Origin of the sequence: Pseudomonas koreensis (assembly GCF_024169245.1) — a bacterium.
Classification (GTDB): Bacteria; Pseudomonadota; Gammaproteobacteria; order Pseudomonadales; family Pseudomonadaceae; genus Aquipseudomonas; species Aquipseudomonas koreensis_F.
This window is the reverse complement of the sequence record NZ_JALJWP010000001.1, coordinates 5,888,486-5,946,156: the sequence shown is the minus strand read 5'-3', so window position 1 is coordinate 5,946,156 and position 57,671 is coordinate 5,888,486. Positions and strand designations below refer to the sequence as shown.

The window sequence follows — 57,671 nt, the reverse complement described above, 5'->3', positions numbered from 1 at the left end:
TGAACTGCACGGGCTGGCCGATGGCGAGTTTCGGCACCGCTTGTTCGGGCACATAGAAGTCGGCGTAGAGGCTGCTCAAGTCTTGCAGCGTGGCGATTTTGGTGCCGCTGGCGAGGTAGTCGCCGACGTCGACCTGGCGGATGCCGATGGTGCCGCTGAACGGCGCGAGGATGCGCTTTTTCGCCAGCGATGCGTTGAGCTGATTGACCGTGGCCTTGTTCTTTTGCAGCACGGCGGAGAGACGGTCGTATTCGCCTTTGGAGATCGCGCGGCTGTCGACCAGTTGCGCGCCACGGCCGAAATCCAGTTGCGCCAGGCCGAGGTCGGCGCGGGCGGTTTCCAGCAGGGCGGTTTCCACGGCGCTGTCGAGTTGCAGCAACGGTTGCCCGGCCTTGACCTTCTGCCCGGATTCGAATTTGAGTTCAGTGACAGTCCCGGCGACTTCCAGGCTCAGGTCAACGCCTTGCAGCGCCTTGAGCGAACCGACAGTGGGCAGACGCATCTGCCACGGCTGTTCGCCGGCAGTGGCCACGGCGACGCTGATGGGTGGTTTCGGTTTGGAAAAGCCCTGGATCATCGTGTAGATCGAAAAGGCCTTGTAACCGCCCAGCACCAGGACGAGCAGCAACACAACACCCAACATGATCAGCATGCGGCGACGCAGCATATGTCCAGTTCCTTGGATTAAATCATGAGACAGGCGGGCACATTACTCCGAGTACAGGGGGGATTCCAACTGCCGACACAGCAAAAGATCGCAGCCTTCGGCAGCTCCTACAGAGGAACGCATTCCAAGGGTAGGAGCTGCCGAAGGCTGCGATCTTTTCAACGGCTCTAGGCCATCAGATGAAGATGGTTGTCCCAGAGCCCTGCCGGCAATTCCAGCGGCTTGGCCAGCAGTTGTTCCTGGCGGCAATCGTAGTAGCGGCAACGACCCTGGCCCGAGGTCACGACAAAACCATCCTTCACCGCACCAACGCCGGCGCAATCAGGCAAAGGCGCGTCGAGGCGCAGTTCGCCGCTGTCCAGATCCCAGATGAAGAAGCGGTTGCCGCGCGGCGCCGTCAACGCGACCAGCCGCAGATCGCTGTGCACCGCGACGCTGGCGGTGTAGTGCCCCATCGCCTGCAACTGCTGCTCGGCCACCGGGAACGCCACGAACGGTTGCCCCGGCCGCTTGATCGCCAGGAGTTCCGAGCGCTCATGGGACGGGCCCATGAATTGCTGGCCGGCGACGATGGTGCCGTCGCTGGCGATGCCCAGGTGGCGCACGCTGTTCATCTGCTGGGCGAGGGTTTCCTTGCTCAGCAACGTGCCGTCGCGCTGCATCAGCACCAGGCTCGGCTCCATGGCGTTGAGGTTCATATCGACGCGGCTTTCCGCCTCGGTGCGAATCCCGCCGTTGGCCACCACCAGCGTCTCGCCATCGGGCATCCACGACACCTGATGCGGGCCGAGGCCATGGGTGGAAATTTCGCCCGAGTGCACCAGCCGCTCGCCTTCGAACTTGTACACGCCGAGCAGGCCACGGCCGGGATCGGACGTGTCGTTCTCGGTGGCGTACAGGTATTCGCCGTCCTTGTGCACCACGGCGTGGCCGTAGAAGTGCCGGTTCGGCTGCGAAGTCACGGTCTGCAGCAACGTGCCGTCGCGCAGGTCGATCAGATAACTCTCGGTACCCGGACGCCGCGCGACGAACAGCGCCAGCGGCTGTGTCGGATGATTGATGATGTCGTGGCAACGCTGACCGACGTGGGTGGCGAACACCCGCGTGCCGTCGAGCCGATAACCGACGGCGTAATGCTTGCCGTCGCTGTCATCACGCGCCGACAACAGCAACGGGCTCTGATCCTTGCGTTTGAACAGCGTCCAGCCGCCCAGCGTCACTGCTCCCAGCAGTGCACTCCCTAAAGTCAGAACCTGACGTCGCAGCATGGCACTCGCCCTCATCAGTCACCGTCGTTGGCATTGAAGCCCAGTTGGATGCCCAGCGCCTTGGCCAGTTCGCCTTCATGCAGGCGATGGACGACGTTGAGGCTGTCGTAGATATCGTTGAGTTGCTGGCGACCGGCGTCGTCCTCAAGCATTTCGCCGAGCGAACGCTGGGTGCTGTCGAACAGTTTCAGCGAGGCGGCATAAGCGGCGTCGATCTTCTCCGCCAGCGGTTTCTGCTCGGCTGGCAACAGCCCGCGCAGGCCTTTGTTGTCGACGCCTTCCCAAACGGTTTTGGCGGCGGCAAGGCTGGCTTCCAGTGCGGTCAGCGACGATTGGCTGCGCCATGCATCAGCCTGGAACGGCTGCGGTACGCCCTTGCTCTGACGGCCCATCGGCGTACCGAGTTTTTTCTTCAGGGTATCCAGTGCAGTCACTTGTACGCGCAGCAGGTCGGCGATCGCTTCGTGGGAGTCGGCGTAGCGCTGGTTGGGGAACTTGCTCATCTGCGCGAGCATGCCGTCGGTGTTGTTCCAGCCCTGCAGGATTTCTTCGGCCAGTTGCTTCTGGCGCTCGCCGATGGCGATCAGCAGCGGGCAGTACTTGGCTTTCTGCGTATCGTTGGCGACATCAGGCTTGGCGTCGAAGAGGATGTATTCGTAAGCCGACAGGCCCTGCACCACGACGCTGGATTTGGCCAGCGCGGCGGCATCGATCTGCGGCTGGGCGACGACCAGTTGCTCGACCTGACGGCCAACCAGATTTTTCTTGTCCGGCCAGAACTGCACTTGCCAAGAACGATTGCCCTCGGCCAGCGGGCCGATCAGCAGCGGCTGCAGCTCGGCCCAGGCTTTTTGCGCGTGGAGGAAATCAGCGCGGGCGGTTTCCAGGCTTTCCTTGCCCTGGCAGTAGGCGAGGGCGCTGACCGCCAGTTGCCGGTCGGCTTCGACCCAGCGGGTGTAGGTCGGCAGGATCACCGATTTGGCGATCGCCGCCGAGGTGACCGCTTGCGGGTCCTGCGGCGAGCAGGCGCCGAGGGCGAGCGCGGCAAGGCTGGTGAACAGTAACTTGGGACGGAACATGTCGGGCTCCCGATGCGTTTTCAGTATTTAAAGTGAGTTCAGAAATGCCAGCAACGCAGCGCGCTGCTCGGCATTGAAAGACAAAACCTGTTGCTGCGCAGCGCTCGCTTCGCCGCCATGCCAGAGCACCGCTTCGAGCAGATTGCGTGCGCGGCCGTCGTGCAAAAACTGCGTGTGGCCACTGACCGCTTGTGTCAGGCCGATCCCCCACAACGGCGGCGTGCGCCAGTCGCGGCCGGAAGCCTGGAATTCCGTGCGGTTGTCCGCCAGGCCTTCGCCCATGTCATGCAGCAGCAAATCGCTGTACGGACGAATCACCTGATTGGCCAGCTCAGGTTCGCCGGCGTTGGCGGCGGTGGTGTATTTCGGCGTGTGGCACGACTGGCAACCGGCCTGGAAAAACAGGTTCTTGCCGGCCAACACCTGTGGGTCGTTGACGCCACGGCGCGCCGGCACTGCCAGATTGCGACTGTAAAACAGCACCAGGCGCAGGATGTTATCGCTGACTTCCGGCTCGCCGTCCGGGCCATTGCCGTTCGGCGCCTGTATGCAGGCGGTTTGCGCCTCGGTGCAGTCATCGAAGGGGCGCAGGCTGGTCGTGAGGCCCATGTCACCGGAAAACGCGTGAACATTCTGTTGATTGAGATTCGGTTGCCCGGCTTTCCAGCCGAAGCGGCCGATGACGGTTTTCTGCAACTGGTCATCCCAGACCCGATTGGGACGGCCATTGATGCCGTTGTTTTCTTTCGCCTGGGCGGCGGCGTTGGCGAGGATCGCTTCTTCGGGGATCGCTTCGAGCAGGCCCAGACCAATCATCGGCGGCGCCACTCGTGCCGAAAATCGTGTGTCCGGGTGCATCGGGCCGTAAGCGAGCTGAGTGATCTGCAGGGTCGGTTTACGCAACTCGACCTCAGTACCGTCCTTGAACCGTACGGGCACCGGCGTGTAGTCGACGCGCACCTTGCCTTCCGGAGCGACGCCGGGCACGGCCATGTCCTGGAATTGCCCGCCATATACCGGCTCCGGCACCACGCCGAGCTGTTCGATGATTTTGGCGTAGGGCGGCGCATCGGGAATCGACAGGCGCACCAGCATCGACACCGCATTGCTTGCATCAGCTGTCGGCGGATGACCGCGCCCGTCCTTGATGTGGCAGTTCTGGCAGGCGTTGGTATTGAACAGCGGACCGAGGCCGTCGCGCGCGGTGGTGGTCGATGGCGCGATCACCCAAGGGCTGCGAAAAAAACTGTTACCGACACTGAAATCCACCCGCCGCGAGGGCGGCAGGTTGGCCGATGGCAGAGAGAAGGCATTCTGATCGCTCTTGCGCACAGTCGCCGCACCGCCCGAACGCGCTTCACCCGGCTCGGCCTCGGTGAAACGCGGGGCGTCATCGCAGGCACTCAGGCCCAGGGCCAGCAACAGTGCGGACAAGCGAAGCAGCAACGACGGCATCAGACATCCTGCAAACGGGCGAAAACAAAGGCGCAAAGTCTAACAGGGCGAGGGGGTTTGAATAAGAGGAATTATCGTTTGCTTGATACAGCGCGAATCTGCAGACCGATGAAAACCCCTGTAGGAGCTGCCGAAGGCTGCGATCTTTTGATCTTGTTTTTTTGAAGATCAAAATCAAAAGATCGCAGCCTTCGGCAGCTCCTACAGGAGACTGTGAACATGGGGTATGAAAAAGGCGACCCGAAGGTCGCCTTTTTTTGACGCGGACGTGGTGATTAGAACTCGTGATCGGCGTTGTCCGGGTTCAGGTCGCTGATGCCCAGTTTGCCGGCAGCGGCTTCGATCGAGCCGGTCTGCTTGACCAGCGCGGCGATGGCGTCGCGAACGATCTGGTTGCCAGCGGTGTTGCCGGCGGCGATCAGCTGGTCGTAGTGCTCACCTTTGTTGGCGTGATCGACCATGACCTGGATCTTCGCTTCGGTCGCGGCCAGATCGGCTTTCAGTGCGGTGTCGGCGGCCGGGTCGGCCTTGGCTACCAGCGACGACAGGCTGGCGCCGGTCAGCTTGCTGCCGTCAACACGGGTGTACTCGCCCAGGTAAACGTTACGCACGCCCTTGGCGTCGTAGAAGTGCGAGTAGTGGGTGTTGTCGCTGAAGCAATCCTGCTCGTCTTCAGGCGAGTTGGCTTCCAGGGAAACCTTCATGCGCTCGCCCGCCAGTTCACCCAGGGACAGGCTGCCCATGCCGAAGAGCATTTTGCGCAGGCCGGCTTCGCCTGGCTCGGCTTCCAAAGTGGCGCGGTAGTTGTCGGCCACGTTCGGTTTCCAGTTGCCGACCATTTCTTCCAGATCGCTGACCAGCAGTTGGGTCACGGCTTTCAGATAGGCACGACGACGCTCGTTGTGACCACCAGTGGCGCCAGCGCCTTCCAGGTAATCCGAGGCCGGACGGTTGCCAGCACCTGGGCCGGTACCGTTCAGATCCTGGCCCCAGAGCAGGAATTCGATGGCGTGGTAGCCGGTGGCGACGTTGGCTTCGGAACCGCCCAGCTCGTTGAGGCTGGCGAGTTTTTCCGGGGTGATCTCTTTCACGTCGACCTTGTCTTCGCCGACCTGCACTTCAGTGTTGGCGATGATGTTGGCTGTAGCGCCCGGGTTACCCAGTGCGTGCTCGTAGGATTTGTCGACGTAGTCGATCAGGCCTTCGTCCAGCGGCCAGGCGTTAACCTGACCTTCCCAGTCGTCAATGATGGTGTTGCCGAAGCGGAACACTTCGCTCTGCAGGTACGGCACGCGCGCGGCGACCCAGGCAGCCTTGGCGGCTTTCAGGGTGTCGGCGTTCGGCTTGGCGAGGAACGCGTCGACGGCGGTTTGCAGGGTTTTCGCGGTGGATTCGGCATCGCTGTAAACGGCGAAGACCATGTCGGCGTAGTGCGCGACCACAGCCTTGGCGGCGGCATCGTCAACTTTACCGGCAGCAGGAGCAGGGGCAGCGGCCGGCGCCGGGGCTGGAGCAGCGCTGCTGGAAGCCGGAGTCATTTCGGAGGCTTTTTCTTTGTCCTTGCCTTCGCCGCAACCGGCGAGGGAAATAGCGATGGCCAGCAGACTGGCGGTAGCCAGAGGCATACGAATCATGGCGAACATCCTGCTTCGGTAGTTGATTGGACTGGCGCCGGGGGCGCGCAAAACTGCGACATAATGCAAATCTTTCGCATTATGTGTAAAGGCGTGCTTGGAAATATTTCTTATTCGCGCAAGAAGATCAAAAGATCGCAGCCTCGTTGCACTCGTCAGCTCCTACAGGGGGAACGCATTTCAAATGTAGGAGCTGCCGAAGGCTGCGATCTTTTCGCTTTATAAAATGGCCGCGTTGCTGCGTTGCGCCTGCTTGAGGTAAATACCCAGCTCCCGCGCCGGCAGTGGTTTGCTGTAGTGGTAGCCCTGACCTTCGTGGCAACCCTCGGAAATGATGTAGGTTTCCTGCTCGGCGGTTTCCACGCCCTCGGCAATCACCTGCATGCCCAGGCTCTTGCCCAGTTGAATGATCGCGCGAACGATGGTCGCGTCATCGTCGTCATCGAGCAGATCCTGGACGAAGCTCTTGTCGATCTTGATCTTGTCCAGCGGCAGGCTTTTCAGATAGCTGAGGGATGAATAGCCGGTGCCGAAGTCGTCGATCGCGATCAGCGCGCCGGAACGGCGCAGGCTGAGCAGATGCTGGGCGGCGGTGGTGATGTCTTCCATCAGGCCGGTTTCGGTGACTTCCAGTTCCAGGCTGCGCGGCGGCAGGCGGTACATCTGCAGCAGGTTGTTGACCACCCGCGGCAGCTCGGCGTGGTGCAGTTGCACGGTCGACAGGTTGACCGCCATGCGCAGATCGACAAAACCCTGATCGTGCCACTCACGCAATTGCTTGCACGCTTGATCGAGCACCCACTCGCCGATGGCGATGATCGTGCCGTTCTGTTCCGCCAGCGGAATGAACAGGTCCGGCGGCACCAGGCCGTGTTCCGGGTGCTGCCAGCGAATCAGCGCTTCGACGCCGACCACGCGGTGATCGCGATAACTGATCTGCGGCTGGTAGACGAGGTAGAACTGGTCGCGTATCAGTGCATCGCGCAGGTCTTTTTCCAGCTCGCGACGGCGGCGCATCTCGCTGTCGACACTGGCGATGTAGAACTGATAGCGATTGCGCGAGCGGGTCTTGGCCAGGGTCATGGTCTGCTCGGCTTTCTGCAACAGTTTCTCGGTGCTGTCGCCGTCCTCCGGGAACAGGGTGATGCCGATGGTCGCGCGCAGGCGGATTTCCTGATCGTCGAGGGCGAAGGGTGCCTCGAGGTCATCGAGAATGCTCTGCGCCAGTTCCGCCGCTTCGTAAGGTTGTTCGATGTCGGCCTGCACCAGCGCAAACTGGTCGCCGCCGAGACGGGCGAGGGCGCCGAGGCGACCGCTATGGGCGCGCAAGCGATCGGCCAGGGCCAGCAGCAACTGGTCGCCGGTCTGGTAGCTGAATTGTTCGTTGATGCCCTTGAAGTCATCCAGTCCGACACACAGCACGGCGACACGGCGTTGCAACTTGCCGGCATCCACCAGAATCTTGTCCAGTTGCTGCTGCAATTGCTGGCGGTTCGGCAGGCCGGTGAGGAAGTCGTACTGGGCCATGCGCAGCAGGCTGTTTTCCGCTTCGTGGCGCAGATGAGTGTTGCGTTCGATGGACTCGAGCAGCTGGTTGGCGGTGTTGATCCACAGGCCCAGCTCGTTTTTTTCGTGGCCCTTGATCTGCGGAATCTTGTGCTCGCTAGGGCGGTCGGGGTTGATCTCGGTGAGGTGCTCGATGATTCGCGACAGCGGTTTGGTCAGCAGCCAGTGATAGACCAGATACAGCACCAGCCCCAACGCCAGTGCGCGCAATACGCCGGAAATGAAAATGATCACCGAGCTGACAATGAACCCTTCGCCATAAGTGGCGGTGTCGAGGGTGATGCTCAGGTCGCCGTAGTATTCGCTGTAGGGGCCACGGCCGACCAATTGCGTGGTGAAGGTGCGTTCCTGACCAAGAATCAGGTCAGTCAGCCAGCGACTGTTGGAATGCTGCAGTTCGCGTGATTTCTGCGCGAGCATGGCTTCGTTGGGGTGGCCTATAGAGGCCTGACGCACGGCGTCGTCCTGGAACAGCCCTTCGATCACCTGCATGCCCATTTCCCGATCCAGGCTGTAGACGGCCTGAGTCGAAGGATCGCGGAACATGTCGAGGATACGTTCGGCGTCGCCGGCCACGGCCTGACGGGTCTTGTAGGCATCGAACACAATCTGCGCGCAGCTCAAGACTACGCCTACGATCAATGCCGACAGGAGCACGACCCGGAGCAACTTCACCGACAAGCTGTTCTTGAGTTCCAGCTTCAAAGGGTTATTCCTTGTTCCGTGCGGGTAGCGTCAAGTTGCCATGAGTATTGGCAATCCCGGGTTGGCAGTCAAAGGGACAATCAGGCACGGGAAAATTCGCCGGTATCCTGGCCGCAATGTCGTCATTTGAGTAATAGCTCTGAATCAACTGTGTCGGTTGCAATTGCCCGCAACTTGAGCACCGGGTCAAAGATTTTTTCCTGTCTCTGATGGTAGTCGGCTGTGGGCTGGCGGCAAACGGCGCGAAGCTGCTTTTGCCGTGCGACAAACGCCATGCGCCGGGCATAAAAAAACCCGGCCGAAGCCGGGTCTCTTGTCTGGCGTGCAGCTTAAGCGGTGAAGGTCTTGCCTTCGAACTGCTCGGCCACGAACTTCCAGTTGACCAGATTCCAGAACGCTTCAACGTACTTCGGACGCAGGTTGCGGTAGTCGATGTAGTAAGCGTGTTCCCAGACGTCGCAGGTCAGCAGCGGGGTGTCGCCGCTGGTCAGCGGGTTGCCGGCGCCGATGGTGCTGGCCAGGGCCAGGGAACCGTCAGCCTTTTTCACCAGCCAGCCCCAGCCGGAACCGAAGGTGCCGATCGAGGTTTTGCTGAATTCTTCCTTGAACTTGTCGAACGAACCGAACGCTGCGTTGATGGCATCTGCCAGTGCGCCGGTTGGCTGACCGCCGGCGTTTGGCGCCAGGCAGTTCCAGTAGAAGGTGTGGTTCCAGACCTGAGCGGCGTTGTTGAAGATGCCGCCCGAAGAAGTCTTGACGATTTCTTCCAGGGTCTTGCCTTCAAATTCGGTGCCTGGCACCAGGTTGTTCAGGTTCACGACGTAGGTGTTGTGGTGCTTGTCGTGGTGGAACTCCAGGGTTTCCTTGGAGATGTGCGGCTGCAGGGCATCGTGTGCGTAAGGCAGCGGCGGCAATTCGAAAGCCATGATGATTCTCCTAATCAGGTCTGTTGCGGTGAGCGCAAGGCCGATCACGGGCGGCCGGAAATGCACCGGCGAGTTTTTACTCTTTGCGGCGCAGGGTTCGGATCATAGCACCGGGGTCGCGCCTTAACCACGCAACAACTGTGTGGGATAGAGGTTCCAGAGCCTTCTGGAATAAATCATCCGGCGATAATCAGTTGCGCGGCCACGGCGAACATCATCAACGCAACGACCAGATCGAGAATGCGCCAGGTGCTCGGGCGGGCCAGCCACGGTGCCAGCCACGCCGCGCCCAAGGCGAGGGTGAAAAACCACAGCAGCGAGGCACTCGCCGCGCCGACCACATAAGCGCCGGGCACCGACTGCTGCGCGCCCAGCGAGCCGATCAGCAATACCGTATCCAGATAGACGTGGGGATTAAGCAAGGTCACCGCCAACGCGCTAAGCATGACTGCGCGCAACGAGCGCACGGTCTGGTTTTCGCCTTGCTCAAGGCTCTGTTTCGAGCAGGCCCGGCGCAATGCCTGGCTGCCGTACCAGATCAGAAAGGTCGCGCCGCCCCAACGGGCAATCGCCAGCAGGGTCGGGTTCTGCGCCAGAATCGTCGCCAGGCCGAATACTCCGGCCGCCACCAGAATCGCGTCACACACCACGCACAATGCCGCCACCGGCAAATGATGTTCACGGCGCAGACTCTGCGCCAAGACAAAAGCGTTCTGCGTGCCGATCGCCATGATCAGGCCGAACGCCACCAACAGGCCGTTTACATAGCTTTGCCACATGGAAAATATCCTTGAAAGAGGGTGCTTGCTGGCTATTCTCCGGTGTGACGCTGTATAAGAAAAACCAATAGTACTGATCGCCCATTAGGAAAACTGATGTTCGACTATAAATTGCTTTCCGCGCTGGTTGCCGTGGTCGAGCAGGCCGGATTCGATCGCGCCGCACAGGTTCTCGGCCTGTCGCAGTCGGCCATCTCCCAGCGCATCAAGTTGCTTGAGGCGCGGGTCGGTCAGCCGGTGCTTGTGCGCGAAACACCGCCAGCGCCGACCGAAATCGGCCGACGCTTGCTCAACCATGTGCAACAGGTGCGTTTGCTCGAGCGCGACTTGCAATCCGTAGTGCCGGCGTTGGACGAAGAAGGCCTGCCAGATCGCCTGCGCATTGCCCTCAACGCCGATAGCCTCGCCACTTGGTGGGCAGAGGCCGTTGGCGATTTCTGCGCCGAGCAGCATTTGTTGCTCGACCTGATCGTCGAGGACCAGACCGTCGGCCTCAAGCGCATGCGTGCCGGTGAAGTGGCCGCCTGCCTGTGTGCCAGCGAGCGCCCGGTGGCCGGCGCACGCAGCGTGTTGCTCGGCGCCATGCGCTATCGCGCCCTGGCCAGTCCGGCGTTCATCGCTCGACATTTTCCCGATGGCGTGCGCGCCGAACAGTTGCCACGCACCCCGGCGCTGGTATTCGGCCCGGACGATTTTCTCCAGCATCGCTACCTGGCGCTGTTGGGCGTCGACGGCGCGTTCGAGCACCATTTATGCCCGTCGTCCGAAGGCTTCATACGCCTGACCGAGGCCGGCCTTGGCTGGGGCCTGGTGCCGGAACTGCAAGTGCGCGAGCAACTGCAACGCGGAATATTGCGCGAACTGTTGCCAGATAAACCGATCGACGTGCCGCTGTACTGGCATCATTGGCGCAATGGCGGCCAGTTGCTGAACCTGCTGACCGAACAATTACTGCGCTCGTCCAGGCAGTGGCTAGTGGCTTGAAAGCAGCTGTAAGCGTCAAGCTGCAAGCGGCAAGTACGCGCACCGTTTCAACTTGCAGCTTATAGCCTGAAGCTTGCAACTGTTCTCCTGGAGTTTTTTTTGATGAAGATTTTGGTTACCGGCGCCAGCGGCTTTATTGGCGGGCGCTTTGCGCGTTTCGCCCTGGAGCAGGGCCTTGAAGTGCGGGTCAACGGTCGCCGGGCCGAGAGCGTCGAGCATCTGGTGCGCCGCGGTGCCGAGTTTGTGCCGGGCGATCTCACCGACGCCGATCTGGTGCACGACCTGTGCCGCGACGTCGAAGCGGTGGTGCATTGCGCCGGTGCCGTTGGCGTGTGGGGGCGATATCAGGACTTTCATCAGGGCAATGTCGAAGTCACCGAAAACGTCGTCGAGGCTTGCCTCAAGCAGCGGGTGCGGCGACTGGTGCATCTGTCGTCGCCGTCGATCTATTTCGATGGCCGCGACCATCTCGCTCTGACCGAAGAGCAAGTGCCCAAACGCTTCAAGCATCCATACGCCGCGACCAAATATCTGGCCGAGCAAAAGGTCTTCGGCGCGCAGGAATTCGGTCTGGAAACCATCGCCCTGCGCCCGCGTTTCGTGACCGGCGCCGGTGACATGAGCATCTTCCCGCGCTTGCTGAAGATGCAGCGCAAGGGCCGTCTGGCGATCATCGGCGACGGCTTGAACAAAGTCGATTTCACCAGCGTGCAGAACCTCAACGAAGCCATGCTCAGCAGTCTGTTGGCCGCGGGCTCAGCGTTGGGCAAGGCCTACAACATCAGCAACGGTACGCCGGTGCCGCTGTGGGACGTGGTCAACTACGTGATGCGGCGGATGGAAGTCGATCAGGTGCGCAAATACCGCTCCTATGGACTGGCCTACAGTGTCGCCGCGCTCAACGAAGGCGCGTGCATGCTCTGGCCCGGACGTCCGGAACCGACCCTGTCGCGTCTGGGCATGCAAGTCATGAAGAAAAATTTCACCCTGGACATCAGCCGCGCCCGGCATTATCTCGACTACGATCCGAAAGTCAGCCTGTGGGCTGCCCTCGATGAGTTCTGTGCGTGGTGGAAAGCCCAGGACATCCGTTGAAACGATTCGGCCGGGCGGCAATGAACCGCCTTGCGGGTTGAGGGTCAATGCCTGCGGCTGCGGCGGTTATACTTCGCAGCATTTAGCCATCACCGCGTTTGCCAAAGGTTGCCTCAATGTCCATGCGAAACGATGCCCACGACGACGATTTCGATAACGTGCCAAGCCTGCGCGCTGACCCGTTCGACGACGATGACATCGCGCCCGGCCCCCGCACTTCCGTGCATTCGCGCAGCGCGCCCGTGGTCAAGGTCAAGACCGCCAGCACCGGGCCGCTGTGGGCGCTGGTCGGCGCGTTGTTTTTCGCCTTCATCGGTCTGGCCTGGTGGAGCTTCCAGCAGATTTCGCTGATGGAGCAGCAACTGGTCGCCACCCAGGAAAGCTTCGCGCGAATCAGCGAAGAAGCGGCAGGGCGCCTGCAGGATATTTCCGGCAAAGTCGTCGCCAGCCAGAGCAACGTCAGCAGCGACAGCGAAGCGCTGAAGCTCCAGATCAAACAACTCGAAGGCAAGCTGCTCGACCAGAGCAAGCAACAGCAAGGCGTGGCCGGTCAGGCCAGCGAGCTGGACAAGCGGCTGGCGCAGATGACCGCGCAGACCACTGAACAGCAGAACGCCAACACGCAGTTGCAGGCGCAGGTCAAAGCCCTGAGCGCCGAACTGGCGACCATCAAAAGCACCCCGGCCGATACCAGCAAGGTCGATGCGCAGCTGAAGGCCTTCGACGCCCAGTTCAAAAGCCTCGGCGCCGATATCGCCGCGCTGAAGAAACAGGGCAACCCGAGCGCGGCGATCGATCGTCTGGAGCAGGACATCGTCGTCCTGAAAAGTCAGCAGGACAACCGCCCGGCCGCGCCACAGGGTGGCGGCAATACTGCCGAGTTCGATGCGTTCCGCGCGCAGATGACCCGCAACCTGAATACCTTGCAGGCGCAGATCCAGAACCTGCAGCAGCAGATCAATTCCCGTCCGTAAGCGCTGATCGAGGCTGGCGAGCATTGCTTGTCAGCCTCACGGCGCAATGTTCAGAAACGCTCTGAATATCTCGACATGACCGCAAGCCGTCTACGCTCTTGAAACACCAAAAAGAACGAGGGATGCGCTATGGGGTTTTTGCATAAAGTGGCCTGGCTCGGCCTGCTGTTGTTGGCCGGTTTCGGCCAGGCCAGCGCCGCCACCGCCGCCAGGGATGACAGTCAGGCCGCCATCGCCTTGCTGGAGAAAGCCTTGGCTTACTACCACGACAACGGCGACAAGGCGTTCGCCGCATTCAGCCGCCAGGGTGAGTTCGTCGACAAGGATCGCTACGTGTTCGTCCTCGACACCAAGGGCGTCATGCTTGCCAGTGGCGGGCCTTCATCGGCGCTGATCGGCCGCGATGTCAGCGAAGTGCTCGGGCCGGATCTGCAGAAGGCGTTCAAGGACGCGCTGAAGGTGCCGGAAGGCAACGGCATCCAGCAGGCCGAATACCGCTGGCAGAACTGGGCCGACGGCAAGGTCGAGCGCAAGCATGTGTTCTATCAGCGCGTCGGCCAGCGCATTCTCGCGGTCGGTTACTACTTGCCACGGGCCTCGGCCGAGCAGGCCAAGGCATTGCTCGACAAAGCCGCAACGGATCTGGCCAAGGACGAGAAGGGCACGCTGACCGCGATCAACTCGCTCAAGGGCGGTTACCTGCAGGATGACCTGTATGTGTTCGTGGTCGATCTGAACAACCAGCGCTACGTTGCCCACGGCACCAACCTGCGTTTGATCAACACCGACTTTGGCAAGGTCAAGGACCCGGAAGGCAAACCGGTGGGCGAGCCGATTCTGGCGCTGATCGGCAAGCAGGATGAAGGCGAATATGAATACCGCTGGAAAAACCCGGTGACCGGCAAGATCGAGGACAAGCATGCCTACCTGAAAAAGGTCGGGCATTTCCTCGTCGCGGTGGGTTACTACAGCCCTTGAAGATCAAAAGATCGCAGCCTTCGGCAGCTCCTACATGGGAATGCGTTCTTCTGTAGGAGCTGCCGAAGGCTGCGATCTTTTGCTGTCAGCGGACGCCGTGTTCGCGCCCGCGCAACAGGTTGTTCGGCATGGCAATCGCCGCTGCCAGCCCCAGCAGCGACACCGCCGTGCTGACCCAGAGCAGATGGCGGAAGGTCACCAGCAGTTCCGCGCGCAAGGCATTCTGTGCATCCCCCGGCGCGGCGTTCAAACCATCGAGCAGGACATTGCCAGAATGCCCTTCGCTGATCAGCGAACTGTTCGCCAGGTGGGCGAAACTGGAGTCGTGCAGCAATGCCAGCAACAGCGCCGACATCAACGCCACGCCTACCGCACCGCCCAGTGAACGAAACAGGTTGGTGGTGCTGGTAGCGACGCCGATGTCGCGTTGTTCCACTGAGTTTTGCGTACCGACCAGCGAGGTCGGGAATTGCATGCCGCCGGCAATACCGCTGAGCAACATGAACAGACCGCTTACCAGCGTCGCTTGTGGCGGACTGAAGGCCATGCCGAGAATCGAGATCGGCATCAGGATCGCCCCGGTGAGAATCTGCGGTTTGTAGCGTCCGGTAACCGAGGTGCGGCGGCCGGCGAAATAGGCGCCGATCGGCAAGCCCATCGCCAGCGGCAGCAAGTGCAACGCCGCGCTGTCGGCGCCGGCGCCGGTGACGCTTTGAAAGCGCAGCGGCATCAGCACGATCAGCGAGATGGCCTGGAAACTGGTGAAGAAAATCGTGCACCAGCACAGCAGGGCATTGCGGTTGGCGAACAGGTGCATTGGCAGCAACGGCTCGCGTGCCCGGCGCTCATGCCAGACGAACAGCGCCAGTACGATCACGGCGCAGGCGAGCAGGCCGAGCACTTCGCTGCTGCGCCATGAATGGCCCTGGCCGACTTCGGTGATGCCGAGCAGCAACGCAGTCAGACCGATGATCATCAGCACCGTGCCGAGGTAGTCGATCACCGGTTTGCGCTGCGGAATCGGCAAGCCGCGCAGGTTTCGCCGCGCCACCCACCACGCGCCGAGGCCCAGCGGCAGGTTGATCAGAAACACCCAGCGCCACGACAGGTATTCGGTCATGTAGCCGCCGAGCACCGGTCCGGCGACGCTGGCCACGGCGTACATGCTGCTGAAGTAACCCTGATAGCGCCCGCGTTCACGCGGCGGGACGATATCGCCGATGATCGCCTGACTCACCGAGATCATGCCGCCAGCGCCGATGCCCTGAAGAATGCGCGCCAGCACCAGCTGCTCCATGCTTTGCGCCATGCCGCAGAACAACGAGGCGAGGGTGAACAGGCCCATGCCGAACAGCATCAGTTTGCGCCGCCCGTACAGGTCGCCGAGCTTGCCGTAGATCGGCACCGCCACGGTCATCGCCACCATGTAACCGGAAATCACCCAGGCCAGCAGGCTGACATCCTTGAACTGCGCGGAGATTGCCGGCATCGACACGGCGACAATGGTCTGGTCCAGCGCACCGAGGAAGATCGCCATCATCAGGGCGACCAGTACGCTGCGAATGGCCGGTTTGGGCGTTTCAGGGTGATTGAGATTGGTCACGGGCAAAACCTGCGGGCAGTGAAGTCCCGCAGATCGTCAGGCGAGCGGGGATGCTCACCAGTGTAAGTCGGTAGCAGGCTATTCGATAGCCTCGTACGGGAGCCCGACGTAATTTTCTGCAATGGTTTTTTGCCCCGCTTCCGAGCTGACAAAATAGTCCAGTTCCGAAGCGCTGATGCGCTGGCTGAACTCATCGTGCTCGTCGAAGCGATGCAGCATCGACGTCATCCACCAGGAAAACCGCTCGGCTTTCCACACCCGGCGCAGGCAGATCTCCGAGTATTTTTCCAGCAGATCAGTGCGACCTTCGCGATACACCTTCAGCAGAATATCGAACAACGTGCTGACATCACTGGCGGCCAGGTTCAAGCCCTTGGCGCCGGTGGGCGGGACGATGTGCGCGGCGTCGCCGACCAGGAACATCCGCCCGTACTGCATCGGCTCGACGACGAAACTGCGCAGCGGCGCGATGCTTTTTTCGATCGAAGGGCCGGTCACCAGTTTTTCCGCGAGGGCGGCCGGCAGGCGTTTTTTCAGCTCATCCCAGAAACGCTGATCGCTCCAGTCATCGACATTTTCATCCGCTGGCACTTGCAGGTAATAGCGTGTGCGCGTGGCCGAACGCATGCTGCACAACGCGAAACCACGCTCGTGGCGGGCGTAGACCAGTTCGTCGTGAACCGGCGGCGTGTCGGCGAGAATGCCCAGCCAGCCGAACGGATAGACCCGCTCGAAGATCTTCAGGCAATCGGCAGGAATCGATTGCCGCGCGACGCCGTGGAAGCCATCGCACCCGGCGATGTAATCGCAGTCGACGCGCCACGATTCACCGTCCTTTTCGAAGGTGACAAAAGCTTCGTCGCTCTTCATGCCGTGGGGAACGACATTGCTCGCCTGATAAATACTCGGCGCCCCGGCCTCCCGACGAGCGGCCATCAGGTCGCGGGTGACCTCGGTCTGGCCGTAGACCATGACGGTTTTGCCGCCAGTCAGCGCGTGCAGGTCGATGTGCACCTGGCGACCGTCCAGCGCCAGATCGAAACCGCCATGGACCAGGCCTTCGGCATCCATTCGCTGACCGACGCCGGCCTGACGCAGCAGCTCTACCATGCCTTGTTCAAGTACGCCGGCACGGATGCGCCCGAGAATATAATCAGGGGTCTGGCGTTCGAGGATCAGGGTGTCGATGCCAGCGTTGTGCAGCAACTGGCCAAGGAGCAGTCCGGAAGGACCGGCGCCAATAATGGCGACTTGGGTTTTCAGGGTTTTCATTGTTTTTATGACTCGCAAGCTTCACGCAGCAATCGCCGGTGAATGATTTTATGGATCGAGTGCTTGCATTTTTCCCTTGCGGGTCTGTCAATTGAAGGTGAAAACTGAGCCGATACCTGTACATTCTGCCAATCGGTGCGATTATCGCCCATAAACCCGAGGCCTGGATTGAAGTATGAACAAGCCTGCCCTGCCTTCGATTCCGGTGTTCAAGCTCTACGGTGAAAACCTGGACTGGCCGACCCCGGACTTGCTGCACTGTGAAACCATTTCCTCGCGCAGTCGCGAACATCAATGGGAAATCAAACCTCACCGCCATGCGGATCTGTGCCAGTTGCTGTTCGTTTTCAAAGGTCAGGCAGAGCTTGAAATCGAAGGCCAGCGCACGCAACTCGAGACGCCGGCGATACAAGTGCTGCCGCCGTTGTCGGTGCACGGCTTTCGTTTTTCCGAGGACGTCGAAGGCTTCATCGTCACCTTGGCGACGCCGCTGATCAACCATTTGCAGGCGCAACTGGGCGATTCGGTACACGCACTTGCACGGGCAGAAAACTACCCGGCCGGCAAGGATGGCGATTATCTGAACAGCCTGTTTTCAGCGTTGCAGGCCGAGTACAACGGCCATCAACCAGCGCGGGAAATGCTTATGCATTCGCTGGTCAGCGTGATCATGGTCTGGGTCAGCCGTCAGGCGATCGTCCGGCACAAGGCCAGTCAGCGCCCACAACGTCAGCGCGAGTACCTCAACGGTTTCATTCAGTTAGTGGAAGAAACTTACCGCCAGCACGTCAAGGTCGAAGACCTCGCCCATCGCCTGGGCATTTCCGTGTCGCACCTCAACGGCACCTGCCGTGAACTGGCCGGGCAACCGGCGTTGCAGATCATGCACGAGCGCCAGTTGCTGGAAGCCAAGCGCCTGCTGACCTACACCAGCATGACCATCTACGAAATGTCGGAGTTGTTGGGGTTTTCCGACCCGACCAACTTCACGCGGTTATTCCGCCGTCGGGTGGGCATTTCGCCAAAGGCGTTTCGCGACCGCTTGAAGGCCGAGCAACAATCTTGAGAACACCGCAAGACCCCCTGTGGGAGCGAGCCTGCTCGCGAATACGGCCTCTCATTCAGCAACGATGCTGGCTGACACAGCGCATTCGCGAGCAGGCTCGCTCCCACAGGGATTGCATTCCAGCCCAGGTCAGTCAGCGCAATGCATTCAGCGTGGCATTGTGCGGAATGCACCGCTCATAGTTGCAACTCGCATACTCGCGCGGCAGCTGGCGTAACTGCTCGACCCGCCAGGCAGCGGTGCCGTACAACGCCAGCGTCGCGGCGCAGGTGATGAAAATCGCGGCGTACCTTTTTGTTTTGATGTTCATGGCGTAGACCTCTGAACGTCTACCTTGCGGTATTACTTTCAGCATAGGTCAGCGGCGCGCACTTGCCAGCGAGTGCGTTCGAGGATTTACCCGGCCATTCAGCACACTGATGAGCCCCTGTAGGAGTGAGCCTGCTCGCGATAGCGGTGTGTCAGTCACCGCTGTGCCGACAGAAATACCGCTATCGCGAGCAGGCTCACTCCCACAAGGGATTGCTTTACAGGCCGGCATCCCACGCGGGATTCTCGGGAAAACGCTGAACAAGAAAATCGAGCATGCTGCGCAGTGCCGCGGGCATGTGTTTGCGTGAAGCGTACACCGCGTAGATATTCATCTGCCGGGGCTCGGCATGTGGCAGCAAACGCAGCAGTTCGCCGTTGTGAATATGCACCCCGGCCTGGTAGGTCGGCAGCATCGCCACACCCGCGCCGGCCAGGGTGGCGCGAAGGAGGGTGCTGGCCTCGTTGGCGCTGATATTGCCCTGCACGGGCACCGACACCGGTTCGCCATCCTCCTCGAAGTGCCACAGACTCTTGCCGAAGTACGAGTGCGTCAGGCAATTGTGTCGGCTCAATTCCTCGACCCGTAACGGCGCCGGATGCTCATGCAGATAAGCCGGCGCTGCGCAAACCACCGAACGACAAACGGTCAGGCGTCGGGCGATCAGATTCGGATCAAGATCTTTGCTGGTGCGAATCGCCAGATCAATGCGCTCATCGACCAGATTCACCGTGCGGTCGAGCATCTGCAGGTCGATGCTCACGCCGGGGTAAAGCTTGACGTACGCCGCCATCGCATCGGCCAGTTGCGCCTGGCCAAACGAGGTGCTGACGCTGACCCGCAGCAGTCCGCGCGGCGCGTCAGCGGGTTCGCTGACCGCGGCTTGCATGTCGTGCGACAGCTCGATCATCTGCCGACAGCGCGGGAGGATTTCACTGCCGGCAGCGGTCAGGCTCAGTTTGCGCGTGGTGCGGTGCATCAGTCGCGCGCCGACCCAGTCTTCCAGCTCCGCCAGATAACGCGACACCACTGGCCGCGACAGCTCCAGGTGATCGGCCGCCGCCGACTGGCTGCCCAGATCCACCACCGTGACAAATACCCGCATTGCTTGAAGCCGATCCATGATTTGCCCGCTTTCAGAAACAAACTATGTTCAAGCATCGCATTTTTTGTACTGAGTCTGGCAACTAAGCTCTGTTGCATCGCCAAGCATGGCATTCGAAACTCGGAGCAACAGATGATCGGCTTCACTCAATTCAAACGCGTTCTGCTCGCCGCAGCACTTTTCGGCTTTGCCGCCCATGCATCCGCTGCCGAGCTGAGCCTCGATGTCTACAACCCGGGCACCCAGGCGATTTTCCCGGTCAGCTCGGTGCTGGTCAGTGGCGAGAAAGAGGCGATTCTGGTCGACGCGCAGTTCGGCAAATCCCAGGCCGAGCAGGTGGTGGAAAAGATCCGCGCCAGCGGCAAGCAATTGACCACCATCTACATCAGCCACGGCGATCCGGATTACTACTTCGGTCTCGACACCCTGACCAAAGCATTTCCACAGGCGAAAGTGCTGGCCTCGCAGCCGACCGTGGATCACATCAAGCACACCGTCGACGGCAAACTGGCTTACTGGGGGCCGAAAATGGGCGCCGACGTGCCGGCGAAAACCATCGTTCCGGACGTGCTCAAGGGCGACAGCCTGACCCTCGAAGGCAAGCAATTGCAGGTGATCGGCCTCAATGGCAAGCAGCCGGATCGCAGCTTCGTATGGATTCCGTCGTTGAAGGCAGTGGTCGGTGGCGTGGTGGTCGCCGAGAACATTCATGTGTGGATGGCCGACACCCAGACCGCGCAATCCCACGCCGACTGGCTGCGCACCCTGCAGACCATCGAAAGCCTGAAACCGCAAACCGTGGTGCCCGGCCATTATCTGGGTGACAGCAGCCGCTCGCTGGCCAGCGTGAAATTCACCGTCGATTACATCAAGGCCTTCGATGCCGAAACCGCCAAGGCCAAGGATTCTGCTGCGTTGATCGCGGCGATGAAAAAACGCTACCCGCAACTTGGCGAGGAAAGCTCGCTGGAACTCAGCGCGAAAGTCGCCAAGGGCGAGATGCACTGGTAAGCCGAACCTGAACACGCAGCATTTTCAAGCCAACTGGAGAATGTCATGAGAAAGATTGCAATCATCGGCGCCACCGGACGTGCCGGTAGCCAATTGCTGGAAGAAGCCCTGCGTCGCGGGCATAGCGTCACCGCCATCGCCCGCGATACCTCGAAGATCGGTAATCGCGCCGGTGTCGTCAGCAAGAATCTCGACGTGCTGGATTCGGCGGCCCTGCAAGCGGCGGTGGCAGGTCACGACGTGGTGATCAGCGCAGCGCATTTCGCCACTGTGCCGGCCTCGGCGATTGTCGGGCCGGTGAAGCAGGCGGGCGTGAAGCGCTTGCTGGTGGTGGGCGGCGCCGGTTCGCTGTTGCTGCCGGACGATACGCGAGTGATCGACAGCGCCGGTTTCCCGGTCGAGTACAAAGCCGAGGCGAGTGCGGGTGCAGCGTTTCTTGAAGCACTGCGTCAGGAGCAGGAACTGGACTGGACCTTTGTGTCGCCATCGGCGGAGTTTGTCGAGGGTGAGCGCAGTGGCGCATTCCGTGTCGGCAAGGATCATCTGTTGGTCAGTGCCGAAGGGCGCAGCTGGATCACCTTTGCCGATTACGCGATTGCGCTGATTGACGAAGTGGAAACGCCGAAGCATTCGCGCCAGCGCTATACCGTCGGGTATTGACCGCGTCGGTGCCGAGGGATAGGTCTGACTTCAGATTTTTCCCCCTCACCCCAACCCTCTCCCCCAAGGGGCGAGGGGGAAAGGGAGCCGATCTCCATGCTTTTCCAGACCTGAGCTCGACTCCCTATTGCAGGTCGGTGCAGGTAGATCAAACAACCCGGTCGGTTCCCTCTCCCTGGGGAGAGGGCTAGGGTGAGGGGAGAGGCTTCAGCGCAAATGGGCCTGCTCAACCAGCCAAAGCATCAACTCCTCCAACTGCGGCAACGGCTCGGCTGCAGCAGGCACCACCACGTAATACGCCAACCCCGTCTTCACCTTCAACGCAAACGGCATCACCAGCCGCCCGGCGTTCAGATCATCACCAATCAGCGACCAGTCCCCGATCGCCACGCCCGTGCCATGGGAGGCCATCGACATCGCCTGATCCAGCGTTTCGAAATGCTGTCCGCGGCCAAGATTGCTTAGTCGCAAACCCGCCGCGTCGAGCCACACCGACCAGTCCTGAATGTCATGGGTCGGGTGCAACAACAAATGCTCCTGCAAATCCTGCGGTGAATTCAGCGCAGGCGCGCCTTTGAGCAATTGCGGCGAGCAGACCGGTGTCAGTTGCTCGTCGAACAGATGCAGTGCGCCTGGCGAATTGTCCGGGGGCGGGCCGTAGATCACGGCGGCGTCAAATTGCTCACGCTGAAAATCCACACCGTGTTGCAGCGAGGCCGTCAGTTTCACCGGCACGTCCGGGCGTTCCTTCTGCCATTGCAGCAGACGCGGCAGCAGCCAGCGCATCACGCAGCTCGGCGCCTTGAGTTGCAAAGTCTGATGTCTGAGCCCGATCTGCTCGGTTGCATCGCTGATCAACCCGAAGACTTTCTCCACTTGCGGCAGCCATTCACGTCCTTCGGCCGTCAGCGCCAGCCCCCGAGCCAAGCGAATGAACAGCGGATAACCGAGCTGTTCTTCCAGCCCGGCGATCTGCCGGCTCACCGCGCCCTGAGTGATGTGCAACTGCTCGGCGGCGCGGGTGAAGTTGCAGCATTGCGCAGTGATCCAGAACGTATGCAGAGCGGGCAGGGGTGGCAGGCGTTTCATGGCGATCCGAGGTATGACGTGAGGACATGGCTAGTATGACTTTTAATCGATTGTTGCTGCTAGCTGTGCGCCGTTCCAATGGGCACTCCACGGACCCTGTGGGAGCGAGCCTGCTCGCGAAGGCGGTTCAAGGTTCGACATGGATATTGGCTGGGCCGCCTATTCGCGAGCAGGCTCGCTCCCACAGGGGGGTGTTTCAGTGAATGAAAGGGCAATCAACATGGCAACGTGCGGCGAAGTACTGGTCAGGCTGTTGGAAAATTACGGGGTCGAGCAGGTGTTCGGCATTCCCGGTGTGCATACCGTTGAGCTGTACCGAGGCCTCGCCCGCTCAAGCATCAACCACGTCACGCCTCGCCATGAGCAGGGCGCCGGCTTCATGGCTGACGGCTACGCGCGCACCAGCGGCAAACCCGGTGTGTGCTTTATCATCACCGGCCCGGGCATGACCAATATCACCACCGCCATGGGCCAGGCTTACGCCGATTCGATTCCGATGCTGGTGATCTCCAGCGTGCAATCGCGCCGTCAGTTGGGCGGTGGCCGCGGCAAGTTGCATGAGCTGCCGAACCAGAGCGCACTGGTCGGCGGCGTCGCAGCGTTCTCGCATACGCTGATGTCTGCCGCCGAATTGCCGATGGTGCTGGCCCGTGCGTTTGCCTTGTTCCAGGCCGGGCGACCACGACCGGTGCATATCGAAATTCCGTTGGACGTGCTGGTGGAAGAGGCCGATGAATTGCTCACCAGCGTGCCGGTGAATATCGATCGCGCCGGCGCCGCACCGGCTGCCGTGAACCGCATGAGCGAACTGCTCGCCAGCGCGCAACGGCCGCTGATTCTCGCCGGCGGCGGTGCTATCGACGCGGCGCCGGAGCTGACGCGCATCGCCGAATGGCTCGATGCTCCGGTGGCGCTGACCATCAATGCCAAAGGCATGCTGCCGTCGGACCATCCGCTGTTGATCGGTTCGACACAAAGCCTGGTCGCCACTCGCGCACTGGTTGCCGAAGCCGACGTGGTGCTGGCGATCGGCACCGAGCTGGCCGAGACCGATTACGACGTGACCTTCGCTGGCGGCTTCGAAATTCCCGGCAAGCTGCTGCGCATCGACATCGATGCCGATCAGACCGTGCGCAACTACCCACCGCACGTCGCACTGGTCGCTGATTCGCGCCACGCCGCGCAAGCCTTGCTCAGCACGCTGACGAAGAAGCCGCTGGCCGAGCGCCGCGACGATTGGGGTCAGGCTCGGGCTGCGCGCTTGCGTGATGAGCTGGCCGCGAGCTGGGATGCGCCGACCCTGGCGCAGACGCGTTTGCTCGAAACCGTATTGCAAGAATTGCCCGAGGCGGTGTTTGTCGGGGACTCCACGCAACCGGTGTACACCGGCAACCTCACTTTCAACCCCAAACGCCCACGGCGCTGGTTCAACGCCTCCACCGGTTACGGCACCCTCGGCTATGCGTTGCCGGCGGCGATAGGGGCGTGGCTCGGTGGACAACTCGATAGCGGCGCGCGCCCGCCGGTGGTGTGCCTGATCGGCGACGGCGGCTTGCAATTCACCCTGCCGGAACTGGCCAGCGCCGTTGAAGCGCGGGTGCCGGTGATCGTGTTGCTGTGGAATAACCAGGGTTACGAGGAGATCAAAAAGTACATGGTCAACCGCGCCATCGAACCGGTCGGCGTGGACATCTACGCGCCGGACTTCGTCGCCGTAGCCAAGGGCCTCGGTTGCGCCGCGCAAGCCATCAGCAGCGTCGACGAACTGCGTGCAGCGCTGCGCAAGGCGACGGACCGGCAAGGCCCGACGCTGATTGAAATCGACCAGAACCAGTGGATGCAGGCGGTGGCCCTATGAACAGTTTTCCAACCACACTCGATGGCCTTTACATCAACGGCCAATGGTCGGCCGGGCGCGAACATCTGCGGGTGATCAACCCCGCTACGGAGGCGTTGCTGACCACGGTCAATGGCGGCGACGAGCAGGCCGTCGATCAAGCGATCAGCGCGGCGACCGAGGCGTTCAAACACTGGTCGCAGACCACCGGCACCGAGCGCGCTGCGATCCTGCGCAACATTGCCAATGGCGTGCGCAAGGGTCGCGAGCATTTGATGAACCTGCAATCGAGCAACAACGGCAAACCGCAGTTCGAAGCGGCGATCGATGTCGATGACGTGATCGCCACGTTCGAGTATTACGCCGAGCTTGCCGAAGGTCTCGACGCGAAACAGGACAGCCATGTGCCGCTGCCCAGCGCGGATTTCAGCGCGCGCCTGCGTCGTGAGCCGTGCGGCGTGGTCGGGCTGATCGTGCCGTGGAATTTCCCCATGGTCACCACCGCATGGAAACTCGCACCAGCGCTGGCCGCCGGTTGCTGCGTGGTATTGAAACCCTCGGAGGTGACGCCGCTGCCGGAGCTGGAACTGGCGGCGATCATCGCTGCATCCGGGTTACCCAACGGCGTGTTCAGTCTGGTCTGCGGCACGGGTCTGGCGGTGGGTGCGCCATTGTCGGCGGATCCACGTATCGCCAAGATCTCCTTCACCGGCAGCAACGCGGTTGGCGTGCAGGTGATGCAACGCGCTGCCGAAACCGTGAAGGGAGTCAGCCTGGAGCTCGGTGGCAAATCGTCGTTGCTGGTGCTGGCGGATGCCGATCTGCAGCTGGCGGTGGAACTGGCCTGTGGCGGAGCGTTCTTCAACGCCGGGCAGATGTGTTCGGCCACCAGTCGGGTGCTGGTCGCCGAGGAGTTGATGGATGAATTTCTTCAGCGCCTGCAAAAACGTGCAGAGGCGATTCGAGTCGCCGATCCATTCGACCCGGCCGTGGAAATGGGCGCGCTGGTCAATCAGGCGCAATACCAGCGGGTGCTCGGGCATATTGATCGTGGCCTGAGTGCGGGAGCGCGTTTGCTCTGTGGCGGCAATCGCCCGGCGGATTTGCCGCGCGGCTATTTTCTGCAACCGACGGTGTTCTCTGATGTACCGCTGGATAGCGCGTTATGGCGCGAGGAGATTTTCGGGCCGGTGGTCTGTGTGCGCAGTTTCGCCAGCGAAGCCGAAGCGATTGCCTTGGCCAACGATACGCAGTTCGGGCTGGTGGCGAGTGTAGTGACGCGCGATGCCGCCGCGGCGGATCGCGTGGCCAATGGGTTGCAGGCGGGGCTGGTGTGGATCAATGCACCGCAAGTGATCTTCCCGCAGGCGGCGTGGGGCGGTTACAAGCAGAGCAGCGTTGGACGCGAGTTGGGGCCTTGGGGGTTGGCGGCGTTTCAGGAGATCAAGCATGTGATCCGCGCCGTCTGATCATAGGTATGTAGCGCTTGGACTGACCCCTTCGCGAGCTGGCTCGCTCCCACATTGGAATGCATTTCCCTGTGGGAGCGAGCCTGCTCGCGAAAGCGCCATAAGTCCCACTTCAGATTCCGGATCAGACAGAAAGCCGCAACCGCGCCAGATCCCGCAACGGCGGCGCGCCAAACAAGCGGCTGTACTCGCGGCTGAATTGCGACGGGCTCTCATAGCCCACGCGATACCCCGCCGCCGACGCTTCCAGCCCTTCGGTCAACATCAGGCGCCGCGCCTCTTGCAGGCGCAGCTGTTTCTGATACTGCAACGGACTCATCGCGGTCATCGCCTTGAAACGATGATGCAGCGTCGACACGCTGAGGTTCACTTCCCTCGCCAGATCATCGATGCGCAGCGGCTGTTCGAAGTTGCTGTTGAGCCATTTGATCGCCTGGCTGATGCGGTGGCTCTGGCTGTTGGCAATCGCAATCTCATACAAGCGATGGCCCTGCGGGCTGCGCAGCAGGCGATACAGGATCTCCCGGCGAATCAGCGGCGCGAGCATGGCGATGTCTTTCGGCGCGTCGAGCAGTCGCGCCAGACGCAGCACCGCGTCGAGCATGGCGCTGTCGATTTTTTCCACGTACAGACCACGGCCGGTCGGCCGCGTCGGCACGCCCATCGGGCCGGCGTCGGCGATCAGCGCGGTGATTTCGGTCGGATCAATGTCGAGGCGCACGGCGAGGATCGGTTCTTCCGGCGAGACATTGACCACGCGCCCGCTGAGCGGCATCGAAACCGACACCACCAGGTAATTCAGCGGGTCGTAGTTGAAGAACTCGTCGGCCAGGCGCACCTCTTTACGCCCCTGCGCCATGATGCACAGCGCCGGCTGCGCAAGCACCGGGGCAAAATCATGGGATTGGGTGTGGCGTGACATCACCAGTGAGCCGATAGCGGTCTGGTAGCTGCCATCGTCGCTGGTGTTGCGGCGGATGATCGCCGCCAGCTCCGCGCGCTGCTTTTCCATGTCGGCGCTGGGTTCGGCTTGAAAACGATCGAATGACGTCATGCACGGCATCCTCGGCAAGTGAGGGGGAATGCAACAGAGCATATGTTTGTGCAAGCCGCGGCGGTAGACACATTCTGCCAAATGCTTGCCTGATTCTGCCGGAGCCATTTCCGCGTCAGCCGACATACAACCCTGTAGGAGCTGCCGAAGGCTGCGATCCGTTGATCTTCAAGGCAAAAGCAAAAGATCGCAGCCTTCGGCAGCTCCTACACAAAACGCGTATGACACACCTGTTGCGCAGGTTTACAGGTTGTTACAGGTCGTCTGCGCAGTCTCGCAGGATTGTGCAACGCGAAGGCAGGAATCGACTAACGGCGCTGCCGGCCCGACCCTTAATCTTTGCTTCAGTCGCAGCCCGTCCCCCGGCTGCCACGCGATTTCATGGAGGGTTGATCATGTCCAAGCAGATGCCTGTCAGTCATATGGCCTTCGTTCGTGCCCAGGCCGGGCGCTCGGCGGAACTCGGCGTGCGCCTGAGCGCTTTGATCGAGGTCTCGCGCGCTTCGCCCGGTTGCCTGAGTTTCTCGTTGCAACAATCGCAGTGCGACGCCGACCTGTGGCTGGTCAGCGGCTACTGGAGCAGCCAGCAGATGATGACTGCGTATTTCAACAGTGCGTCGATGGAAGTCTTCGCCGAGCTGGTCCAGGACCTGGTGGTCAACAGCCTCGACTTCCACACGTTCAGGGACGTTTCCGCCGCGCAGGCCCTCGGTCAATGCGCTGCGCCGATACACAAACTCGCCGGTTGAGGGTTTAATGTCCGGCTTAATTGATTGAGCCAGGATCCGCGACATGGCACGTAAAGAGTTTGAACGCTTCGAAGCAGTCTCCGCAGTCGTCCCCGTCGAGCTTGGCGGCAACAAGGGTTATTACGCGGCGATCGCGGTCAAGGCCCTGGTCGATGGCGGCGCACCGCGCTTTCACAAATTGCTGAACGAGCAGGTGTTTCCCGGCGCCATCGCTGCCGATGAAGCGGCGATCACCGAGCTGGATAAACTCCAGGGCGTCACTGATGACGCCGAGCTGGTCTGGTAGTTATTTCTGCGCCCCCGGGCGCCACATTTTGAACAGTGCTTCAGGCCCGAGCTGGAAATAATCCGCCGGCCCGCCGCCGCGCAGAATCGGCTGTGCGGCGGCGGTGTCGTAGATGCCATCCTTGAGCAGCCATTTGGCGATGTGTACGGCAACCACTTCGCCGAGAATCAGCCAGCTCGGCACGGTTTCACCATCGGCGCGTTGCAACTGGATGATCTGCGTGACCTTGCACTCGAAGGACACCGGGCTTTCGGCGACCCGTGGTACCGAAATCACTTTTGACGCTACGGTCGTCAGCCCCGCCAATTCAAACTCGTTGACCTCAGGCGCGACCATCGCGCAGCTCTGGTTCATCTGCTCGGCCAACGGGCGGGTGGCGAGGTTCCAGACGAACTCACCGGTCTGCTCGATGTTGTTCAGACTGTCTTTGCGCCCGACGCTGGAAAAACCAATGATCGGCGGCACGTAATTGAACGCGTTGAAAAAACTGTAAGGCGCGAGATTGAGCCGGCCTTCGGCATCCTGCGAGGAGATCCAGCCGATGGGGCGCGGGCCGACGATGGCGTTGAACGGATCGTGAGGCAGGCCGTGGCCGTTGGCGGGTTCGTAGAAGTGGATGTCATCGGGCATGGGGAGCGGATTCCTGAGCTGCATTCGAATGCAGTCATAGTGCAAGGCCCCAGCGCATATTTCCACCCGGATGCAAGGCCCCGTAGGAGCTGCCGAAGGCTGCAATCTTTTGATTTTGTCTTTTTCAGGATCAAGATCAAAAGATCGCAGCCTTCGGCAGCTCCTACGGGTTCGGGGCAGGACACGGATTTTGTGTCCTGCCAGCGATGTAGCCCGATCAGTCAGTGACGATCCGCGAGTGCTTCTGGGTGTCTTTCATGGTGATGTACACCAGCAGCGACACGGCGATGCACGCGGTGACGTACCAGTAGTAACCGGTTTCCATGCCGATGCTCTTGAACCACAGCGCGATGTATTCGGCGGTGCCGCCGAAGATCGACACGGTCAGTGCGTACGGCAGGCCGACGCCAAGGGCGCGGATTTCAGTGGGGAACAATTCGGCTTTGACCACCGCGTTGATCGAGGTGTAGCCGCTGACGATGATCAGTGCCGCCATGATCAGGAAGAACGCGCCCCACCAGGTCTGGATGGTGTGCAGGGTCATCAGGATCGGCACGGTGAAGATCGTACCCAGCACGCCGAACGCGATCAGGATCGGACGCCGGCCGATCTTGTCCGACAGGCCACCGATGATCGGTTGCAGGCACATGAACAGGAACAGCGTGGCGGCGGAAATGGTGGTCGAGTCGGAGATGCTCATGCCGACCGTGTTCACCAGGTATTTCTGCATGTAGGTGGTGTAGGTGTAGAACGCCAGGGTGCCGCCCATGGTCAGGCCGACCACGGTCAACAGCTCTTTCGGGTGGCGCATCAAGGTGCGCATGGCGCTTTCCCTGGATTTTTCTTTTTTCGTGAACGACTCGGTTTCTTCCATGCCGCGACGCAGGTACAGCGCCACCACTGCGCAGAGCGCGCCGATGGCGAACGGGATGCGCCAGCCCCACGCGTACAGCTGCTCGGTGGTCAGCATGTTCTGCAGCACGATCAGCACGCCGAGGGCGATGAGCTGGCCGGAGATCAGCGTTACGTACTGGAAGCTGGAGAAGAAGCCGCGACGTTCCTTGGTCGCCATCTCGGACAGATAAGTCGCCGAGGTGCCGTACTCGCCGCCGACCGACAGGCCTTGCAGCAGGCGGGCAAACACCAGCAGGATCGGCGCGCCGATGCCGATGGTTTCATAGTTCGGGCTCAGGGCGATCAGCAGCGAGCCGAAGCACATCAGGTACACCGAGGCCATCAGCGCTTTCTTGCGCCCGACCTTGTCGGCATACATGCCCATCAGCCAGCCACCGATCGGCCGCATCAAGAAGCCCACGGCGAAGATCGCTGCGGTGTTCATCAGCTGTGCGGTGGTGGAGCCGGCGGGGAAGAAGGTCTTGGCGAAGTACAGGGAGAAGGCGGCATACACATACCAGTCGTACCACTCGACCATGTTGCCGACAGAGCCGCTGAAGATCGATTTGATCCGGCTGGCGGTGGTTCTCGGTTTGGCCGGCACGGCAGCCGACCCAAGGGGCTGGGCGTTGGAGTTATCCATTGAAGGATCCTTCATTTAATTGTTTTTGTGGAGCGCGTCGGAACGCAGCCTGCTGGGGCTATAGCAGGAGCTGTGCCAAGGGGTGAGGGGCCGGTTTAGAGGGGGTAGAGGGAATGGGTGAGCGGATTTGTGCCGACTGATTGGGCTGCGTGAGCGGATTTCCGCTTATCGGCGTGAAGATCAAAAGCCCCTCACCCTAGCCCTCTCCCAGGGGGAGAGGGGACTGACCGTGGTGTATGTTCGAGGTGCATCGACCTGAATTATCGAGGTGAATTCAGGTTTGAAAAGCATGAAGATCGGCTCCCTTTCCCCCTCGCCCCCTTGGGGGAGAGGGTTGGGGTGAGGGGGACGGATCTCAGCCACACAAACAATCACTCCGCCAAGAACATCTCCCGACTCAACCCATGCCGCTGCATCTTTTCATTGAACGTGCGGCGCGGCAGTTGCAGTTCTTCGAGCACGGCTTTCACATCACCTTTGTGCCGGGTCAATGCTGCGCGCAGGCACTGCGCTTCGAAGGCTTCCTGCTGCGCCGCCAGCGATTGCCCCGGATCGATTCCGGCGACCGGTTCATCCAGCCCCAACACCTGACGCTCGGCAACGTTGGCCAGTTCACGCACGTTGCCCGGCCAGTCATGGCTGAGCAGATGACTCAATTGCGCACCCGTCAACGGTGGAAAGGTCCGGCCCAGACGCTGGGCGGCGTTATGGGCGAAGGTTTCGAACAGCAACGGAATGTCTTCGCGGCGATCACGCAGCGGCGGCAAGCGCAGTTCGGCGACGTTCAACCGGTAAGCCAGGTCTTCGCGAAAACGCCCGGCGCGGGCTTCGTCGAGCAGGTCCGGTTTGGTCGCCGCAACAATACGCAGATCAACGCGAATGCTCTGATTCGAGCCCAGCCGTTCAAGCTTTTGCTCCTGCAACACGCGCAGCAATTTCACCTGCTGGGCCAGCGGCATGCTTTCGATCTCGTCGAGAAACAGCGTGCCGCCATCGGCGTATTCCAGTTTGCCGATGCGCTTGCCGGACGCGCCGGTGAATGCGCCGCTCTCATGGCCGAACAGCTCGGCTTCGAACAGTTGCTCCGGGATCGCCGCGCAGTTCAGCGCCACGAAGGGTTTGCCGGCGCGCGGGCCGAAATCATGCAGGCAACGCGCGACCAGTTCCTTGCCGCTGCCGGTTTCGCCACGGATCAACACATTGACCGGCAAGGTCGCCAGATCCAGCACTTGCCGACGCAATGTCTGCAAGCCACGGGATACGCCCAGCAACGTCGCATCCAGCTTCGCGCGGTTGTCGGCCAGTTCGTGCAGGGCGCGGTTTTCCAGGACCAGACGGCGCTTGTCCAGCGCCCGGCGCAAGCTGCCGAGCAGCGTTTCGGGGCTGAACGGTTTTTCCAGAAAGTCGTAGGCGCCGTCGCGCATCGCTTCCACCGCCATCGGCACGTCGCCATGGCCAGTAAGCAGAATCACCGGCAGTTCGGCGTCGCACTTTTGCACGGCAGCGAGCAATTGCAAACCGTCCATGCCGGGCATGCGCACGTCGCTGAGGATCACCCCGGCAAAATGTTCGGGCAGCGCGGCGAGGCATTCTTCGGCACGGCTGAACAGTTGCACCTGGAACCCTGACAGGCTCAGCCATTGTTCGACGGCGCTGCGAATGCTGCTTTCGTCGTCGACCACCATCACCGAATTGAGCATCAGATGTGTGCCTCCAGATCGATTGGCAGGGTCAGGCTGAACACCGCGCCGTTATCGCCATTTTCGGCGCTCAAACGGCCGCCGGATTCATGCACGATGGCGAAGGATACTGCCAGCCCGAGGCCCAGGCCGTCACCCACCGGTTTGGTGGTAAAGAACGGATCGAACACCTGGCCCAGATACTCTTCGGCGATGCCGCCGCCATTGTCGCTGACGCTGAGCCGCCACAGTTGTTCATCGGCCTCCAGGCGGATTTCCAGACGCTTGCAGGCTTTGCCTTGCATGGCGTCCAAGGCATTGCGCAACAGGTTGATCAGCACTTGTTCCAGGCGAATCGCATCACCGCGCACCCACGCCGGGCGGGCCAGATGTAGCACCAGACTGACCTGCTCGTCTCGCAGGCGCGCATCGAGCAATTGCAGCGACTGATCGACCACAGTCGCCAGGTCCAGTCGCTCACGCAAGCCGCTCGGGCTTTTGCGGGCGAACGTCTTGAGGTGGCCGGTGAGGGCGGCCATGCGCGTAAGCATGTCGTCCACCGGTTTCAGCGCCTTGTACGCGTCATCGACGCGACCATGTTCGAGCAGCAGGCGCAGGGTCGCCAGTTGCATGCGCTGGGCGGTCAGCGGTTGATTGATTTCGTGGGCCAGCGCGGCGGACATCTGCCCCAGCGCGGCGAGTTTGGCCGACTGCACCAGACCTTCCTGAGCCGTGCGCAGGTCGCGGGTGCGCTCCTCGACCAGACGCTCGAGTTCTTCGCGATTGCGCTGGCGGACTTTGGCCAGCCGCCAGCGCTGGTTGAGAAACAGCAACAGAAACACCAGCGCCAGCCACACCCCGGCCGCGGCCAGGGCGGCGTTGCGCAAATCCTCGAAGGCCACTTGCGGGCGGCGCAGCAGGTGCAGGGTCCAGCCCTCGGTCGTTAGCGGCAGCGATTCCCACAGATAATCCGCCGTGCCCTGCGGGCCTTCGACCCGGCGCAGATCGCTGTTGTCATCGAAACGCCGTAGCGGCAAATGGGTCAGCGGTACCAGCGATTGCTTGTCGTACTGGCGGGTGGTTTTGATCTCGGCCAGATCGCTGGCGCTCAACGGCCGCAAGGCGCGATAACGCCACCCCGGCTGATTGGCGATGAAGATGATCCCGCGCGCATCACTGACCAGCAGCGTGTCGCTGCCTTGGCTCCATTCGCGCTCCAGCTCGGGAAATTCCAGCTTGACCACCATGGCGCCGAGGAACTCGCCGTTGTCCCCGAGCACCGCACTGGAGAGGAAATAACCGGGAATGCCGCTGGTCACGCCCACCGCGTAAAAACGTCCGGTGCCATGGGTGCGCGTCTGGCTGAAGTAGGGGCGAAAGCCGTAATTGTGACCGACGTAACTGCTGGGCAAGCGCCAGTTGCTGGCGGCCACGGCCAGACCGCTGCGATCGAGCAGTTCAAGGGTCGAGGATTGCGCCGCGCCGTTGATTTTTTCCAGCTTCAGATTCAGTGCGGTCTGCTGCGCCGCATCGACAGGGCCGGCGAGTGCCGAACGCAATTGCGGGTCCAGCGCCAGCACGGCGGGGAGGGCGCGGTAGCGATCGATCAGCGTGTGTAATGAGTTGGCGTAAAGGCCCAGTTGCTGATTGGCGCGGGCGGCGTCTTCTTCCAGCGCCTGACGTTCGGCGTGGCGCATGGCGAGCGTCGCGGCCACGACCGTGCCGGCGATGATCAGCAGGGAATACAACGACAGACGCAGGGTACGAGAAGTCGGCAACATGCTGGGCTAACGGATGGTAGGAAGGGGGGGGCACGATAGCATGCAGATCGCGTTTCGCTACGTGATCGCACGTCAACGGCTATCCGTTGAGTCTTGCCTGTGTGTTCTTGAGATGGCCGATAGTGACATCGGTGGCCCTGCGAATGCTTTGCAGTGTATCGCCCGGTGCAGTGCCAAAGAACTTGCTCAGCAATCTGTATGTATGGATGGAGGTACGCCCCGCGTCATCGAACGCCTGAGCGATTTCGTCGACGTTTTTGTTCAGTACATCAATCATCCCGTTAATGAACGTTTGCGCTCTCTCCACTTTCTCGGGACTGAGCGGGGCGCCTGCGCCGGCTATCTCATGCAGGATTTCGAACGTGCCTGCCAGAGTACTGAAGGCGGCGCTGGCTTCGCTGGCAGCCGAAGGTGCGGCGTATTTCGCTGCAACACCGGCGCCCGCCGTCGCGACTTCCTTGGCGCCTTTCAGCCAGCCAGCCTGGTTCAGCGTTATGATGCCTCTGCCGATGGCCCTGAATTTGTTGAGCGCATAATGACCGTAGTTGCTGCTCTTGTATTCGGACCGACCCACAATTCGGCCCGGATCAAGCTTGCCCGCCTTGAATTTGACTGACGCGCTGAAGCTCATGCTGTCTGCGACGTAATCCACTCCCACGCTGACGGCTTTTTTTGCCAGCACGCCGAGAAACACTCCGAACGCAACACCGACCGGGCCGGTCACGCTGCCCAGCGCTGCCATCGTTGCGCCGATTCCGATGCCCGCCGCGTAACTGACGGCCTGCCCGCCGACATGTGCCGCGGTTCTAAGGGCCGCGGACTTCCCGTGTTCTGCTGCCGAGCGGTGGTTATCAATTTGCTGATCGGCTTCCTGAGCCCTTCTGGAGGTGAGCTTGAGAATATCAAAATGCCGATCGATGGCTTTTGATAACCGCATATTCGCTTGGTACTGTCGCTGTTGTGAGGCGCTCGCTGCTTTCCTGGCATCCCGTTCTTCGGGCCTTTCTCTGCGAATGGCATCTTCGAGGGCTTGGCCGTCCTGATCGGAGAAAGTGATAGGGTTATTTGCAACGAACGAATACAGATTCAACCCATCCACATCCCCCGCCGGATCGGCACTAATCCAACGTTGCAACCACGGTGCGTAATAACGTGCACCGTAGTAGTACAAACCGCTGACATCCATCTCCTTGCCGGAGTAACGGATAAAGCGGTAAGCGATTTCCGATTCCGGCGCCATCCACGCGGTTTCGCCGAACGGGTAGTAGCCTTCTTCGCTGGTGACCGCAGCGTTTTCATCCAGCTCCATCACACAAGAGCCGAGATGGTCTTCAAGGGTGTAACGCAGTTGGGTCTTGTCGGCCGGCCCCTCTTGCACCCAGTGCAGACAACGCGCATTGCCGACGCTGATGATGTGCAATTCTTCGCCGTTGTCTCTGGTGCGGATTTCCAGGCCGGGCAGATAGCGCACCTGATGGAAGTGATTGGCACCGGGAGCGAAGGTTTCGTGACGCTTGAACACCCGCACGCCTTGGCTGTATCGGTAGTGTTCAGCGTCGTTGGCGCTGTCTTTGCGCAGGACCAGATCGATGTGTTCCAGCTCGTCGCGGCTGTTCCAGTGCAATGACGGACCGTGGTGCAGCCTGCGTTGATTGCCGTGCGGGTCGAACCAGGTGCCGAAGTCCGGCGGCTCGTCGCCTGTTTGCCAGCGCACACCGCGATTGCTTTTGTCGTCTATGCACAGCGTTCGGGTGCGACTATTGCCGTCGCGCTGATGACGCAGTTCGGTCAGGTTGCCAGCGTCGTCGTAGCTATACGTCTGGATGTAATTGAGGCGGTTTCGTTCGTCAGGTGGTTGCGGCAGGCCGGGGATGTCAGGGGGCAGGACGTCGTCATGGCCGGTGGCGTGGATCAAGCGGTACAAGGAGTCGTAGCTGAATTCACGGTGCCCGTCGACCCGCTGGTTGGCGAACCAGGTGGGCTCGAAGGCGTGGTCTTCGATGCGAATGATATTGCCGACGCGGTCGTAGAAGTAGGCGAGATCCTGCAATCTGGGCTGACCGGGTTTCTGACTGATCCGCGCGCGCAGGCGTCCGTCCGCCGGGTCGTACGTCCACTGGCTCAGGACACCGTTGCCGGCCAGTTGCGAGATGATCTGATCGTTGGCGTTGTACTGCGCATCCTGCAACACCTGCGTGACTTTGGTCTCGACCTCCAGCTCCACTTTTTTGAGCTGCCCGGCGAGCCCGTAACGAGATGCTCTACGGTGTCCGCCGCCGTCGATCTGTTCCAGCACAGCGCCCAGTGGGCTGAAGACCTGATGGCTGACAAACTCTGCTTGATCATGAAAAGTGCGCTTTTCCACCAGTGGCTGCCCGGTGAGGGCATAACTGCTGATGTCCAGTGAACCTGAAGGATCTGTCTGTCGAATCAACTGCCCGCGCAGGTTGTGGCTGGCATCGGCGGAACTCTCGCCATAGCTGAAACTGTCGATCTGAGGGTCACCGTCTTCCTTGAGCGTTGTCACGCGTAACTGCGTATCGAAGGTCGACTTCCAGTGGTGACCGCACTCGTCCCAGCGTCGCCGCGGCTCGCCGGCCAGCCCTGGCAACACCAGGCGCCAGCCGCTATCGACGCTGTCAGTGAATAGCGCATCGCCATTGAGCGAGTAGACAGTGGTGGCGTTTGCGATGGGCAGACGCGGATCCCGCTGCGCGACCAGGCGCCCGGCCACATCGTGTTCGTGAGAGGTGACGAGGGGGATCGATGAATCATCCGCCGGGGTACGCAAGTAAGCGACCTGCCGGATCGGCAGGCCGCGGCCGTCGATGACCGTCAACGCAGGAGTGTGCGAATGGACGGTATGGTATTTCATTGGGGGGCGTAGACATGTCTGATGAATGGTTCAACAGCAGCGTTGAATCTCGCCTTCAATCTCGCTCCCAACCCGGATTTCGGTTGAGCTTGTGAGCGCAAAAAACGGCTGTCTGTGGTCAGGTCTTCTTTGTAAAACTTCATGAAGGTCTGGGTGCTTTCGATATATCCCTGGATCGCACGGGTCTGCTCTCGCAAGGTCTCGAGGCGAATGGTCTTGGCACCCCTTAAGCGGTTCTGATGAGGTAGCACGTCAGCCGAATTGACTGTGTTTTGTCCCAGGCGTCTGAAGGCTTTCTCAATATCGGCCATTCGCGAAGTGAGGGCTTGTTGCCAGTCGGCGAGCATGGTTTCGATTTTTTCAATCTTGGCCGGATCCAGACCATTTTTTATGTCCTCCACTTCCTGCACCCGCGAACCCAGGTTAAGTGATGCACCCACGCCTGGAACATATGATCCGACGCCGCGGCTCATCAAGAGGGAGGACGCATCGGCCGGCGTAAAACTCGAAGAGCTCTCCGTGATACCGACCTTTTGATCAATGGCGTCGACGCTCATCGCCGAAGTTTGTGGAATCAATGGGGCTGTCATGTTTGCAAAGGACGTGAACTTGCTGACGAACGACTCGGCAATATCGCCGCCGATGTGCGCGGAAACGATCCCGACCAGGTATTCGACGGCTTCGGGCATACCGACGGTAAGAGATGAACCTACGAATTTGCTGCCGTAAAAACCGGCGAAGAAGCCGGCAGTGCCTATGATTATTTCTGCAACGCCGCTCTTCACCAAGTCGCCCGCGTATTTTCCGCCTGCAATTTTCTGCATCTTGTCTTGCGTCATAGCGGCGTGATTACCGAGCTCTGTTACGAAGTTCGAGAAATTGACAATGTCGAATTTCTCTTGGCTGTTGCCATGCACATCCACAAAAGTTAATGGGTTATTCCCGACGAATCCGTACAGATTCAACCCATCCACTTCCCCCGCCGGATCCGCACTGACCCAACGTTGCAACCACGGTGCGTAATAACGTGCACCGTAGTAGTACAAACCGCTGACATCCATCTCCTTGCCGGAGTAACGGATAAAGCGGTAAGCGATTTCCGATTCCGGCGCCATCCACGCGGTTTCGCCGAACGGGTAGTAGCCTTCTTCGCTCGTGACCGCAGCGTTTTCATCCAGCTCCATCACACAAGAACCGAGATGGTCTTCAAGGGTGTAACGCAGTTGAGTGTTGGCGGCAGGTGGATTGCTTACCCAGTGCAGGCAGCGCGCGTTACCGACGCTGATGATGTGCAGTTCTTCGCCGTTGTCTTTGCTGCGGATTTCCAGGCCGGGCAGGTAGCGCACCTGATGGAAGTGATTGGCACCGGGAGCGAAGGTGTCGTGACGCTTGAACACCCGCACGCCTTGGCTGTATCGGTAGTGTTCAGCGTCGTTGGCGCTGTCTTTGCGCAGGACCAGATCGATATGTTCCAGCTCGTCGCGGCTGTTCCAGTGCAATGACGGACCGTGGTGCAGCCTGCGTTGATTGCCGTGCGGGTCGAACCAGGTGCCGAAGTCCGGCGGCTCGTCGCCTGTTTGCCAGCGCACACCGCGATTGCTTTTGTCGTCTATGCACAGCGTTCGGGTGCGACTATTGCCGTCGCGCTGATGACGCAGTTCGGTCAGGTTGCCAGCGTCGTCGTAGCTATACGTCTGGATGTAATTGAGGCGGTTTCGTTCGTCAGGTGGTTGCGGCAGGCCGGGGATGTCAGGGGGCAGGACGTCGTCATGGCCGGTGGCGTGGATCAAGCGGTACAAGGAGTCGTAGCTGAATTCACGGTGCCCGTCGACCCGCTGGTTGGCGAACCAGGTGGGCTCGAAGGCGTGGTCTTCGATGCGAATGATATTGCCGACGCGGTCGTAGAAGTAGGCGAGATCCTGCAATCTGGGCTGACCGGGTTTCTGACTGATCCGCGCGCGCAGGCGTCCGTCCGCCGGGTCGTACGTCCACTGGCTCAGGACACCGTTGCCGGCCAGTTGCGAGATGATCTGATCGTTGGCGTTGTACTGCGCATCCTGCAACACCTGCGTGACTTTGGTCTCGACCTCCAGCTCCACTTTTTTGAGCTGCCCGGCGAGCCCGTAACGAGATGCTCTACGGTGTCCGCCGCCGTCGATCTGTTCCAGCACAGCGCCCAGTGGGCTGAAGACCTGATGGCTGACAAACTCTGCTTGATCATGAAAAGTGCGCTTTTCCACCAGTGGCTGCCCGGTGAGGGCATAACTGCTGATGTCCAGTGAACCTGAAGGATCTGTCTGTCGAATCAACTGCCCGCGCAGGTTGTGGCTGGCATCGGCGGAACTCTCGCCATAGCTGAAACTGTCGATCTGAGGGTCACCGTCTTCCTTGAGCGTTGTCACGCGTAACTGCGTATCGAAGGTCGATTGCCAGTGATGGCCGCGCGCGTCCCAACGCTGCTCTGGCTCACCGGCCAGCCCCGGCAATATCAGGCGCCATCCGCCATCGACACTGTCAGTGAATAGCACATCGCCGTTCAGTGCGTAGACGGTGGTGGCGTTGGCAACCGGCAAGCGCGGGTCGTGCTGTGCCACGAGACGCCCGGCCACATCGTGCTCTTGAGAGGTGACGATAGCGCGCGCTGTGGCATCTGCGGCAGAGCGCAAATAAGCGACCTGACGAATCGGCAGGCCTCGGCCGTCAATCACCGCGAGGGCTGGCGTGCGCCAATGCAGGGGCGCGGTCATGCGCCCGACTCGCTCGAAGCCACCACCTCTTCGGCCGTGTCGTTGAAGTCCTCGCTGATGGTGAACCAGGGATGACAAGTCGTTCTGGCAAAGTCGTCTTTGGCGTTGATCAGCTTGATCAGACGCCCCAGCGCGTCATAAAAAAGCTGGTCAAACAGTCCGAGCTTGCGCGCTGATTGATTGACGTACCGGTGCGTATTGACGAAAAACGGCCGGTACTGGCGTATTGGCAGACCCTTGTTGTTGTATTCGACACGTTCGCTGATACGCCAGCGCCTCTGCGCCATTTGCTCGCCCTCTTCGATGAGCAGCTCACCGTTTTCGTCTACGGTGTAGGCCAGCCCCGGGTCAACCTCTTGCAGGGTTTGCAGGATACGACCGAAGCCGTCGACGCAGGTTTTGACTATCTGTATCTGCAGGTCGGGGTCGTCGGGGTAGTGGTCAGCACTGAGCACCACGGTGTGTACGGGTTCGCGATAAGCAGCTTCGATAGCCTTGAGCAACAGTTGATCGTCGGGCGTCAGGTCTCTGCCTTTGGCCAGGCGCCGCCGTGCGCTGGCGCGTATGTGTCCGCCGGGCAACAGGTCGCCTTGCCTGATCGATTGGGTTTGCAGGGTGGAGGCGGGGATCTGGCCCATCCAGCTGAACAGGTTCTTGTGCAGGGTGCGCGCTGCTTTTTGTACGGTTAGATATGGATTCGCGATGGCGTATTCCGCACTGGTGTCCGGTAACGTCCAGCCGATCAACTCATGGAATCCGGCGTCTTCACCGTTTTCCGTGCCGTAGAAGCTGGTGACCAGCGGCTGACCTGACGGTTCGTAGATGACTTCTTCGATATTGTCGTTGGCGTCGATGAGTCGCTTGGGTTTGAGTGCGTGGTAATCGAACTCCGCCACGCGAGTAGTACAACCGTCGGGCAACTCCATGCGAATGATCGCCAGGTAGTGTTGATCGTACTCGGCTTTGGTCACGCCATGGCTTTGCGTTTCGCTGAACTCAAGTACTTTGTAGAACGCCTGAAGGTTGCCATACCGCGCAAAGTTGAACCGCGCTGACCAGAGGATTTTTTCTGCGCTTGGCACTGCCTCGAACATCGGCTGCATCTCTTCGTAGCCAATCTCCCTCAGGGCTTTAGCGATTTCGAACTCCGGCACAATGCTGTAAGCGTCCAGCGCGGTCTTGTCCAATAGCGCGAGCTCGAGGGAATGTCTCAAGGCTTCGAAACCGGCGACGCCGTCGCCCAGTTCCTGACCGCCAGTGTCCACATAGCGCTGCACGGATTGCGACGTCAGGACCCGTTCGGCATTCCATTGCGGTGAATCCTGATGCGCTCGCAGCGTTTCGAAAGACACCTGAGCGGGGTTAAGCCCTATGGGCAAGGTACCTTTGGGCAATTTCAACGCATTGCTCCGTTCCTGATAAGGCAGACCCAATCGCCACTGCTGCGGCCCGGTCAGGTTGATCAGGCGCGCACGGGTTTCACTGAGGTAAAACCATTGCTGCGCGTCGTCATGGGCGTCGCACCACCATTGATTCCGGTGGTCCTCGGCGAAGGGCGGCGGACTGTCAGCCGTCAGCCGTCGCGCGTAGCTCACCGACAGTGCATGGGTCACGGCAGCATAAGCGTCCCAGCGCAGAGTCACATCGTGGCGGCACAGCGGGTCGTCGATAAATCCGTCGTATTGGTAACTGATGTTTTCCACCTGCAGCGGCAGCAGAACGGCCGCGGCATATTGCCCCTGCGGCTGCACTTCGCGCACCAGATAGCGTGACTCTTGTACCGAGTACAGTTGGGGATCGCCGGGTGCCGAGGCGTCGGCCTGGAAGGCATAGGTTTCCGTGCGGGCGACCGAGCCGACCAATGCCTGGGCGATCCGATAGCGACTGTCGGAATCCTCCGGGGTGATGGGTTCGTCGACTTCACCTTTGGGGTGGTAACGACTGAACAGCGTTTCGCCCAACGGACAGGCGCCCTCGTCCGCGCTGAAATAATCCTCGCGCGAGCGATTCATGTCTCGCCCGTTGTTGAACCAGGTACAGCTGCGCACCGGCGCGCTGAAGCCGGGTTCTGAAGGCACGGTGGCCATTTCGCAATCAAGTTGCTGCAAGTAGCCGAAACCGCGGAATTCGCGTTCTTCGCTGTCGTAGAACCCTTCGCGCCAATCGAATAGCTGGGTCAACAGGACGTTGGTGATCTCGTCGTGTTGCTGTTGCTTTTTCACCACGGTCACCGGGAACGGCAAATGACACACCGGGGCACGATCCAGTGTCAGAAGACGGGCCTTTTCATCCAGCCATTCCTGTGCCGAGCTGCGATAAGTCACGCTGGAACTGCAGCCCATATTGTTATTGCTGGCGGCCAACAGATAGGGCTTGGTGGCAACGAAATCGTAGCGCCAATGCCTCGGTTTCATGTGCGGCACCGTCAGAATCAGGCTGGCGCAACCGAGTCCCTGCAGGTCGGCAAAGCTGACCTGGCACAAGCGGTCATAACGCACCCCTTCCGGCCAAGGCACGCTGACAGGTATTTGCTCCAGACCGTTGCCGCCACGGTTCAGATAGATTTCGAACACATCGGATTTCAGATAGATCAACGCCGGTGCGCCGGAACCATCGAGGTCGGCGAGACGCACGCGCGAGGCGTCGAATTCTTCATAGGTCAAAGGCAGATCGCTGATCTTGCGCCCTTTGCCGAATTTGCCATGACCCAGATTCGGCCAGCAGCGGACCTCGTCATGGCGGATGCGACACAGCTCCGGCATGTCGCTGCCGAGCAGGTTGCCCAGCAGCACCAGTTCTGTGGGCGAGTTGCTGAAGACCGGCAAACGGTCGTCATCGTAGGCATGGGGGATTTCTTCAGCCGCCGCGAAGCCCTTTTTCCGCAGGCTGGCATACAGACGCACACGGTTGGTGCTGATGGTGGCGGCTGACATCAAGCCGTCACCGGAAAAGTCCCCCATGATCAATGCCAGGTCCTGATGTTCCCTGGGGAACTTGTCGAATGCGGTAAACAGCTCGAATTGGCGCTGTGCATTCAGCGCATGAAACCCGCAATAACCCAGCCGTGCAGTGATCAGATCCAGGCGTCCGTCGCCGGTCAGGTCGAGCAGTTGCGCCACCGAACGGTTGCGGTCCGTGAGCGGAATGTTCTCCAGCAAGGCCCATGGGCCGTAACCGATCCGGTCGGTGCCGGGTTCTGTGCGTAACGGTTCACGGTAATACCAGGCGTTGTCGTAGCGGCAGAGGAAGCCCGGAACACCCTCGCCATACAGATCGACGCATTGGTAGAACCCATTGTCATCGACGCCGGGCTGGGTTTGGTTTTCCAGCAGACGCGCAGGCGTTTTATTGATCTCGAAGGGCACGTATTCGAACTCCACCGGCGGTGAATGCTCGACATTGCCTTCTGCGTCGAAGGCCTGATAGTGCGCAGCGGTGATCTGGCTGTAAGCCCACTGTGCGATGTTCTGGATCGGCCGGTATTCCAGCAGCAATCGACGTGCAAGCTTCGCTTCTTTGGCCAGACCCTCGGGAAAGTGATGAAACATCAGCACCTGCTGGCAAAGCCTGCGTGTGCCCAGTTCAAAACCCTGACCATAGGTGGAAAACCGGTCCTGTCGCAACTGCCAGGGGGTCGCTTCATCGTAGGTCGGGATCTGGGTCAGGGAGTTGCTGCGTTCGCCGTAATCGAACAGCAGTTGAAAATGCCAACGCAGATCCGTCGGCCGTTCGAAGTCCCAGCTATAGAGGCGGTCGCTCGCCGTGGCATTGCCGTGACATACCCGGCGCAGATAACGCTGGGCTCGGTAGTCGTGAGTCGGGTCGTGTTCGTCGGGGTGATCGTCGGGCTTGTACTCGTAGCAGATGTGTTCGCCCTGGGCGTTCATGCTTTCGCACAGCAGCCAGTTGCTGATACGCAACGGGTCGTCGGGGTCGGCGCGGCGTGATGCGGCGGTTTTGCCGTAGACATGCAATGTGCCATCGGCGCCGTGCACCAGCCAGAAGGGCGCGCCACCGTCAGCCGGATGCCAGCATTCGCGCAGGGAAAAATCACTTTCGATCCGCGCCCGGTAAGACACCACCGTGTGCTCCGGAATGGGCCGGTCGCAGTATGTGGTTTCGCTGCGTGACTTCAGGTTGCCATCGTCATCCAGCTCGGGCATCCACACTTCGCCGTCATGGCCGACGATTTCGTCGTGCTCGGTGTAGCGCGGTACGCCCTTGTTGGTACGTCGGCTGATCTGGCTCAGCCCAGCCAGATTCCAGCCAAGGCCAAACGTACTGTTACCGCTCTGGCTGCTGAATGACAGGAGCATGTGCGGGTCATAGCCACGGCCAGCGGTCGGGATCGGCAGTTCAACCCCGGCTGTGCCCGTCGGACCCACCGCGCTCCAGCTCTTGCCGACCGTCGCGATCGATGAGCTCTTGGCGATGGCCGGGGCGGTGATGCTCAGGTCTTGATCGGGCATGTCGATTCCATTCGCGCAAAGGGCCTTTCATGGAATGACGCTAACAAAAATACTCGGAAGATGGACCTGTCAGATCTGACAGGTGCGCAAGATCATTTTCTGTGCATGGTGCGTTTGCTTATCGCTAACGGTATTAACCAACAAAAACGGCCGGGCATCTTTGCAGATGCACCGGCCGTTTCGATGTGGCGAAAAACTTACTGCACTTCGACCGCCAGGCTCTCGCTGATCTTCTGTTGCCAGATCGCCGGGCCGGTGATGTGTACTGACTCACCTTTGCTGTCCACGGCAACGGTAACCGGCATGTCCTTGACCTCGAACTCGTAGATCGCTTCCATGCCGAGCTCGGCAAAGGCCAGCACCTTGGACTTCTTGATCGCTTGCGCAACCAGGTAAGCGGCGCCGCCGACGGCCATCAGGTACACGGCTTTGTTGTCCTTGATCGCCTCGATTGCCGTCGGGCCACGCTCGGATTTGCCGATCATGCCCAACAGCCCGGTCTGCTCGAGGATCTGACGGGTGAACTTGTCCATTCGCGTTGCGGTGGTCGGGCCGGCCGGGCCCACCACTTCGTCACCGACCGGATCAACCGGGCCGACGTAGTAGATGAAGCGACCCTTGAGGTCGACCGGCAGGGTTTCACCCTTGTTGAGCATCTCGACCATGCGCTTGTGCGCGGCGTCGCGACCGGTGAGCATCTTGCCGTTGAGCAGCACGGTTTCGCCCGGTTTCCAGCTCTGCACGTCTTCCGGAGTCAGGGTGTCGAGATTTACCCGACGGGCCGACGGGCCGGCTTCCCAGACGATTTCCGGGTAGGCGTCCAGCGGTGGCGCTTCCAGCGAGGCTGGACCTGTACCGTCGAGCACAAAGTGCGCGTGACGGGTGGCGGCGCAGTTGGGGATCATGCATACCGGCAGGGAAGCGGCGTGGGTCGGGTAGTCCATGATCTTCACGTCGAGCACGGTGGTCAGGCCGCCGAGGCCCTGGGCGCCGATGCCCAACTGGTTGACCTTCTCGAACAGCTCCAGACGCATTTCTTCGATGCGATTTTGCGGGCCACGGGCCTTGAGCTCGTGAATGTCGATGGATTCCATCAACACTTCCTTGGCCATCACCGCGGCTTTTTCAGCGGTGCCGCCGATGCCGATGCCGAGCATGCCCGGCGGGCACCAGCCCGCGCCCATGGTCGGAACAGTCTTGAGCACCCAGTCGACGATCGAGTCGGACGGGTTGAGCATGGCCATTTTCGACTTGTTTTCGGAACCGCCGCCCTTGGCCGCCACGTCCACTTCCACGGTGTTGCCCGGAACGATGGAGTAGTGAATGACTGCCGGGGTGTTGTCCTTGGTGTTCTTGCGAGCGCCCGCCGGGTCGGCGAGGATCGAGGCACGCAGGACGTTTTCCGGCAGGTTGTAGGCGCGACGCACGCCTTCGTTGATCATGTCGTCCAGGCCCATGGTGGCGCCATCCCAACGCACGTCCATGCCGACACGGACGAACACGGTGACGATACCGGTGTCCTGGCAGATCGGGCGATGGCCGGTGGCGCACATGCGCGAGTTGATCAGGATCTGCGCCATCGAATCACGGGCCGCCGGCGATTCTTCGCGCAGGTAGGCTTCGTGCATCGCCTGGATGAAATCCACGGGGTGGTAATAGGAAATGAACTGCAGGGCGTCGGCAACGCTCTGAATCAGGTCATCTTGCTTGATCACGGTCATGAGTCGCGCTCCTCTGGAAGACGGGAACATTCTATGGGGCAGCTTGAGGCTTTGAGCTCACAGCTGATCCTCTGGCACGCCGGGGCTGCTGGCGCGACGCTAAAAAGGCGCGGCAGTATACCGCGGCTCGGTTGGGCGTACACGCGCCAGCAGTCATTCATTGCAGCAGCTGCAAGCTGCAAGCTTCGAGCGGCAAGTCAAAGCAGTACGCGGACAGCTTGAGCTTGCCGCTTGAAGCTTGCGGCTTGTAGCTGCCCTTCCGGGCCGGGCGGGCCACACTTTTGACGTCAAATTTCGAGCCCGAAAATCGGTGGTCATTTAGCGACCGGGCCTCTAAAGTGGCATCCGGTCTGTAGAGTAGGACACTCGGTCAGCCTCCTATCGCACGGTGAGTCAACGATTGACCCATAACGCCATTCAACGCCTTTTGCTCAAACGCTTCGCCCTCGCTGCGGCCACCTACGGATTGGCTTTGCTGCTGCTGTGGCTGGCGTTTTTCACCGGGCATTACCGGCAATCGCTCAGTGGCGTGGCCATCGGCAGCGCCCTGGTGGTCATCAGTCAGGCGACGCTGTTCGGGCTGTTCTGGAGCGGTCGCAACCAGCGCTTCGCCGACCCCAGCCTGACCGAAGCGCAAGTGTTGATGGGCCTGGGCTGGCAGACCTGGCTGATCGCCCATGTCGACGAGGCGCGCGGTGCGTTTCTGGTGTTTTATGTGCTGATTCTGCTGTTCGGCCTGTTCCATCTCACGCGTCGGGTATTCATCCGTTGCGCGCTGCTGGTGTTCTTCAGTTTTTCCGCGATTACCCTGTGGGATGGTTACCACTTGCGCCTTGCCGAGCCTGCGCTCGCGGCATTGCAGGTGTGCATTCTGGCGATGGTGCTGGCTTGGCTGGTGCTGTACGCGCGCTTTGTCCAGGTCTCCCGGCAACGCCAGCGGCAGCGCCGCTTTGCCTTGCAGGCGCATCAGGACACCTTGCGCGGGATGATGCGCCAGCTCGAAGATCTGGTCGCCACCGACGAACTGACCGGGCTGTTCAATCGCCGACACTTCCTGCGCATTGCCTCGCGCGAGCTGAACGCGCTGGACAGCGACGTGATGCACGGGCTGGCGCTGATCGATCTGGACCATTTCAAACGCATCAACGACCTGCATGGTCACGCCGCCGGCGATCAGGTACTGCAAGCGTTCGCCGGTGTGGCGCAGGCCTGTCTGCGCGAGGGCGATGTGCTGGCGCGCTATGGTGGCGAAGAATTCGTGGTGCTGTTGCCCGACTGCGATGCCGAACGATTGACGGCTTGCTGCGAGCGTTTGCGCATTGCCTTCACCGAGGTTGAATTGATGGGCCTGCAAGTACGCAATTTGAGCCTGTCGGCCGGCATGACCCTGTTGGCGGTCGGTGACGATCTGGATGAGGCCTTGCAGCGCGCCGATCAGGCGCTGTACCGGGCCAAGCGTGACGGGCGCAATCGTTGTGCGGCCGCGTGGGAGAATGTCGATGCCTGAACTGCGCGTCGGTGAACGACACTGGACAGTGGAGGCGGGCAGCAACCTGCTCGATGCCCTGAACCAGAACGGCGTCGCCGTGCCCTACAGTTGTCGCGCCGGCAGTTGCCATGCCTGTCTGGTGCAATGCGTGCAGGGGCTGCCCGCCGATAATCGCCCGGACGCCTTGAGCGCCGAACAGCGCCAGCAGGGCTGGCGCCTGGCTTGTCAGTGCCAGGTGAGCGAAGACTTGCAGGTGCACACCTTCGACCCGATTACCGACGGTCGCCCGGCGGTGGTCGAAGCGCTGGACTGGCTCAGCGACAGCATCCTGCGTTTACGCCTGACACCGCAACGTCCTCTGCGCTACAGCGCCGGACAACATCTGGTGCTGTGGATCGGGCAGATTGCGCGGCCGTATTCGCTGGCGAGCCTGCCGCAAGAGGACCGATTCCTGGAGTTTCACCTCGATTGCCGCCAGCCCGGCGAATTCGTTGATGCTGCACGCAAGCTGCAGATCGGCGACTCGATTCGCCTCGGCGAACTGCGCGGCGGCGCGCTGCATTACGACCCGGACTGGCACACCCGACCGCTGTGGCTGCTGGCCGCCGGCACGGGTCTGGGGCCGTTGTTCGGCGTGCTGCGCGAGGCCTTGCGCCACAATCACCAGGGCGCCATTCGTGTCATTCACGTGGCCCATGACGCTCGCGACCATTATCTGGCCAAACCCCTCGCCGCGCTGGCCGCGCAGCGGGAAAACCTTGGCGTCGAGCTGTGGACAGCGGCCGAGTCAGCCGCCGCTTTGGCGCAACTGCGCCTTGTTTCCCGACAGACCCTGGCCTTAGTCTGCGGCTCGACGGCCAGTGTCGATGCCTTCGCCAAGCGTCTGTACCTGGCCGGATTGCCGCGCAATCAACTGCTGGCCGATGTATTTCTGTCCCGTGCTTGAGTGCTGACCTTTCGTCGCGAGATACGCCATGACCGAAGCCATCCTGCTGGAACGCGAGCGCGGTTTGCTGACCCTGCGCCTCAACCGCCCGGAAAAGAAAAACGCCCTGACCCGAGCGATGTACAGCCGACTGGCCGAAGCGTTGAAGCAGGCCGACTGCGACCCTGAGATCAACGCCGTGCTGATCACCGGCGGCGCGGAGTGCTTCACGGCCGGCAATGACATCGCCGACTTCATCCAGCAACCGCCGAGCGACCTCGACAGCCCGGTGTTTCATTTCATGCTCAATCTGCTCGAATGCCGCAAACCGGTGATTGCCGCTGTGGCCGGCGCAGCAGTGGGAATTGGCACGACAATGTTGTTGCACTGCGATTTGGTTTACGTCAGCCGCGACGCCCGGCTGCGCATGCCGTTCGTCAACCTGGGACTGTGTCCTGAATTCGGCTCCAGCCTGATCCTGCCGCGTTTGCTTGGACAGGCGAAAGCGGCGGAGTTGCTGTTGCTTGGCGAAGGCTTTAGCGGTGAGCAAGCGGCAGCGTGGGGGATTGCTACCGAGGCGCTGGGCAGCGGTGATGCGGCGCTGAGCAAGGCGCGGGAAGTGGCGTTGCGTTTTGATGAGTTACCGGCCGAAGCCGTGCGCATCAGCAAACAACTGATGCGAGCGCCGGATCGCGAGTTGATCCGCAAGGTGATCGAGGAGGAGGGCGCATTGTTCACCCAAAGACTGCGCTCGCCGGAAGCGTTGGCGGCATTGACCGGGTTTATCAAACGGCATTGATTCTGGCTGTCGCACTCGCTCCACCGCTGGTAAGCCAGCTTCCACATTTTTTGTGATCTGTCGGAGATTTCGAACCGCTTTAACCGATCAAGGTCCGAACGGACCGGGATAAATAACAGACCTCAATCTGTCAGGGCTCGAATCACGCAATGATGTTCGTCCTCTGCCGCCATGGTCATCGCTAAAAAGGTCACTTTATCCGCCATGAATATACCGGGATGTCTGATTTGTTTGATGTAGTCAAACGAGAACCACCCGGTACCGTTCCCATAGGTCAAATCGAGTTTGCCTGCATGAGTGAAACGTGCCATGACGGTGGATACGCGGCTACCCAACATAGCCCCGAACGTCAGAATGCTGCCGTCGCGGTTTATGAAGGCATTTGCCCAAATGGTATCGAGGTTGCCCATCTGTTCCACTACGGGGTTACCCCCATTGAACTGAATATTTTCTCTGCCATCGACTTCTCTGCTGATTAACAGTCCCTTGTGTGCAGGTCCGGACACATGACCCACTGCTAAAAGACGTTTGTTCGGCTGCTGAATGAGGGAAAAGCTGGTGGAGTCTTCAAACGGGCCGGGATTGATCTTCAGATAACCATTTTCTCCAAAACCCGTATCCAGCTCTCCCGTGTCGAGTAACTGAGCAAAAAATGTCTGACTGTCGTGTAAAGGTCCGACCGATCCCGCGAGTGCATATTTTCCGTCAGACGTTGGCAGCACAGTATTCAGGACTGTTTGTTCAACAAAGTCAGGGTGGGCGATTTCGACGTATCCTTTATTATTGAAGCTGATATCGAGGCTTCCGTTGGGCTCCAGTCTGATCAGCAGCGACACCGGTATAAGCTCCAATTGAAGCCGAGCGACGATCAATATCTTACCGTCTGACGCAATCACCGTGGATACCGCGTCGATTTGCCTGAGCCTGATAGGGCCCGCAGGTTTCGCAGTGGCGTTGAGAATGAACGCACCCGGCTTGAGAATGACCTTGCCACCGATGCCGAAGTCACGATCCGGTTCTCCACTCGGCAACAAGCGGAGGAGCGCGATACCGACATCCGTGATGTCGCGATATTTATAAGAGCCGATAAGCAGGATTTTTTTGTCACTGAGCAACTTGGCTTCGTTCACGAGTGAATCTTTCATATCCCTATCGAACTGGCCGCTGATATAGCCCGCGTTGCCGAATTTTTTATCAAGTAGGCCTGCCCCCGTGAGTTTGATACAGAAATAAGCGATTGCATTTAAGTCATCCTCGACAGTGCCGGAAACACAGATAGCTCCTTCCGCATCTGTGTCCAGGGCGCGGCTGGTGATTCTGCGAAACGGGAGACCTAACTGATTCATGTATACCCGCCCATTAAGCCCGAATTGCGGATCCGGTTTTCCAAGGTTTTTTACGTTCATGATTGATCACCTCGCTGACATTCTTCGCATCGATAAACCGTGCGACCGCGATATCCACGTCACACCCTTGAGCGATGCTTGCAGCGGTCACGATTTCTCCATCGTTTGAATGGCTGCATCTTTCCGATAATTCGAAAATCCAACGGTGATGCCCATCGCGCAAGGATTCATTGGAGGCCGGGTGCAACGTCCCGTCAACTGTCAAACCTGACAGTTGACAAATACAAGGATGAGTTAATCCCCTGTAGGATTTACCGAAGGTTGCAATCGTCTAAACTTCGGAAAACGAAAAAAGCCCCGGCATTCACATGCCGGGGCTTTGGTTTTTCAGCGCGTCACTCAGACCTGCGGATCACCCACGTGCAGAATCTTCATGCCGTTGGTGCCGCCGGTGGTGTGGTAGCTGTCGCCCTTGGTCAGGATGACCCAGTCGCCTTTTTCCACGACGCCGCGCTTGGTCAGTTCGTCGATGGCCTTCTGGCTGACTTCGTGCGGTTCCAGCGAGGCCGGGTCGAACGGAATAGTGTAGACGCCACGGAACATGGCTGCGCGGGCCTGGGCTTCGCGGTGCGGGGTGAACGCGTAGATCGGCACCGAGGAGCGGATGCGCGACATGATCAGCGGGGTGAAGCCGCTTTCAGTCAACGCAATGATCGCCTTGACGCCCGGGAAGTGGTTGGCGGTGTACATGGTCGCCAGCGCGATGCTCTCGTCGCAACGGCTGAATTCCTTGCCGATGCGGTGGCTGGAGGTCTTGCCGGTCGGGTGCTTCTCGGCGCCGACGCAGATGCGCGCCATGGCCTGCACGGCTTCCAGCGGGTACAGGCCCGCGGCGGATTCAGCCGAAAGCATTACGGCGTCGGTATAGTCGAGCACGGCGTTGGCCACGTCGGAAACTTCGGCGCGGGTCGGCATCGGATTCTGGATCATCGACTCCATCATCTGCGTTGCGACGATCACGGCCTTGTTGTGGCGACGTGCGTGCAGAATGATTTTCTTCTGGATGCCCACCAGTTCAGCGTCGCCGATTTCCACACCGAGGTCGCCACGGGCAACCATTACTGCGTCGGATGCCTTGATCAGGCCGTCGAGGGTTTCGTCGTCGGCCACGGCTTCGGCGCGTTCGATCTTCGCCACCAGCCAGGCAGTACCGCCGGCCTCGTCGCGCAGTTGACGGGCGTATTCCATGTCGGCGGCATCGCGCGGGAAGGACACCGCGAGATAGTCGACTTCCATTTCGGCGGCGAGCTTGATGTCGGCCTTGTCTTTTTCAGTCAGGGCCGGCGCAGTCAGGCCGCCACCGCGACGGTTGATGCCTTTGTGGTCGGACAGCGGGCCGCCGATGGTCACGACGCAATGCAGCTCGGTGGCGGTGGCGGTTTCGACGCGCATCACCACGCGGCCGTCGTCGAGCAGCAGCTCGTCGCCTACACCGCAGTCCTTGACCAGATCCGGGTAGTCGATGCCGACCACTTGCTGGTTGCCTTCGGTCAACGGATGGCTGGTGGAAAAGGTGAACTTGTCACCGATCTTCAGCTCGATCTTCTTGTTGGCGAATTTGGCGATACGGATTTTCGGGCCTTGCAGGTCGCCGAGCAGGGCGACGAAGCGGCCGTGCTTGGCAGCGAGGTCACGCACCAGCTTCGCGCGAGCCTTGTGCTCGTCGGGGGTGCCGTGGGAGAAGTTCAGACGGGCAACGTCCAGACCAGCCAGAATCAGCTGTTCGAGAACTTCCGGCGAGTTACTGGCCGGGCCAAGGGTAGCGACGATTTTGGTACGACGGACGGACATGCAAAGACTCCTGAGTTCAAGCGCCAGCGAAGGCTACTATGCTCGAAGGGTGTAGTCATTGTTCGAATGCACTACTTATCGTTTTCTTTATTGAACGTGGCAACTTTGGGACAAGCGCGCCTGAAGATTTCCGATCAGGGGTCGATACAGAGCTCAAGACAGGAGAACCCCCATGCGATTGTTGCCCATTGCCGCCCTTGCCCTCAGCGTCCTCGCCGTGACGGGCTGCACCCGTTGGTCGATGAACCACCATTTGAACAACGCTTACAGCGCCTATGAGCGGGGCAATTGCGAGCAGGTGATGCTTGAACTGTCCAAGGTCGAACGCGCCAGCCGCGCCCGCCCGTACGTGTGGCCGGAAGTGTCGATGATGCGCGGTCAGTGCCTGGAACGGCAAAAGCTCTACATCGACGCGGTGCAGACTTATCAATTCATCATCGCTTCGTACCCGGACAGCGAATACGCCTACCGCGCCCGAGCGCGTCTGGAAACTTTGCAGAGTCTGGGCCATTACCCGACGCGCAGCGCTGCTGCCGTGGTGCGCCCGACCCGTTTCTGATGATGGTTTTCATACAAAATCTGGCCGTGTGTACAAGCTGAGCTATAGTCGAAGAACCCGGATTCGGCGACACGGTGCTGCATCCGGAGCAACACCTGCGACTGGCGGTTGTAAGGTGACGGCGACGTAGCGACTGTCACACCGGAAGCGGGGAGAGCGTGCCGGCAACACGGGCGCGTTCCGAAGCACAGGTGTGGCTCCGTGATGGAGCCTTGCAGGGCGCTGCGCATCATGTTTACCGACCGCCGAATCGAACGGCATCAATTGCCGTACTACCTCAGAGTGTTCAACAGCGTCACCGACAAACCCATCGGGTTTCTCGGCAACGTGTCTGGAGACGGGCTGATGCTGATCAGTCAGTTGCCGATGATGGTCGGCGCGGATTTCCAGTTACGCCTCAAAGTCCCCGCCTGCGATGGCAGCCAGCAAGTCATCGATTTCAGCGCCTGCTGCGTGTGGTGCCATGAAGACGCCACGCCGTTGCATTACGACGCCGGCTTCATCCTGCGGCGCGCGCCGGCGGAGTTCGGGCAGTTGGTGTTGGCGTTGCAGCAGTATTTCAGTTTTCAGCCGCTGCCGGCGTCGGCCTGAACAGCAAAAGATCGCAGCCTTCGGCAGCTCCTGCAGGGGAAACGCATTCCAAATGCAGGAGCTGTCGAAGGCTGCGATCTTTTGACCTTGACGTCACGCCGTCGTGATTGCCCGCTCCTGATCCAGCGCCTTCTCCGCCAGCAACAACCCCATCTCGCTCAATTGATAGATCGCCATCGCCAGGTGTCGCGGCTTGTCTTCAAGGCTGTCGGCCAGGTCGAGCAGCAGAATGCTGACCGAAGAAAAGGTTTCGTAGGTTTGAATGGCCATCGCTTCGGGATTGATGTCGGGTGCGACCATGAACATCTGCATGCCACGGTCCACGGAGTTGCGTGAGTCGGGTTTCGGTTTGAGGTAGTGGTCGAGGGCTTTTTCGGCGGCCTCGTGGAGTTTCTTTGAAGCGGTGGACGCGTAGGGGGAAGTCGAGTCTTCGGCTTCCGGGGGATTGGGTGTTGGTTTGATCATGATCGTATTGCCTCTGAGAGGGCCATCACCTGTTCGCGACTAAACGAAAAGGGGTGGCGGCTGAACGCAGGTTAGTCGACCGGGAGGCATACGAATTACCGGCGCGCCCGAAGGCGCCCTGCGCACAGCCACCATCAAGTGCGGGGATAGGGATTACCCGACTGGATGACGCTTATGCACCTTCATATACCTACCGGGCGACTAAACCCGACCACTGATTGGCAGCGGCACGGATCACGTTACGGGGCAGCTTCAAAGCGCACAAGCCGGCGGATTCTGAGTGATGTGTAGGCAACGGCGCAAGCCGCTGTAGTCGCGTATTCATGGCTGACGGACATCTGCATGTTGCGGTGTGGGAATAGTTACCGTTGGTCGGGACTGTCAGAGTTGACAGGTGGCGGCCGAAGCATGAGCGGGTATTAAACACTCAGGCCCCGGCTACCGCTTGCGCATGCTCCTGACCCGTCGAGGAAAGCTAGATGAAAGATTTTGACAAGAATGTCGATCCGCAGACCGAAAGCGCGTCCTCCTCGCAACTGAATGAAGGAAAGGCGCAGATACTTCAGATCGATTTCCCTCCTCCAAACGCTTTGCTGGGCAGCAAGGTAATCGTGCGAGGCAGAGCTGTTCCGCAGAATCCTTCTCAAGAGGTGGTGGTGCAGGTTAACCGGACATTTTATCCACCTCGAGACGGTAACGGGTATTGGTATGTAGAAGATGATCTTGAGAGTCTGCCCTATCCGAATCTGATCATATCGGCAAGAATCCGCATCCCTGAGCAGCATGTATCGGTAAACATTATTTGGCGGAAGAATTGCGGGACCTCGATTACATCTCCTGCTCCAGGCGCAATCGTACCGCCGGCTCAGCCTTTTCTATTGAAAGGTCAAGCCATAACGGGCTCGACGGTTACGGTAAAGAATGTTGCAACAGGCCAAACGTTGGGTACTTCTGTAGCCGGTACATATGGGAACTGGCAAGTGAGCATCATCCCCCCGCCAGCTGCCTCGCTGACCATTCAGGCTTCTCATGACGGGTTTGGTGGCTCCCATGCTCCTGTGGAGCGCACGTTTGTCTTGATGGGTACTCCTCGCATTACAAAACCGTTGGAAGCCACGCTCCAGAATCAGAAATTTACTTTGGAAGGCGATCAGGGCGTGGTCGGGGCGAAGATTTCGATATATCCGGATCTGGAAACCGGTCCGGTCCTCGGATCGTCGATCATCACCGATATGGCAGGTAGCTGGAAGGTAGAGTTAGAGATCTCCCCCGGTCGTCGCTCGTTGGTCGCCAGGCAGGAATTCGACGGCAGCCCTCCATCATCACCCAGTGTGGCTCGTTATTTCAGAATCCGCCCGCCGAGGCTGGGGGAGGTCGATGTAGTTGTGGAGGGTACCGTTGTAACGTTGTCGGGCGAGGGTATTGATGACGCTACGGTCGAGTTCAAGGTTGTCAGTCCGCCTGAAGCCACAGCTCCAGCGCCTGCAGAGGTCATTGGGGGGAAATTTCAAACACAGGTGAAAGACTGGCCGCTTGGGACTGTCATTCTGGACGTTGTGCAAAAAATCCGTGATGTCCCTACCGGGTGGATCGAGTCTGAGCCTGCGCGAATAACGATTGCGCTGCACTTGCCGAATCCGACAGCGATAGAACATGACCAGGATTATCAGCCGACCATTTCCGGGATGGGCTATCCCGGCGCAACGGTGAGGCTGCTTAACCCTGATGACACGGTCGCGGCTGAACCGGCACTTGTGCCCGCTTCGGGTCAGTGGTCTACCCGAACAGTCGACGAATGGGGACCGGTGCGCGATCGTGAGGTTCGTATCAGGCAGTTTATGGATGAACATGTATCACCCACATGGGTGACGTTCAAAGTCACCATCCGGCCGCAAAAACCTGAAATACATCCGTTCGACCAAGACACGCTCTCACCCGAATTCAGTGGAAGTTGCCATGACACCGCGACTGTCCTTCTCAAGTTCAGTGATGACGAGCGCTTTTTTGAGGCAGATGTATCTGGAGAAACCTGGCGCTTTCAGCGCGACCTCTTTTTCACTGAAGGTATGGCTTACTCCGTCCAGGCGACTCAGACGATCAACGGTCAGACCTCAGAGCCTGCCTCCACCAGCTTCACGGTCTACAGGGAACGGCTCAAGCCTGCGATCAGAACACCGTTGCCCGAACAGGAAACCGACAGCGATCTGACGGTGACGGGTGACTTCGGCATGGCGGGTGCCTCGATGCAGCTTTGGGATGCACAGGAAGGCAAGCGCTTGGGCGAGCCCGTGGTTCTCGGGCAGGACGGTCCCTGGTCGGTGTCGCTCACCGGGCTCGCCATCAAGACATGGTTCATCACCGCGCAGCAGACCCTCAACGATCGGGTCTCACCAGATAGTCAGGTGCGCGAATTCGACGTAGTGGTCATGCCGCCCGAGTTCGTGCATCCGCGTCCTGGGGGCGATCTCACGCGCAGGGCCATTCTCTCGGGGACGGGGCGGCCAGAGGGGTTGGTTACCGTTTGGCGCCGCGGGCTCGATGAGCCATTGTTGCGCGATGTCCAGATCGGTGTGGACGGTGCGTGGGAAGCCAGCGTTGTGTTGGAGGTCGGAGACGAAATCCTTTGGGCAACTCAGACGTTCGAGGGCAAAACGTCGAAACCAAGCCTTGACGTGCCGTGTCGGGTCGTACCCGTCGCGGTGACGCCTGAATCACCCACTCCCGAAGAATTCCTTGGCGCTAGGGTTACGGTGTCCGGGTTCGGCGTGCCTCGTGACCGGATCACGCTCAAGCGCGGGGAATACATATTGGGCACGGCCCCGGTGCTTGACGACGCAAGCTGGACAATCCCGGCAACGCTGGAGCTACCCGATGGAGCTGTGACATTAAGCGTTGTGGCCTCCAGGGGTGAGTTTCATTCGGCCCCCAGCGAGTGGGAGAGTCAGGTGAGGCTCTTTCTCCCGCAATTCACATACCCAAGGCCAGGCTTTTGGGTTTCTCCGGTGGCAGCCTTCACGGGCTCGGGCAGACCGGGCATAGGGATGCTGATGAGCTGGTACAACCCGGATGTCGTGCTTGCCGGACCCGTTGCGGTCACTGACGCCGGCTGGACAGCTACGCCGACGAAGCCGCTGTCCAGCGGCGCCCAATGGTGCCGTTTCCGGCAAACGTTGAGCACAGGGACGCCGATATCAGACGATGCAGAAAGCGGGCGTTTTGATGTGCCGGCCGAGTCGCCTGACCATTCTCAAAGGTAGTTCCGATAGACGGTCATAAAACCTGTCATTTATGACAGTGGACCGCTCCTGTTTCGAAGCGTTGAATGGACTGGTATCAGCCGGTGCCGGTGAGGTTGCTCACCAGCGCACATCAACTGTTCAAGGACTGACAGCATGGCCAGTAAAAGTACGGCGAAAAAACCCAGCCTGGAGTTGTTCGAGCAGGTCTTCGGCGAGCAGCAGAGCCTGGAAAAGTTCGCCGGTCTGAGAAACTGGCTGGAAAGCGGCGGCTCGATTTTCCCTTGGTGGAAAAGGGGCCCGTGGGACTGGCCAGAGACTTTGGAATCAGCATCGAGGAGGCGAGGAGGTTTCTGCGTCGGGCCTATGCTCTGGCCATTTATCTGCGCCGGCAGTTTATCGAGCAGTCATTGACCGCCCAGGCTCGACCGGCACCTTACGCGGCGGGGGGGTTCAATACCGGGCCCAATTACGAGCTTTTGTTCAGCCCGGCATATGACCAGTTCGCACCCGTTGGCGCGCTTGAAGATGCCACGGGAATCGTCGCTTATCTGATAGAGGTGTGGAAGTGGGTCGGGGACAATATCGAGGACTATGGTGATTCCGATGCGGTAACCGGCATGATTCCGATCCACACGCGTCGTGCCGATATCAGGGAATTATCCATCGACCACAACGCAATGCACCAGACGGTTTCTGCTGTCGACATTATCATCAAGGTGCTGGAAAAGTTTATCGGCAAAACAGAGTTGGAACTGGAAGACGCCTTGATCCAGCGGCGCTACCCCAATGGTCTGCCGTATTTCAAGCACTGGGCAACCATCAATGCGCTGGTCGCTCATCACGGTCTTTCGGTGGGGCATTTCGCCCGCTGGACAGATATCGAATATCCCAACTTTCTTCTTCCGCACGCCTGGGACGACGATGCCGGTCGTGCGCTGGCGCATGCCTCGCGGCTGGGGCCGTTCCAGCGAGAGTTGTTGACCGAGGACCTCATTCCCGACGACGCCGACAGTGACACCAGAGAGGCATTCTACTTAAAGAATTACGGTACAACCGGGGTGGAATGGCAGAACCTCAACCAAGTGGAGTTTTTCGCTCAGCGCACCAAACTGGATGCCGAAGGCGTGGAAGCTTTTCTGTCCATTCGCCGTTACGCACCAACACGATCGGATAACGTGAGTATCTATGCCCCTGCCGACAAGGAGGAAAGCGAGCGTTCCGGTTCAGTCTTTATCAACGGCGGTGAATCACCCGCCGTCAGTGTCAATTACCAGAATCTTCTGCACCGATTGAGCGCATCCCCCTTGAATCCGGGACGATACGACCGGATGAACCGCAAGCGGCGCC

The 57,671-nt window shown here is 60.2% G+C and carries 43 protein-coding genes (2 of these 43 running past the window's edge); 18 read left to right on the top strand and 25 right to left on the bottom strand.

The genetic code is table 11. The features are described 5' to 3' along the window. The 8 genes from J2Y90_RS26325 to J2Y90_RS26290 all read right to left on the bottom strand — a co-directional run. A protein-coding gene (locus tag J2Y90_RS26325; protein WP_253504957.1) for an efflux RND transporter periplasmic adaptor subunit crosses the window boundary here: on the bottom strand, positions 1-667 show its 5' portion. Its footprint begins 482 nt before the window's first position; only the first 667 of its 1,149 coding nucleotides appear in the window; the start codon lies at positions 665-667; its stop codon lies off the left edge, out of view. A gap of 167 nt (positions 668-834) precedes the next feature. Next, positions 835-1,935, bottom strand: coding sequence for a DUF1513 domain-containing protein (locus J2Y90_RS26320; RefSeq protein ID WP_253504954.1), 1,101 nt, complete (start codon positions 1,933-1,935; stop codon positions 835-837). Positions 1,936-1,949: 14 nt separating this feature from the next. Next, complete coding sequence (locus J2Y90_RS26315) at positions 1,950-3,014, bottom strand: imelysin family protein (RefSeq protein WP_253504951.1); 1,065 nt, start codon at positions 3,012-3,014, stop codon at positions 1,950-1,952. A 27-nt stretch (positions 3,015-3,041) separates the two neighbouring features. After that, complete coding sequence (locus J2Y90_RS26310) at positions 3,042-4,469, bottom strand: di-heme oxidoreductase family protein (protein WP_253504949.1); 1,428 nt, start codon at positions 4,467-4,469, stop codon at positions 3,042-3,044. A gap of 275 nt (positions 4,470-4,744) precedes the next feature. Beyond that, positions 4,745-6,103 carry an imelysin family protein gene (locus J2Y90_RS26305; RefSeq protein ID WP_253504946.1) on the bottom strand — a complete coding sequence of 453 codons (1,359 nt, stop codon included), beginning with the start codon at positions 6,101-6,103 and terminating at the stop codon, positions 4,745-4,747. Positions 6,104-6,322: 219 nt separating this feature from the next. Beyond that, entirely contained in the window at positions 6,323-8,374 is a 2,052-nt protein-coding gene (locus tag J2Y90_RS26300) for a putative bifunctional diguanylate cyclase/phosphodiesterase (RefSeq protein ID WP_016773430.1), read from the bottom strand. A gap of 329 nt (positions 8,375-8,703) precedes the next feature. Next, positions 8,704-9,300: a superoxide dismutase gene (locus J2Y90_RS26295; protein WP_016773431.1), complete on the bottom strand. Its 597-nt coding sequence runs from the start codon at positions 9,298-9,300 to the stop codon at positions 8,704-8,706. Between the two features lie 176 nt (positions 9,301-9,476). Beyond that, on the bottom strand, positions 9,477-10,079 hold the full coding sequence (locus J2Y90_RS26290; RefSeq protein ID WP_016773432.1) for a LysE/ArgO family amino acid transporter: 603 nt from the start codon (positions 10,077-10,079) through the stop codon (positions 9,477-9,479). Between the two features lie 96 nt (positions 10,080-10,175). On the opposite strand from J2Y90_RS26290, the gene J2Y90_RS26285 reads away from it, so the two are divergent. The 4 genes from J2Y90_RS26285 to J2Y90_RS26270 all read left to right on the top strand — a co-directional run bounded on the left by J2Y90_RS26285 (position 10,176) and on the right by J2Y90_RS26270 (position 14,110). Further along, on the top strand, positions 10,176-11,063 hold the full coding sequence (locus tag J2Y90_RS26285) for a LysR family transcriptional regulator ArgP (protein ID WP_253504943.1): 888 nt from the start codon (positions 10,176-10,178) through the stop codon (positions 11,061-11,063). Positions 11,064-11,165: 102 nt separating this feature from the next. Then, complete coding sequence (locus tag J2Y90_RS26280) at positions 11,166-12,158, top strand: NAD-dependent epimerase/dehydratase family protein (protein WP_253504941.1); 993 nt, start codon at positions 11,166-11,168, stop codon at positions 12,156-12,158. 116 nt (positions 12,159-12,274) lie between these two features. After that, positions 12,275-13,132 carry an ATPase gene (locus J2Y90_RS26275; RefSeq protein ID WP_253504939.1) on the top strand — a complete coding sequence of 286 codons (858 nt, stop codon included), beginning with the start codon at positions 12,275-12,277 and terminating at the stop codon, positions 13,130-13,132. Between the two features lie 129 nt (positions 13,133-13,261). Then, the gene (locus J2Y90_RS26270; RefSeq protein ID WP_253504936.1) at positions 13,262-14,110 is read left to right on the top strand and encodes a cache domain-containing protein; all 849 of its coding nucleotides are present in this window, start codon (positions 13,262-13,264) and stop codon (positions 14,108-14,110) included. A gap of 85 nt (positions 14,111-14,195) precedes the next feature. On the opposite strand, the gene J2Y90_RS26265 is transcribed toward J2Y90_RS26270, so the two are convergent. Together J2Y90_RS26265 and pobA are read right to left on the bottom strand one after the other, a co-directional pair. Next, positions 14,196-15,713 carry an MDR family MFS transporter gene (locus J2Y90_RS26265; protein ID WP_253504933.1) on the bottom strand — a complete coding sequence of 506 codons (1,518 nt, stop codon included), beginning with the start codon at positions 15,711-15,713 and terminating at the stop codon, positions 14,196-14,198. A gap of 78 nt (positions 15,714-15,791) precedes the next feature. Next, positions 15,792-16,985: a 4-hydroxybenzoate 3-monooxygenase gene (pobA, locus tag J2Y90_RS26260; RefSeq protein WP_253504930.1), complete on the bottom strand. Its 1,194-nt coding sequence runs from the start codon at positions 16,983-16,985 to the stop codon at positions 15,792-15,794. A gap of 175 nt (positions 16,986-17,160) precedes the next feature. Between pobA and J2Y90_RS26255 the strand changes: the two genes are divergently transcribed. Then, positions 17,161-18,051: a helix-turn-helix domain-containing protein gene (locus J2Y90_RS26255; RefSeq protein ID WP_253504927.1), complete on the top strand. Its 891-nt coding sequence runs from the start codon at positions 17,161-17,163 to the stop codon at positions 18,049-18,051. Positions 18,052-18,184: 133 nt separating this feature from the next. Here J2Y90_RS26255 and J2Y90_RS26250 read toward each other — a convergent pair whose 3' ends face one another. Further along, on the bottom strand, positions 18,185-18,361 hold the full coding sequence (locus J2Y90_RS26250; protein ID WP_016773438.1) for a hypothetical protein: 177 nt from the start codon (positions 18,359-18,361) through the stop codon (positions 18,185-18,187). A gap of 217 nt (positions 18,362-18,578) precedes the next feature. Next, positions 18,579-19,484 (bottom strand): LysR family transcriptional regulator, encoded by a 906-nt coding sequence (locus J2Y90_RS26245; protein ID WP_253504924.1) that lies wholly within the window; start codon positions 19,482-19,484, stop codon positions 18,579-18,581. A 114-nt stretch (positions 19,485-19,598) separates the two neighbouring features. Between J2Y90_RS26245 and J2Y90_RS26240 the strand changes: the two genes are divergently transcribed. Next, positions 19,599-20,477 (top strand): MBL fold metallo-hydrolase, encoded by an 879-nt coding sequence (locus J2Y90_RS26240; protein WP_253504921.1) that lies wholly within the window; start codon positions 19,599-19,601, stop codon positions 20,475-20,477. 45 nt (positions 20,478-20,522) lie between these two features. Further along, the gene (locus tag J2Y90_RS26235; RefSeq protein ID WP_253504918.1) at positions 20,523-21,137 is read left to right on the top strand and encodes an NAD(P)-dependent oxidoreductase; all 615 of its coding nucleotides are present in this window, start codon (positions 20,523-20,525) and stop codon (positions 21,135-21,137) included. A gap of 207 nt (positions 21,138-21,344) precedes the next feature. Here J2Y90_RS26235 and J2Y90_RS26230 read toward each other — a convergent pair whose 3' ends face one another. Then, the gene (locus tag J2Y90_RS26230) at positions 21,345-22,226 is read right to left on the bottom strand and encodes a LysR substrate-binding domain-containing protein (protein WP_253504914.1); all 882 of its coding nucleotides are present in this window, start codon (positions 22,224-22,226) and stop codon (positions 21,345-21,347) included. A 220-nt stretch (positions 22,227-22,446) separates the two neighbouring features. On the opposite strand from J2Y90_RS26230, the gene J2Y90_RS26225 reads away from it, so the two are divergent. Together J2Y90_RS26225 and J2Y90_RS26220 are read left to right on the top strand one after the other, a co-directional pair. Further along, a complete protein-coding gene (locus tag J2Y90_RS26225) occupies positions 22,447-24,084 on the top strand; it encodes a 5-guanidino-2-oxopentanoate decarboxylase (protein WP_253504911.1) in 1,638 nt (545 codons plus the stop codon). After that, positions 24,081-25,532: an aldehyde dehydrogenase family protein gene (locus J2Y90_RS26220; protein WP_253504908.1), complete on the top strand. Its 1,452-nt coding sequence runs from the start codon at positions 24,081-24,083 to the stop codon at positions 25,530-25,532. The genes J2Y90_RS26225 and J2Y90_RS26220 overlap by 4 nt, the downstream gene beginning before the upstream one ends. A 124-nt stretch (positions 25,533-25,656) precedes the next feature. On the opposite strand, the gene J2Y90_RS26215 is transcribed toward J2Y90_RS26220, so the two are convergent. Continuing rightward, positions 25,657-26,586, bottom strand: a complete 930-nt coding sequence (locus J2Y90_RS26215; protein ID WP_253504905.1) for an AraC family transcriptional regulator — start codon at positions 26,584-26,586, stop codon at positions 25,657-25,659. A 395-nt stretch (positions 26,587-26,981) separates the two neighbouring features. Between J2Y90_RS26215 and J2Y90_RS26210 the strand changes: the two genes are divergently transcribed. Beyond that, the gene (locus J2Y90_RS26210) at positions 26,982-27,335 is read left to right on the top strand and encodes a putative quinol monooxygenase (protein WP_253504903.1); all 354 of its coding nucleotides are present in this window, start codon (positions 26,982-26,984) and stop codon (positions 27,333-27,335) included. A gap of 43 nt (positions 27,336-27,378) precedes the next feature. Further along, positions 27,379-27,621, top strand: coding sequence for a hypothetical protein (locus J2Y90_RS26205; RefSeq protein ID WP_253504900.1), 243 nt, complete (start codon positions 27,379-27,381; stop codon positions 27,619-27,621). Here the strand turns inward: J2Y90_RS26205 and J2Y90_RS26200 are convergent, their stop codons facing one another. From J2Y90_RS26200 to J2Y90_RS26165, 8 genes are all read right to left on the bottom strand, one after another. Then, on the bottom strand, positions 27,622-28,251 hold the full coding sequence (locus tag J2Y90_RS26200) for a flavin reductase family protein (protein ID WP_071173402.1): 630 nt from the start codon (positions 28,249-28,251) through the stop codon (positions 27,622-27,624). 217 nt (positions 28,252-28,468) lie between these two features. Further along, complete coding sequence (locus J2Y90_RS26195) at positions 28,469-29,788, bottom strand: MFS transporter (RefSeq protein WP_253504897.1); 1,320 nt, start codon at positions 29,786-29,788, stop codon at positions 28,469-28,471. Positions 29,789-30,159: 371 nt separating this feature from the next. Then, positions 30,160-31,488, bottom strand: a complete 1,329-nt coding sequence (locus J2Y90_RS26190; protein ID WP_253504895.1) for a sigma-54-dependent transcriptional regulator — start codon at positions 31,486-31,488, stop codon at positions 30,160-30,162. Further along, positions 31,488-33,248: a sensor histidine kinase gene (locus J2Y90_RS26185; protein ID WP_253504892.1), complete on the bottom strand. Its 1,761-nt coding sequence runs from the start codon at positions 33,246-33,248 to the stop codon at positions 31,488-31,490. Before J2Y90_RS26185 ends, J2Y90_RS26190 begins: the two co-directional genes overlap by 1 nt. Before the next feature lie 79 nt (positions 33,249-33,327). Continuing rightward, entirely contained in the window at positions 33,328-36,123 is a 2,796-nt protein-coding gene (locus J2Y90_RS26180; RefSeq protein WP_253504889.1) for an RHS repeat domain-containing protein, read from the bottom strand. Beyond that, positions 36,120-38,870 (bottom strand): RHS repeat domain-containing protein, encoded by a 2,751-nt coding sequence (locus tag J2Y90_RS26175; protein WP_253504884.1) that lies wholly within the window; start codon positions 38,868-38,870, stop codon positions 36,120-36,122. Before J2Y90_RS26175 ends, J2Y90_RS26180 begins: the two co-directional genes overlap by 4 nt. Continuing rightward, a complete protein-coding gene (locus J2Y90_RS26170; protein ID WP_253504881.1) occupies positions 38,867-43,339 on the bottom strand; it encodes a SpvB/TcaC N-terminal domain-containing protein in 4,473 nt (1,490 codons plus the stop codon). The genes J2Y90_RS26175 and J2Y90_RS26170 overlap by 4 nt, the downstream gene beginning before the upstream one ends. A gap of 197 nt (positions 43,340-43,536) precedes the next feature. After that, a complete protein-coding gene (locus tag J2Y90_RS26165) occupies positions 43,537-45,060 on the bottom strand; it encodes a fumarate hydratase (protein WP_122589657.1) in 1,524 nt (507 codons plus the stop codon). 400 nt (positions 45,061-45,460) lie between these two features. Here J2Y90_RS26165 and J2Y90_RS26160 point away from each other — a divergent pair, with 400 nt between their 5' ends. From J2Y90_RS26160 to J2Y90_RS26150, 3 genes are read left to right on the top strand one after another with little or no spacing between them, the layout of a single operon-like run. Next, entirely contained in the window at positions 45,461-46,567 is a 1,107-nt protein-coding gene (locus tag J2Y90_RS26160; protein WP_253504877.1) for a GGDEF domain-containing protein, read from the top strand. After that, positions 46,560-47,495 (top strand): iron-sulfur-binding ferredoxin reductase, encoded by a 936-nt coding sequence (locus J2Y90_RS26155; RefSeq protein WP_253504873.1) that lies wholly within the window; start codon positions 46,560-46,562, stop codon positions 47,493-47,495. Before J2Y90_RS26160 ends, J2Y90_RS26155 begins: the two co-directional genes overlap by 8 nt. A 28-nt stretch (positions 47,496-47,523) precedes the next feature. Continuing rightward, complete coding sequence (locus tag J2Y90_RS26150) at positions 47,524-48,273, top strand: enoyl-CoA hydratase-related protein (RefSeq protein ID WP_253504869.1); 750 nt, start codon at positions 47,524-47,526, stop codon at positions 48,271-48,273. A gap of 122 nt (positions 48,274-48,395) precedes the next feature. Here the strand turns inward: J2Y90_RS26150 and J2Y90_RS26145 are convergent, their stop codons facing one another. Next, positions 48,396-49,679 (bottom strand): hypothetical protein, encoded by a 1,284-nt coding sequence (locus J2Y90_RS26145; protein ID WP_253504866.1) that lies wholly within the window; start codon positions 49,677-49,679, stop codon positions 48,396-48,398. 339 nt (positions 49,680-50,018) lie between these two features. Then, positions 50,019-51,470 carry a pyruvate kinase gene (gene pyk / locus J2Y90_RS26140; protein ID WP_024014116.1) on the bottom strand — a complete coding sequence of 484 codons (1,452 nt, stop codon included), beginning with the start codon at positions 51,468-51,470 and terminating at the stop codon, positions 50,019-50,021. Between the two features lie 172 nt (positions 51,471-51,642). Here pyk and J2Y90_RS26135 point away from each other — a divergent pair, with 172 nt between their 5' ends. Together J2Y90_RS26135 and J2Y90_RS26130 are read left to right on the top strand one after the other, a co-directional pair. Further along, positions 51,643-52,029, top strand: coding sequence for a tetratricopeptide repeat protein (locus tag J2Y90_RS26135; protein WP_042607317.1), 387 nt, complete (start codon positions 51,643-51,645; stop codon positions 52,027-52,029). Positions 52,030-52,260: 231 nt separating this feature from the next. Continuing rightward, positions 52,261-52,620, top strand: a complete 360-nt coding sequence (locus J2Y90_RS26130) for a PilZ domain-containing protein (protein WP_253504863.1) — start codon at positions 52,261-52,263, stop codon at positions 52,618-52,620. A gap of 93 nt (positions 52,621-52,713) precedes the next feature. Here the strand turns inward: J2Y90_RS26130 and J2Y90_RS26125 are convergent, their stop codons facing one another. Then, positions 52,714-53,085 carry a DUF6124 family protein gene (locus J2Y90_RS26125; RefSeq protein WP_253504861.1) on the bottom strand — a complete coding sequence of 124 codons (372 nt, stop codon included), beginning with the start codon at positions 53,083-53,085 and terminating at the stop codon, positions 52,714-52,716. Between the two features lie 479 nt (positions 53,086-53,564). Here J2Y90_RS26125 and J2Y90_RS26120 point away from each other — a divergent pair, with 479 nt between their 5' ends. Together J2Y90_RS26120 and J2Y90_RS26115 are read left to right on the top strand one after the other, a co-directional pair. Next, entirely contained in the window at positions 53,565-56,342 is a 2,778-nt protein-coding gene (locus J2Y90_RS26120) for a hypothetical protein (RefSeq protein ID WP_253504858.1), read from the top strand. A 281-nt stretch (positions 56,343-56,623) separates the two neighbouring features. Continuing rightward, positions 56,624-57,671: the beginning of a Tc toxin subunit A gene (locus J2Y90_RS26115; protein WP_253504855.1), read on the top strand. The gene runs 2,462 nt beyond the window's last position; the window shows 1,048 of its 3,510 coding nt (coding positions 1-1,048); its start codon is at positions 56,624-56,626; its stop codon lies off the right edge, out of view.

Bases quoted from the DNA above. Each gene is read 5' to 3' on its own strand.
- J2Y90_RS26125 (WP_253504861.1), bottom strand. From the start codon at position 53,085: ATGATCAAACCAACACCCAATCCCCCGGAAGCCGAAGACTCGACTTCC.
- J2Y90_RS26135 (WP_042607317.1), top strand. From the start codon at position 51,643: ATGCGATTGTTGCCCATTGCCGCCCTTGCCCTCAGCGTCCTCGCCGTG.
- J2Y90_RS26185 (WP_253504892.1), bottom strand. From the start codon at position 33,248: ATGTTGCCGACTTCTCGTACCCTGCGTCTGTCGTTGTATTCCCTGCTG.
- J2Y90_RS26220 (WP_253504908.1), top strand. From the start codon at position 24,081: ATGAACAGTTTTCCAACCACACTCGATGGCCTTTACATCAACGGCCAA.
- J2Y90_RS26180 (WP_253504889.1), bottom strand. From the start codon at position 36,123: ATGAAATACCATACCGTCCATTCGCACACTCCTGCGTTGACGGTCATC.
- J2Y90_RS26215 (WP_253504905.1), bottom strand. From the start codon at position 26,586: ATGACGTCATTCGATCGTTTTCAAGCCGAACCCAGCGCCGACATGGAA.
- J2Y90_RS26250 (WP_016773438.1), bottom strand. From the start codon at position 18,361: ATGAACATCAAAACAAAAAGGTACGCCGCGATTTTCATCACCTGCGCC.
- J2Y90_RS26285 (WP_253504943.1), top strand. From the start codon at position 10,176: ATGTTCGACTATAAATTGCTTTCCGCGCTGGTTGCCGTGGTCGAGCAG.
- J2Y90_RS26200 (WP_071173402.1), bottom strand. From the start codon at position 28,251: ATGCCCGATGACATCCACTTCTACGAACCCGCCAACGGCCACGGCCTG.
- J2Y90_RS26230 (WP_253504914.1), bottom strand. From the start codon at position 22,226: ATGAAACGCCTGCCACCCCTGCCCGCTCTGCATACGTTCTGGATCACT.
- J2Y90_RS26320 (WP_253504954.1), bottom strand. From the start codon at position 1,935: ATGCTGCGACGTCAGGTTCTGACTTTAGGGAGTGCACTGCTGGGAGCA.
- J2Y90_RS26195 (WP_253504897.1), bottom strand. From the start codon at position 29,788: ATGGATAACTCCAACGCCCAGCCCCTTGGGTCGGCTGCCGTGCCGGCC.
- J2Y90_RS26240 (WP_253504921.1), top strand. From the start codon at position 19,599: ATGATCGGCTTCACTCAATTCAAACGCGTTCTGCTCGCCGCAGCACTT.
- J2Y90_RS26305 (WP_253504946.1), bottom strand. From the start codon at position 6,103: ATGATTCGTATGCCTCTGGCTACCGCCAGTCTGCTGGCCATCGCTATT.
- J2Y90_RS26255 (WP_253504927.1), top strand. From the start codon at position 17,161: ATGAACAAGCCTGCCCTGCCTTCGATTCCGGTGTTCAAGCTCTACGGT.
- J2Y90_RS26205 (WP_253504900.1), top strand. From the start codon at position 27,379: ATGGCACGTAAAGAGTTTGAACGCTTCGAAGCAGTCTCCGCAGTCGTC.
- J2Y90_RS26280 (WP_253504941.1), top strand. From the start codon at position 11,166: ATGAAGATTTTGGTTACCGGCGCCAGCGGCTTTATTGGCGGGCGCTTT.
- J2Y90_RS26120 (WP_253504858.1), top strand. From the start codon at position 53,565: ATGAAAGATTTTGACAAGAATGTCGATCCGCAGACCGAAAGCGCGTCC.
- pyk (WP_024014116.1), bottom strand. From the start codon at position 51,470: ATGTCCGTCCGTCGTACCAAAATCGTCGCTACCCTTGGCCCGGCCAGT.
- pobA (WP_253504930.1), bottom strand. From the start codon at position 16,985: ATGAAAACCCTGAAAACCCAAGTCGCCATTATTGGCGCCGGTCCTTCC.
- J2Y90_RS26295 (WP_016773431.1), bottom strand. From the start codon at position 9,300: ATGGCTTTCGAATTGCCGCCGCTGCCTTACGCACACGATGCCCTGCAG.
- J2Y90_RS26235 (WP_253504918.1), top strand. From the start codon at position 20,523: ATGAGAAAGATTGCAATCATCGGCGCCACCGGACGTGCCGGTAGCCAA.
- J2Y90_RS26270 (WP_253504936.1), top strand. From the start codon at position 13,262: ATGGGGTTTTTGCATAAAGTGGCCTGGCTCGGCCTGCTGTTGTTGGCC.
- J2Y90_RS26315 (WP_253504951.1), bottom strand. From the start codon at position 3,014: ATGTTCCGTCCCAAGTTACTGTTCACCAGCCTTGCCGCGCTCGCCCTC.
- J2Y90_RS26310 (WP_253504949.1), bottom strand. From the start codon at position 4,469: ATGCCGTCGTTGCTGCTTCGCTTGTCCGCACTGTTGCTGGCCCTGGGC.
- J2Y90_RS26190 (WP_253504895.1), bottom strand. From the start codon at position 31,488: ATGCTCAATTCGGTGATGGTGGTCGACGACGAAAGCAGCATTCGCAGC.
- J2Y90_RS26150 (WP_253504869.1), top strand. From the start codon at position 47,524: ATGACCGAAGCCATCCTGCTGGAACGCGAGCGCGGTTTGCTGACCCTG.
- J2Y90_RS26130 (WP_253504863.1), top strand. From the start codon at position 52,261: ATGTTTACCGACCGCCGAATCGAACGGCATCAATTGCCGTACTACCTC.
- J2Y90_RS26210 (WP_253504903.1), top strand. From the start codon at position 26,982: ATGTCCAAGCAGATGCCTGTCAGTCATATGGCCTTCGTTCGTGCCCAG.
- J2Y90_RS26225 (WP_253504911.1), top strand. From the start codon at position 22,447: ATGGCAACGTGCGGCGAAGTACTGGTCAGGCTGTTGGAAAATTACGGG.
- J2Y90_RS26155 (WP_253504873.1), top strand. From the start codon at position 46,560: ATGCCTGAACTGCGCGTCGGTGAACGACACTGGACAGTGGAGGCGGGC.
- J2Y90_RS26245 (WP_253504924.1), bottom strand. From the start codon at position 19,484: ATGGATCGGCTTCAAGCAATGCGGGTATTTGTCACGGTGGTGGATCTG.
- J2Y90_RS26290 (WP_016773432.1), bottom strand. From the start codon at position 10,079: ATGTGGCAAAGCTATGTAAACGGCCTGTTGGTGGCGTTCGGCCTGATC.
- J2Y90_RS26275 (WP_253504939.1), top strand. From the start codon at position 12,275: ATGTCCATGCGAAACGATGCCCACGACGACGATTTCGATAACGTGCCA.
- J2Y90_RS26165 (WP_122589657.1), bottom strand. From the start codon at position 45,060: ATGACCGTGATCAAGCAAGATGACCTGATTCAGAGCGTTGCCGACGCC.
- J2Y90_RS26170 (WP_253504881.1), bottom strand. From the start codon at position 43,339: ATGCCCGATCAAGACCTGAGCATCACCGCCCCGGCCATCGCCAAGAGC.
- J2Y90_RS26145 (WP_253504866.1), bottom strand. From the start codon at position 49,679: ATGAACGTAAAAAACCTTGGAAAACCGGATCCGCAATTCGGGCTTAAT.
- J2Y90_RS26175 (WP_253504884.1), bottom strand. From the start codon at position 38,870: ATGACCGCGCCCCTGCATTGGCGCACGCCAGCCCTCGCGGTGATTGAC.